General features: G+C 32.7%; 58 protein-coding genes, 1 tRNA gene, 1 pseudogene and 1 riboswitch (1 of these 61 running past the window's edge). Of the genes and pseudogenes, 53 read left to right on the top strand and 7 right to left on the bottom strand.

Annotation, left to right across the window (positions count from 1 at the left end; translation table 11 throughout):
- The 3 genes in view from KPL51_RS14995 to KPL51_RS14985 are tightly spaced (at most 56 nt apart) and all read left to right on the top strand, a layout consistent with a single transcriptional unit that may run on beyond the window.
- Positions 1–49, top strand: the 3' portion of a protein-coding gene (locus KPL51_RS14995; protein ID WP_216163172.1) for a sugar ABC transporter substrate-binding protein. The gene continues 1,235 nt to the left of window position 1, outside the view; the window shows 49 of its 1,284 coding nt (coding positions 1,236–1,284); its start codon lies off the left edge, out of view; its stop codon occupies positions 47–49.
- A gap of 56 nt (positions 50–105) precedes the next feature.
- Positions 106–1,035, top strand: a complete 930-nt coding sequence (locus tag KPL51_RS14990; protein ID WP_216163170.1) for a carbohydrate ABC transporter permease — start codon at positions 106–108, stop codon at positions 1,033–1,035.
- An 11-nt stretch (positions 1,036–1,046) separates the two neighbouring features.
- Entirely contained in the window at positions 1,047–1,901 is an 855-nt protein-coding gene (locus KPL51_RS14985) for a sugar ABC transporter permease (RefSeq protein WP_216163167.1), read from the top strand.
- A 98-nt stretch (positions 1,902–1,999) separates the two neighbouring features.
- On the opposite strand, the gene KPL51_RS14980 is transcribed toward KPL51_RS14985, so the two are convergent.
- On the bottom strand, positions 2,000–2,155 hold the full coding sequence (locus KPL51_RS14980) for a hypothetical protein (RefSeq protein ID WP_216163165.1): 156 nt from the start codon (positions 2,153–2,155) through the stop codon (positions 2,000–2,002).
- Between the two features lie 219 nt (positions 2,156–2,374).
- Between KPL51_RS14980 and KPL51_RS14975 the strand changes: the two genes are divergently transcribed.
- From KPL51_RS14975 to KPL51_RS14965, 3 genes are all read left to right on the top strand, one after another.
- Positions 2,375–2,857, top strand: a complete 483-nt coding sequence (locus tag KPL51_RS14975; RefSeq protein ID WP_216163163.1) for a hypothetical protein — start codon at positions 2,375–2,377, stop codon at positions 2,855–2,857.
- A gap of 129 nt (positions 2,858–2,986) precedes the next feature.
- Entirely contained in the window at positions 2,987–3,697 is a 711-nt protein-coding gene (locus KPL51_RS14970; RefSeq protein WP_216163161.1) for a response regulator transcription factor, read from the top strand.
- Complete coding sequence (locus tag KPL51_RS14965; RefSeq protein ID WP_216163159.1) at positions 3,678–5,072, top strand: sensor histidine kinase; 1,395 nt, start codon at positions 3,678–3,680, stop codon at positions 5,070–5,072. Before KPL51_RS14970 ends, KPL51_RS14965 begins: the two co-directional genes overlap by 20 nt.
- A gap of 233 nt (positions 5,073–5,305) precedes the next feature.
- On the opposite strand, the gene KPL51_RS14960 is transcribed toward KPL51_RS14965, so the two are convergent.
- Positions 5,306–6,472 (bottom strand): lipase/acyltransferase domain-containing protein, encoded by a 1,167-nt coding sequence (locus KPL51_RS14960; RefSeq protein WP_216163157.1) that lies wholly within the window; start codon positions 6,470–6,472, stop codon positions 5,306–5,308.
- Between the two features lie 268 nt (positions 6,473–6,740).
- Here KPL51_RS14960 and KPL51_RS14955 point away from each other — a divergent pair, with 268 nt between their 5' ends.
- From KPL51_RS14955 to KPL51_RS14795, 33 genes are all read left to right on the top strand, one after another.
- Positions 6,741–7,910 carry a 1-propanol dehydrogenase PduQ gene (locus KPL51_RS14955; protein WP_216163155.1) on the top strand — a complete coding sequence of 390 codons (1,170 nt, stop codon included), beginning with the start codon at positions 6,741–6,743 and terminating at the stop codon, positions 7,908–7,910.
- A 183-nt stretch (positions 7,911–8,093) separates the two neighbouring features.
- Entirely contained in the window at positions 8,094–8,438 is a 345-nt protein-coding gene (eutS, locus tag KPL51_RS14950) for an ethanolamine utilization microcompartment protein EutS (RefSeq protein WP_216163153.1), read from the top strand.
- 20 nt (positions 8,439–8,458) lie between these two features.
- Positions 8,459–8,902, top strand: coding sequence for a EutP/PduV family microcompartment system protein (locus tag KPL51_RS14945; RefSeq protein WP_216163151.1), 444 nt, complete (start codon positions 8,459–8,461; stop codon positions 8,900–8,902).
- A gap of 38 nt (positions 8,903–8,940) precedes the next feature.
- Positions 8,941–9,513 carry an ANTAR domain-containing response regulator gene (locus tag KPL51_RS14940; RefSeq protein WP_216163148.1) on the top strand — a complete coding sequence of 191 codons (573 nt, stop codon included), beginning with the start codon at positions 8,941–8,943 and terminating at the stop codon, positions 9,511–9,513.
- Positions 9,506–10,915 (top strand): sensor histidine kinase, encoded by a 1,410-nt coding sequence (locus KPL51_RS14935; protein ID WP_216163146.1) that lies wholly within the window; start codon positions 9,506–9,508, stop codon positions 10,913–10,915. Before KPL51_RS14940 ends, KPL51_RS14935 begins: the two co-directional genes overlap by 8 nt.
- A gap of 220 nt (positions 10,916–11,135) precedes the next feature.
- Entirely contained in the window at positions 11,136–12,569 is a 1,434-nt protein-coding gene (gene eutA / locus KPL51_RS14930) for an ethanolamine ammonia-lyase reactivating factor EutA (protein WP_216163144.1), read from the top strand.
- Positions 12,570–12,591: 22 nt separating this feature from the next.
- On the top strand, positions 12,592–13,956 hold the full coding sequence (locus KPL51_RS14925; protein ID WP_216163142.1) for an ethanolamine ammonia-lyase subunit EutB: 1,365 nt from the start codon (positions 12,592–12,594) through the stop codon (positions 13,954–13,956).
- Positions 13,957–13,974: 18 nt separating this feature from the next.
- Positions 13,975–14,853, top strand: coding sequence for an ethanolamine ammonia-lyase subunit EutC (eutC, locus tag KPL51_RS14920; RefSeq protein ID WP_216163140.1), 879 nt, complete (start codon positions 13,975–13,977; stop codon positions 14,851–14,853).
- 30 nt (positions 14,854–14,883) lie between these two features.
- Entirely contained in the window at positions 14,884–15,537 is a 654-nt protein-coding gene (gene eutL, locus KPL51_RS14915; RefSeq protein WP_216163138.1) for an ethanolamine utilization microcompartment protein EutL, read from the top strand.
- A gap of 14 nt (positions 15,538–15,551) precedes the next feature.
- Entirely contained in the window at positions 15,552–16,055 is a 504-nt protein-coding gene (locus KPL51_RS24080) for a BMC domain-containing protein (protein ID WP_216163136.1), read from the top strand.
- Positions 16,055–17,521 carry an acetaldehyde dehydrogenase (acetylating) gene (locus KPL51_RS14905; RefSeq protein WP_216163134.1) on the top strand — a complete coding sequence of 489 codons (1,467 nt, stop codon included), beginning with the start codon at positions 16,055–16,057 and terminating at the stop codon, positions 17,519–17,521. Before KPL51_RS24080 ends, KPL51_RS14905 begins: the two co-directional genes overlap by 1 nt.
- 47 nt (positions 17,522–17,568) lie before the next feature.
- Positions 17,569–17,868, top strand: a complete 300-nt coding sequence (eutM, locus tag KPL51_RS14900; RefSeq protein WP_216163132.1) for an ethanolamine utilization microcompartment protein EutM — start codon at positions 17,569–17,571, stop codon at positions 17,866–17,868.
- Between the two features lie 87 nt (positions 17,869–17,955).
- Positions 17,956–18,711, top strand: coding sequence for a cobalamin adenosyltransferase family protein (locus KPL51_RS14895; RefSeq protein ID WP_216163131.1), 756 nt, complete (start codon positions 17,956–17,958; stop codon positions 18,709–18,711).
- Between the two features lie 42 nt (positions 18,712–18,753).
- Positions 18,754–19,371: an ethanolamine utilization phosphate acetyltransferase EutD gene (gene eutD, locus KPL51_RS14890; protein ID WP_216163223.1), complete on the top strand. Its 618-nt coding sequence runs from the start codon at positions 18,754–18,756 to the stop codon at positions 19,369–19,371.
- Positions 19,372–19,398: 27 nt separating this feature from the next.
- Complete coding sequence (locus KPL51_RS14885; protein WP_216163130.1) at positions 19,399–20,181, top strand: hypothetical protein; 783 nt, start codon at positions 19,399–19,401, stop codon at positions 20,179–20,181.
- A 106-nt stretch (positions 20,182–20,287) separates the two neighbouring features.
- The gene (locus tag KPL51_RS14880; RefSeq protein ID WP_216163129.1) at positions 20,288–20,569 is read left to right on the top strand and encodes a EutN/CcmL family microcompartment protein; all 282 of its coding nucleotides are present in this window, start codon (positions 20,288–20,290) and stop codon (positions 20,567–20,569) included.
- Between the two features lie 42 nt (positions 20,570–20,611).
- The gene (locus KPL51_RS14875) at positions 20,612–21,154 is read left to right on the top strand and encodes a BMC domain-containing protein (RefSeq protein ID WP_216163128.1); all 543 of its coding nucleotides are present in this window, start codon (positions 20,612–20,614) and stop codon (positions 21,152–21,154) included.
- 79 nt (positions 21,155–21,233) lie between these two features.
- On the top strand, positions 21,234–22,334 hold the full coding sequence (gene eutH, locus KPL51_RS14870; protein WP_216163127.1) for an ethanolamine utilization protein EutH: 1,101 nt from the start codon (positions 21,234–21,236) through the stop codon (positions 22,332–22,334).
- 20 nt (positions 22,335–22,354) lie between these two features.
- Positions 22,355–22,807 carry a EutQ-related cupin domain-containing protein gene (locus KPL51_RS14865; protein ID WP_216163126.1) on the top strand — a complete coding sequence of 151 codons (453 nt, stop codon included), beginning with the start codon at positions 22,355–22,357 and terminating at the stop codon, positions 22,805–22,807.
- Between the two features lie 264 nt (positions 22,808–23,071).
- Entirely contained in the window at positions 23,072–23,386 is a 315-nt protein-coding gene (locus KPL51_RS14860) for a hypothetical protein (RefSeq protein ID WP_216163125.1), read from the top strand.
- Between the two features lie 142 nt (positions 23,387–23,528).
- Positions 23,529–23,644, top strand: a riboswitch (molybdenum cofactor riboswitch).
- A gap of 38 nt (positions 23,645–23,682) precedes the next feature.
- The gene (locus KPL51_RS14855; protein WP_216163124.1) at positions 23,683–24,510 is read left to right on the top strand and encodes an ABC transporter substrate-binding protein; all 828 of its coding nucleotides are present in this window, start codon (positions 23,683–23,685) and stop codon (positions 24,508–24,510) included.
- Positions 24,511–24,537: 27 nt separating this feature from the next.
- Entirely contained in the window at positions 24,538–24,975 is a 438-nt protein-coding gene (locus KPL51_RS14850; RefSeq protein ID WP_216163123.1) for an ABC transporter permease, read from the top strand.
- A 10-nt stretch (positions 24,976–24,985) separates the two neighbouring features.
- Entirely contained in the window at positions 24,986–25,720 is a 735-nt protein-coding gene (locus KPL51_RS14845) for an ATP-binding cassette domain-containing protein (protein WP_216163122.1), read from the top strand.
- Entirely contained in the window at positions 25,689–26,180 is a 492-nt protein-coding gene (locus tag KPL51_RS14840; RefSeq protein WP_216163121.1) for a MogA/MoaB family molybdenum cofactor biosynthesis protein, read from the top strand. The genes KPL51_RS14845 and KPL51_RS14840 overlap by 32 nt, the downstream gene beginning before the upstream one ends.
- Before the next feature lie 108 nt (positions 26,181–26,288).
- A complete protein-coding gene (locus tag KPL51_RS14835) occupies positions 26,289–27,596 on the top strand; it encodes a molybdopterin molybdotransferase MoeA (protein WP_216163120.1) in 1,308 nt (435 codons plus the stop codon).
- Between the two features lie 41 nt (positions 27,597–27,637).
- Positions 27,638–29,545, top strand: coding sequence for a molybdopterin biosynthesis protein (locus KPL51_RS14830; RefSeq protein WP_216163119.1), 1,908 nt, complete (start codon positions 27,638–27,640; stop codon positions 29,543–29,545).
- Positions 29,546–29,556: 11 nt separating this feature from the next.
- Positions 29,557–30,516 carry a GTP 3',8-cyclase MoaA gene (moaA, locus tag KPL51_RS14825; RefSeq protein WP_216163118.1) on the top strand — a complete coding sequence of 320 codons (960 nt, stop codon included), beginning with the start codon at positions 29,557–29,559 and terminating at the stop codon, positions 30,514–30,516.
- A gap of 22 nt (positions 30,517–30,538) precedes the next feature.
- On the top strand, positions 30,539–31,018 hold the full coding sequence (gene moaC / locus KPL51_RS14820; protein WP_244998095.1) for a cyclic pyranopterin monophosphate synthase MoaC: 480 nt from the start codon (positions 30,539–30,541) through the stop codon (positions 31,016–31,018).
- A complete protein-coding gene (locus tag KPL51_RS14815) occupies positions 31,018–31,452 on the top strand; it encodes an MOSC domain-containing protein (RefSeq protein WP_216163116.1) in 435 nt (144 codons plus the stop codon). The genes moaC and KPL51_RS14815 overlap by 1 nt, the downstream gene beginning before the upstream one ends.
- 3 nt (positions 31,453–31,455) lie before the next feature.
- On the top strand, positions 31,456–33,336 hold the full coding sequence (locus tag KPL51_RS14810) for a sigma-54-dependent Fis family transcriptional regulator (protein ID WP_216163114.1): 1,881 nt from the start codon (positions 31,456–31,458) through the stop codon (positions 33,334–33,336).
- Positions 33,337–33,622: 286 nt separating this feature from the next.
- Complete coding sequence (locus tag KPL51_RS14805) at positions 33,623–35,419, top strand: aldehyde ferredoxin oxidoreductase family protein (protein WP_216163112.1); 1,797 nt, start codon at positions 33,623–33,625, stop codon at positions 35,417–35,419.
- Positions 35,420–35,477: 58 nt separating this feature from the next.
- Complete coding sequence (locus KPL51_RS14800; RefSeq protein WP_216163110.1) at positions 35,478–35,702, top strand: MoaD/ThiS family protein; 225 nt, start codon at positions 35,478–35,480, stop codon at positions 35,700–35,702.
- A 69-nt stretch (positions 35,703–35,771) separates the two neighbouring features.
- On the top strand, positions 35,772–36,035 hold the full coding sequence (locus tag KPL51_RS14795) for a MoaD-like domain-containing protein (protein ID WP_216163108.1): 264 nt from the start codon (positions 35,772–35,774) through the stop codon (positions 36,033–36,035).
- A 177-nt stretch (positions 36,036–36,212) separates the two neighbouring features.
- Here the strand turns inward: KPL51_RS14795 and KPL51_RS14790 are convergent, their stop codons facing one another.
- Together KPL51_RS14790 and KPL51_RS14785 are read right to left on the bottom strand one after the other, a co-directional pair.
- Positions 36,213–37,763, bottom strand: a complete 1,551-nt coding sequence (locus KPL51_RS14790) for a HesA/MoeB/ThiF family protein (RefSeq protein WP_216163106.1) — start codon at positions 37,761–37,763, stop codon at positions 36,213–36,215.
- A gap of 47 nt (positions 37,764–37,810) precedes the next feature.
- A complete protein-coding gene (locus KPL51_RS14785; protein WP_216163104.1) occupies positions 37,811–38,176 on the bottom strand; it encodes an iron-sulfur cluster assembly scaffold protein in 366 nt (121 codons plus the stop codon).
- Positions 38,177–38,454: 278 nt separating this feature from the next.
- Between KPL51_RS14785 and KPL51_RS14780 the strand changes: the two genes are divergently transcribed.
- The 6 genes and pseudogenes from KPL51_RS14780 to KPL51_RS14750 all read left to right on the top strand — a co-directional run bounded on the left by KPL51_RS14780 (position 38,455) and on the right by KPL51_RS14750 (position 46,665).
- A tRNA-Ser gene (locus tag KPL51_RS14780) sits at positions 38,455–38,546 on the top strand.
- Between the two features lie 624 nt (positions 38,547–39,170).
- Positions 39,171–41,207 (top strand): annotated as a pseudogene (gene fdhF / locus KPL51_RS14775) (formate dehydrogenase subunit alpha); the annotation flags it as partial.
- Between the two features lie 18 nt (positions 41,208–41,225).
- Positions 41,226–42,326 carry a 4Fe-4S binding protein gene (locus KPL51_RS23565; RefSeq protein WP_224854301.1) on the top strand — a complete coding sequence of 367 codons (1,101 nt, stop codon included), beginning with the start codon at positions 41,226–41,228 and terminating at the stop codon, positions 42,324–42,326.
- Positions 42,327–42,398: 72 nt separating this feature from the next.
- Positions 42,399–43,016: a molybdenum cofactor guanylyltransferase gene (locus KPL51_RS14760; RefSeq protein WP_216163100.1), complete on the top strand. Its 618-nt coding sequence runs from the start codon at positions 42,399–42,401 to the stop codon at positions 43,014–43,016.
- A 256-nt stretch (positions 43,017–43,272) separates the two neighbouring features.
- Complete coding sequence (fliB, locus tag KPL51_RS14755; RefSeq protein ID WP_216163098.1) at positions 43,273–44,502, top strand: flagellin lysine-N-methylase; 1,230 nt, start codon at positions 43,273–43,275, stop codon at positions 44,500–44,502.
- A 330-nt stretch (positions 44,503–44,832) separates the two neighbouring features.
- Positions 44,833–46,665: a DUF5050 domain-containing protein gene (locus tag KPL51_RS14750; RefSeq protein WP_216163095.1), complete on the top strand. Its 1,833-nt coding sequence runs from the start codon at positions 44,833–44,835 to the stop codon at positions 46,663–46,665.
- A gap of 124 nt (positions 46,666–46,789) precedes the next feature.
- On the opposite strand, the gene KPL51_RS14745 is transcribed toward KPL51_RS14750, so the two are convergent.
- Complete coding sequence (locus KPL51_RS14745; RefSeq protein WP_216163093.1) at positions 46,790–48,250, bottom strand: cell wall-binding repeat-containing protein; 1,461 nt, start codon at positions 48,248–48,250, stop codon at positions 46,790–46,792.
- Positions 48,251–48,444: 194 nt separating this feature from the next.
- Positions 48,445–49,614, bottom strand: coding sequence for an acyltransferase family protein (locus KPL51_RS14740; RefSeq protein WP_216163091.1), 1,170 nt, complete (start codon positions 49,612–49,614; stop codon positions 48,445–48,447).
- A 276-nt stretch (positions 49,615–49,890) separates the two neighbouring features.
- On the opposite strand from KPL51_RS14740, the gene KPL51_RS14735 reads away from it, so the two are divergent.
- From KPL51_RS14735 to KPL51_RS14725, 3 genes are read left to right on the top strand one after another with little or no spacing between them, the layout of a single operon-like run.
- Entirely contained in the window at positions 49,891–50,214 is a 324-nt protein-coding gene (locus KPL51_RS14735) for a rhodanese-like domain-containing protein (protein ID WP_216163089.1), read from the top strand.
- Between the two features lie 34 nt (positions 50,215–50,248).
- Positions 50,249–50,533 carry an ArsR/SmtB family transcription factor gene (locus tag KPL51_RS14730; protein WP_216163087.1) on the top strand — a complete coding sequence of 95 codons (285 nt, stop codon included), beginning with the start codon at positions 50,249–50,251 and terminating at the stop codon, positions 50,531–50,533.
- A 22-nt stretch (positions 50,534–50,555) separates the two neighbouring features.
- Positions 50,556–52,517, top strand: coding sequence for a CoA-disulfide reductase (locus tag KPL51_RS14725; protein ID WP_216163085.1), 1,962 nt, complete (start codon positions 50,556–50,558; stop codon positions 52,515–52,517).
- A 74-nt stretch (positions 52,518–52,591) separates the two neighbouring features.
- Here KPL51_RS14725 and KPL51_RS14720 read toward each other — a convergent pair whose 3' ends face one another.
- Complete coding sequence (locus KPL51_RS14720; RefSeq protein ID WP_216163083.1) at positions 52,592–53,086, bottom strand: LapA family protein; 495 nt, start codon at positions 53,084–53,086, stop codon at positions 52,592–52,594.
- A gap of 279 nt (positions 53,087–53,365) precedes the next feature.
- On the opposite strand from KPL51_RS14720, the gene KPL51_RS14715 reads away from it, so the two are divergent.
- The 5 genes from KPL51_RS14715 (at position 53,366) to KPL51_RS24075 (ending at position 57,599) form a co-directional block, all read left to right on the top strand.
- A complete protein-coding gene (locus KPL51_RS14715) occupies positions 53,366–54,685 on the top strand; it encodes an HD domain-containing phosphohydrolase (protein WP_216163082.1) in 1,320 nt (439 codons plus the stop codon).
- A gap of 149 nt (positions 54,686–54,834) precedes the next feature.
- Complete coding sequence (gene zwf / locus KPL51_RS14710) at positions 54,835–56,340, top strand: glucose-6-phosphate dehydrogenase (protein WP_216163080.1); 1,506 nt, start codon at positions 54,835–54,837, stop codon at positions 56,338–56,340.
- An 11-nt stretch (positions 56,341–56,351) separates the two neighbouring features.
- On the top strand, positions 56,352–56,978 hold the full coding sequence (locus KPL51_RS14705) for a cyclase family protein (RefSeq protein WP_216163078.1): 627 nt from the start codon (positions 56,352–56,354) through the stop codon (positions 56,976–56,978).
- Positions 56,979–57,061: 83 nt separating this feature from the next.
- The gene (mntA, locus tag KPL51_RS14700) at positions 57,062–57,487 is read left to right on the top strand and encodes a type VII toxin-antitoxin system MntA family adenylyltransferase antitoxin (RefSeq protein ID WP_224854306.1); all 426 of its coding nucleotides are present in this window, start codon (positions 57,062–57,064) and stop codon (positions 57,485–57,487) included.
- Positions 57,477–57,599, top strand: a complete 123-nt coding sequence (locus KPL51_RS24075; RefSeq protein ID WP_263628361.1) for a hypothetical protein — start codon at positions 57,477–57,479, stop codon at positions 57,597–57,599. The genes mntA and KPL51_RS24075 overlap by 11 nt, the downstream gene beginning before the upstream one ends.
- The last annotated feature ends 72 nt before the right edge of the window (positions 57,600–57,671 follow it).

Here is a 57,671-nt window from a genome sequence, read left to right as displayed (position 1 = left end):
AATTATGCAGAAGAAAGCTATCGATGGAATAAAAGCTTTAGGACTATAATTTTCATTTAAGAAAGGGGAGAAATCCCCTTTTTCTTCTAAGAAAGGAGCAATCACATGGACGGTACTGTTAAAAAAATAAAAAAGAAAAAAAACAATAGTAGTGTAGGAATAGGACAAAGTAAGATGACACCTTTCTTTTTTTTAGCACCAGCCACTATAATTTTAGTACTTGTTGTAGCTTATCCACTTATATATGAAATAGTAATTTCCTTTAAAAATGTTACGTTATTAAATTTGAAAAGTCAGAAATATCCTTGGATCGGCTTTGATAATTACAAAAATATACTTGCTGATAGTTTATTTTATTCAACTTTAATTAGAACAATATTATGGACTGCTATCAATGTATTTTTCCATGTTGCCTTTGGATTATTTCTTGCAATAGTTTTAAACAGAAAATTACCTGGTAAAGCATTTATAAGAGTTTTACTTATCCTACCTTGGGCAGTACCACAATACATAGCTGCGATGACATGGAAGGGCATGTATAATGTGGAATACGGTTCTATTAATATTATTTTAACAAAGCTTTTTGGAAGTGCAGCAGCAATTCCATGGCTATCCGTACCAAGTTGGACCTTTGTAGCATGTATTATAACTAATATATGGCTTGGAATTCCTTTTATGATGATGATATCACTTGGCGGACTTACAAGTATTCCAGAGGAGTTATATGAAGCTGCAGATCTTGATGGAGCAACAGGTTTTCAAAAATTTAAAAATATAACATTACCACTTTTAAAGCCAATACTTACCCCTGCTATAATACTGGGAACAGTATGGACATTTAATATGGTTAATGTAATATACATAATTACTACTGGTTCAGCTTCAGATGAATCTCAGATTCTTATAACTATGGTATTTAAAAGAGCATTCCAATATTTCAGGTATGGCCAATCAGCAGCACTTTCAGTAATTATATTCTTAATTTTGCTCGCATTTAGTACATTCTTTATTAGAGCTCAAAAATCAGAAGATTAGAGGGGATTTGTATGAAGAAAAGTGATAGATTCAATAGAGGGGATTCTCTTTCAAAAATAATATTGATATATGCATTTTTGATAGTTGCTTGTATATGCTCAATATATCCAATATTAACTATATTACAAGTATCTTTAAGACCAGCAAATGCAATATATACTAAATCTTTAAGTATAATTCCCCCTAATGCAACATTTGACAATTTCAGACAAGCTTTTATACAATATAATTTGTTAGGCTGGCTTACTCATAGCTTAATTGTATCAACTGCAGCCTGCATTTTTAGTGTATTAGTTTCTGTTACAGCTGGGTATGCATTTTCTAGGTTTGAATTTAGAGGCAAAAAAATGGGGTTATCCTTGATTTTAGTTACTCAGATGTTTCCATTAGCTATGACTTTGTTACCATTGTATTTAATGATAATTAATTTAAAGATGACAAATAGCTATATTGCCTTGGCAATAATCTATGTATCTACTTCAATTCCTTTTAACATTTGGATGATGAAGGGTTTTTATGATACTATTCCTAAGTCTCTTGAAGAGAGTGCTTACGTAGATGGAGCTTCAGTATTTAGGTCTTTTTACCAGATAATATTACCACTTGCAAAGCCTGCTGTTGCATTAACAGCATTGTTCTCATTCATGGGAGCCTGGTCTGAATATATAGTTGCCAGTGTAATCATTAATGAAACGGGAAAATTAACACTGCCCGTTGGACTTATAAGTATGCAAGGACAATTTTCAACTGCATGGGGTATTTACTCTGCAGGGGCCTTAATTACAGCTTTACCTGTAATGATTTTATTTATTTGTCTATCTAAATACCTTGTTGGTGGATTAACCGTAGGTAGTGTTAAGGGTTAATAAATAGAATTGATAAAGTAGGTTAAAACCTAAGGTTAAAAAAAACAATCTCTTTATCTAAATTAATTTAGGTAAAGAGATTGTTTTTTTTAGCTGGTTTAAAGTTGTTTGTCACAATCTAAAGGGCCACATATTTCAAACTCAGAATCAGATGGTGGTTGTTCGTAATTAGCAACTTTTTTTGCCTCTTCAAGTTTAGCTTTTTCTATCTTTGATATTTCCTCTGGACTTAGTTTTTTTTCTTTATCAGGCATTAATTATCCTCTCCTTTTTAAATAGTATCAACTTATTAATTACACTATAACCCTTATTTTAAGTTTTATCAATGATTATGAACAAGTATTAATTATTGTATGGGATTAATTATTAGTAAAGTTTCACCATTAGTTCTAAGTTCTATCATACTTCTATCACAATTGCCCCTTATACTAAATATATAAAGTAAATAAAAAATTATGAGGAGTGAGTGTTTTATGAAAAATATTAAAAAAGTTGTTTTATCTATTGCGGTAGTAAGTGTACTTAGTACCAGCGTTGTTTTTGGAGTAGTAGCTACAAAGTCACCAGCTGATATAACGGCAGGCTTAACAGGGAAAACAGTAGAAGAGGTTGCAAAAGAGAGAACTTCTGGAAAAACTTATGGAACAATTGCAAGCGAAGCAGGCAAGTTAGATGAGTTTAAAGCTGAGTCACTGAAGCAGAAAAAAGTAATACTAGATCAAAGAGTAAAAGATGGTAACTTAACTCAGGCAGAGGCGGACAAAATTTATAATGATATCAAGACTAATCAGCTAACTTGTGATGGAGCAGGCAGTGTGGGAATAGGTAAAATGAATGGCACAGGCTTTGGGAAAGGGCAAGGACGAGGAAAAGGAATGGGTCGAGGTATGGGTCAAGGATCAGGACAACGTAATGGTGATGGATGTGCAGTTACAACAGAAGGAACTACAAAATAAGAATATCAAAGGTTTGCATTAGTAAGCCAATAAAACTACTGAAGTATATAACTATATTTCAGTAGTTTTGCTTAGTTTTACTCAGGAAATTATAGTATAATAGGTTCTATAAGAAGGAGGTGGATTTAATTGGATAATGAAAAAATACTTCTTGTTGATGACGAAGAACGCATGAGAGATATGATAAAAGAATATACCAGCTTAGAAGGGTATGATATACATGAAGCAGCCGATGGTGTAAAAGCACTAGAGCTATTCAAACAGAATAAATATTCATTGATTATATTAGATGTTATGATGCCTAAAATAGATGGTTGGAGTGTATGTAGGGAAATACGTAAGACCTCTGATGTGCCTATAATTATGCTTACTGCAAGGGGAGAGGAATATGATAAGCTTTTCGGTTTTGAGCTTGGTGTGGATGATTACATGATAAAACCATTCAGTCCCAAGGAACTTCTTGCACGTATGAAGGCAATAATAAGAAGAAGTTCTAGCATTGACCTTGAAGCTAAAAAAGAAAATACAGTATCTTTCCAAGGGCTTGTTATAGAATTTGATTCAAGAAATACTTATGTAAATGGCAATATAATTACACTTACTCCTAAAGAATATAGTTTGCTTACTTTTTTTGCTAACAACCCTAATAGAGTATTCTCTAGAGAACAACTGCTTAATGAGGTTTGGGACTATGACTTTATTGGTGATGACAGGACTGTAGACACACATATAAAAATGTTACGAGAGAGTATAGGTGAATATAGGAAATTTATTGTTACAGTATGGGGAACAGGATATAAGTTTGAGGTGGGTGAAAAAAATGAAAAGCATAGCTCTTAAACTATGGTCAGGTATGATAGCACTTGTTGTGGTGATGCTCCTTTTGTTATGGCTTTTCCAAATTGTATTTTTAGAAAAATTCTATACTGGGATAAAGATTTCAGAGGTGAAAAACAAAGGCTACTCTATTCTTAGTGGGTTAGATGTGAAAAGTGGGGAGAACTTGGAAAGTACTTTTGAAACCTTTGCCAGTAAAACAAATTCTAACGTTGAATTTCTGGATTCAAAAGGAGAAACACTTTATAGTGCAGGCTCAAATGGTGTAAATTCTCAGATGCCTATGATGATGATGAATAATTCAAGGCTTGAAGCTATTAATGCTATACATTCAGGAAAAGAAGTAACCTTATCACTAATTCATCCCAAATTTCAAACTACATTTATATTAATTGGATTACCTTATAATGTGCAAAATGAGTCTAAAGGTGGGCTTATTATAAGCATGCCACTAGCACCTGTGAAAGATACAGTATCCATATTGAAAGTGCAACTATTTTATATTACATTAATTCTTCTTTTTATAGCTTTCATACTTGCTTATTTCTTATCTAGAAGTTTTACTAAACCTATACTTGAAATTACAAAAGTCTCTGAGAAAATGGCTTCAGGTAATTTTTCAGTAAAAATAAAATCAAAAGGCAAAGATGAGATTGGAAGACTTGCAATGACTATAAATTACATGGGAGAGGAATTATCGAAAATTGAACAACTTAGAAAGGATTTAATTGCTAATGTATCTCATGAATTACGTACACCCTTAAGTCTTATCCGTGGCTATGCAGAGACCATTAGGGATGTTACAGGAAATGTTCCGCAAAAGAGGGATAAGCAGCTTGAAATTATTATTGAGGAATCAGAAAGACTTTCAAAAATTGTTGATGACATTCTTAATTTATCTCAAATACAAGCTGGGTATATTAATTTGAATAAAATGCAGTTTAATATAAGTGAGCTTTTGGAAAGAGTCATAGCTAAATTTCAAATTTTAAGTGAGAAAACTGGGGTGGATATAGCTTTTGAAAATAATCTAGATAAAGTAGTAGAAGCTGATGAAGTAAGAATAGAACAGGTTATGTATAACCTTATAAATAATGCTTTTAACCACACTAAAAGTGGTGGACATATAAATATAAGGGAAATAGAAAACGAAAAAAACCTAAGGATTGAAGTTACGGATACGGGAATAGGAATATCGGAAGAAGATTTAAAACATATATGGGACAGATTTTATAAAACAGATAAAATAGAGGGCATAAAATCCACAGGGAGTGGTTTAGGGCTTACTATTGTAAAAACTATTTTTGAATCACATGGCTTTAAATATGGAGTAGAAAGCGAAAAAGGAACAGGCACTATGGTTTGGTTTGAGATTTAAAATAAAATCAAAGTTTATAATAATTAGAGGCCCTATCTCTAGAAGATAGGCCCTCTAATTCCATGAGGAAAATTTCACAATCATGTAGAAATTTATATAGAGGGTGCAGTAAAGGAGTCTTATCCTATGCAAGCTACCGCTACATCGGTTTATGTTAATGAAATTAAAAAATAATTTATAAAATTGACACTTGCCACGTGGGTGGCACCTCTATTACCACCCATGTGGCAATTTTATTTGAGTATATTCAAAACTTGACTAATTACCTTTTCGTTATTACATAATTCAGAATGAAATTCCTTAACATAAAAAGTTTTGTTGGGATTAGTTCTTCCACCAATAGTTGCACTATATAATGGTACAGTACCATCTCCTTCAGTATTGGATAAAACAGTGCATTTCTTAAATTTAGTTATAGCATTCTTTATTTCATATTGTTCTTCTATTTTTCCTATAGTACCTGTTTGTCCATTGCCAATTATAAAGTATGAATCTACACTATTTAGTGCATACTTGCCTTTAAACAGAACTGGTTCTAAAGATTTATAGAAATCTTCAGCATTCTTTAAATGTTCTTTAGCATACAATGATATTTTTCTATCTATTATGAAATTTTCACTTTCATTAAAAGTTTTTATGCTTGTTTTAATAGCTTTTTTTGACGAAGTTGTATTAGTGATTATATTTTTATTAATATAATAATTATTTTGTTTATTAAAATATTGCTTTGTAGGAAGCAACTGATATAAAGATCTCATATTTGATATTTGATAATTTAAAGTTCTACTAAGGGTTGTACTACTGAAACCTTCAATATTTCCTGTTTCTAACATATATAATGTTTTTGGTGCGCCTAAATAGGGTACTCCTATAGAAATATATTTATTGATTTTCTTAGAATTACCGTTAGCAATATATTTAGCAGTAATAAGACCACCCATACTGTGTGCTATAATTGACACTTTTTGGTCGCTATCTGTATTAGTATCTATAAATTTTTTTAATCTATCTGCATTAATGCTGTTATCAAGTCTCCAATCATATCCAAACATAAGAACTTCGTATTTATCGGTATTCTCTATTTTTTCTTTTAAGAGATCTGAATAATCCGTTAATGGTGCTCCTATTTCAATATCTTGCATAAATGGATTTCCATTTTCATCGCAAACTAAGGATGCTAAACTTTTAAAAAAAGAGGTTATTGATTTAGTATTTGGTACCCATACTCTTTCTGTATCATAATAAAGTTCTGTTCCCATTATGCCGGGTATAAATATTATAATTTCTCTGTTTTTACTTTTATACAATTCTTCTGCAAAAACATTTTTAATTTGGAAGTTAAATGCAATTGAATTAAATAAAAATACAAAGCATAAGAAGCTACATAGTATTTTTTTCATGAAAATCCCCCTCATAACTGTACTGACTAGTCAATTAAATTATACAACTTAAAAACATTATATTCAATAATTAAGTGAAATGTTAATTTATTCAATTGAATTAAATTAATAACACTTGACATATCATAATTTAAAACATAAGATTTAAGTTATAATATAATTTTATATTTTTATTATGCACAATGAAGTGTATTTTATGAGCAATGTAGCTCCATGGGAATTAAATCCTATGGGGCTTTTTTTATTTTATTGCGAAGGGAGAATATTAATGGAAAGTTTTAATATTAAAACACAGATATATTTTGGGGATGGTTCATTAGAAAGATTAAGTAAGCTTAATTGTAAAAGGGTATTTATAGTTACGGATCCTTTTATGGTAAAGTCAGGTGCCATAAATAAAATTACTGATGAAGTTTCAAAAGGTGATGCCCAGCACCTAGTATTTTCAGATATTGTACCAGATCCACCAATAGAAGTAGTGGTAAAAGGAATCGAGGTTATGATGAAATTTAACCCAGAGGTAGTTATTGCATTAGGTGGTGGCTCTGCTATAGATGCAGCTAAGGCCATATGTTCTTTTAGTTCTAAAGTGCAAGAACGTACTGATTGTGGTGTTAAAAGTAATAATAAAATTAAATTTATAGCTATACCTACAACTAGTGGTACAGGCTCTGAGGTGACAAGTTTTTCTGTTATTACGGATAAAAGCAAAAATATAAAATATCCGTTGATATCAGATGAATTACTTCCGGACGAGGCTATATTAGATGCACAACTTGTTTCAACTGTACCAAATTTTATAACAGCAGATACAGGTATGGATGTACTAACTCATGCTATAGAAGCCTATGTTTCTACAAAGGCAACAGATTATACAGATGCCTTTGCAGAAAAAGCCATTAAACTGGTTTTTGAAAATTTAATCAGAGCTTATAAGAATGGTAATGACATAGGAGCAAGAAAGAAGATGCACAATGCTTCGTGTATGGCTGGAATAGGATTTAATAATGCATCACTGGGATTAAATCATGGAATGGCACATATTGTTGGTGGAAAATTCCATATATCTCATGGAAGAACTAATGCTATATTACTACCATATGTAATAGAATATAATGCAGATTTAAAAGGGTATAGTTCAACGAGTTATACAGAAGCTGCTATTAGATACTGCGAAATAGCAAAAATATTGGGTTTGCCATCATCAAATGTTAGACAAGGGGTAAAAAGTCTAATATTAGCTATAAATAAGTTGCTTAAAGAATTTAAAATACCTACATCGTTAAGTGAAACAGGATTAAAGGCAGAAGACTTTGAAGCGGAAGTTGTGGAAATATCTAAAATAGCTATGGAGGATAGATGTACTGAAACAAATCCAAGGGTGCCCACTCAAGATGAGGTAATAGCTTTATTTCAAAAGGTTTTTTATAATAACTAATCTAAAAAACTTTTAAATTGCAGTTTTTTCATATTGACAAACCAGAATAAAAAGTATAATATTTAGATATGAGTTGCACAATGGCGTGTGAATTTTAGAGAAAGCAATGAGGCTTCTTAAAAATATAATTATATTTTTAAGAAGCCTCTATTTTTGTAAAAATTGGAAGGATTTGTGAACGCTATGGAAGAAAGACAAAGAGTAATACAAGAATATGTTCCAGGAAAACAAGTTACATTAGCTCATTTAATTGCAAATCCCAACAAGGATTTATATAAAAAATTAGGTCTTACATCAGAACATAAGGATGCCCTAGGAATACTTACTATAACACCTGGTGAGGCAGCTATTATAGCTGCAGATGTGGCAACAAAGTCGGCTGATGTATCAATTGGGTTTGTAGATAGATTTAGTGGCTCAGTAGTTATAGTTGGTGATGTTGGCAGTGTAGAGTCGGCACTTAGTGAAGTTATAAAGGTTCTTACTAGTATACTTAATTTTTCTGAATGTAAGATAACTAAATCCTAACTAGAACTTAGAGGTGTGAAATGAAAACGTTAATGTTGATTGGAAAGACCAGTTGTGGTAAAACTACCTTGACTCAAGCATTAAATGAGGAAGCACTAAATTATAAAAAAACTCAGACAGTTGAAATTTTGGATGGAATTATTGATGGAATTATAGATACTCCGGGTGAGTATATTGAAAACAGATCTTATTACAGGGCGCTTATAGTTACTTCAGTAGATAGTGATGTAATCGCTATGGTTCAGGACTGTAGCGAGGAAGGTAGTATTTTTCCGCCAAGCTTTTCTAGTATGTTTTCAAAACCGGTTATTGGAATTATTACAAAAATCGATTTGTGCAAAGATGAAAACAAGATAAAAGCAGCAGAAGAAGTTCTAATAAGCGCAGGAGTAGAAAGAATTTTTAAAGTAAGTGCTTTTGATAGATCCGGGTTAGAAGATTTAAAGAATTATATTATAAATTAAGCTTTTTAATAATCTATTTTTATTTTATGAGGTGAAAGATGAGTAAACGATTAGTAATAGCCGATGATGAGCCTATTACAAGGATGGATTTAAGAGAAATGTTAGAAGCTGCTGGATACAATGTTGTAGGAGAAGCTTCAGATGGATTTGATGCAGTAGCATTGTGTAGAAAACATCTGCCTGATTTAGTGCTTATGGATATAAAGATGCCTCTTCTTGATGGCTTAAACGCAGCTAAAATAATACAAAACGAAAATTTAGCTAGTGGGATTGTATTACTCACAGCTTATAGTGGTAAAGAGTTTGTAGAAAAGGCTACTAAAGTGGGTGCTATAGGATACATAGTTAAGCCTATAGATGAAAAATCACTTATACCTAGCTTGGAGGTAGCTATATCCAAAAGTGCAGAAATAAAGAAAATAAAAATAGATATTGAAAAAGCTTGTAGTAAGTTAGAGGGAAGAAAAGTCATTGAAAAAGCTAAGGGTCTTTTGGTGCAAAGGGATAAAATTACAGAGCAAGAGGCTTATGACCAGATTAGAACCCTTAGTATGAATAAAAGATGTTCAATGGGAGATATAGCTGAGGCTATAATAATGAGTTATGAATAGTGGGAATATATATGAACTATGCAGAATGTACACTAATTTAGATGAAGATGATATTTTTAAAATAGAGCAAATGTCATCTTGTATTAAATCTTTTGCGGATATTTTAAATGCAGATGTTTTTATAGATTGCCCAACTAGAGAAGCAGATGAAGCAATAGTTGTAGCTGAGGCAAAACCTATTAATAGACCTTCCTTGTATCAAAAAACTGTAGTAGGTGAGCTAGCATTAAGAGATAATGAGCCTGCTGTGCTTAGAACACTGGATCTTGGCATAGCAACAAAAGATCTCAAGGCTTTAACTCAAGAGAATATAAGTGTTAGGCAAACTGTTTCCGCTATAGAGAATAATGGGAAAATTATAGGAGTTCTAATAGTAGAAAAGGACATAACAGAAAAAATAAATAAAAATAAACATATGGAAATGTTGGCACAAGGCTACGAGCAGCTAGCAAATACCTTAGTATCTTCTACAGAAAATGAAAATAACATAGCAGATCACTTAGATGAAGCAGTTATTATCTTTGACGAAGAAGGAGTAGTTAGGTTTAAAAATCCTATTGCCGATTTATTATACAAAAAACTTGGCTATAAAGAAACCCTAATAGGCATGGATTATGACAATTTAGCTTTAGATGATACTAATTTTGTGGAAGTAATGAGTTCACCTAATTCTAATGAATGTGAAGTGCATTTAGGAAAATATTTTTTTAAAGTTAAGAGAATAATATTAACTGATAAAAATCTAAAACTGGTTACTATGATTAGGGACATAACAATGATGAAGGAAAAAGACAAGGAATTAATTTTAAAATCTGTAGCTATTAAAGAAATTCATCACAGAGTGAAAAATAATCTACAGACGATAGCAAGTCTACTTAGACTTCAAGCAAGAAGAAGTGATAGCCAGCAGACTAAAGATGCATTAAATGAAAGCATGAATAGAATTTTAAGTATAGCAGCTACACATGAATTATTGTCTAAGGAAGGTTTGGATGAAGTAAATATACAAGAAGTTATTACTAATATAAAAAATAATGCTATAAGATATTTTAATGTAGCTAATAAAAATATTGAAGTGAATTTAATTGGAGATAATTTTAAAGTAAGTTCTGATAAAGCAACTTCAATAGCCCTTGTAGTAAATGAATTACTTCAAAATTCTTTGCAATATGCTTTTATAGACAAACCTTCTGGAAATATAGATCTTATTATTGAAAAAAGCAAAATATATTCTACCATTACTGTAGTTGACAATGGCATAGGTTTTGACATAAATAATGTAAGGAAAAATAGCCTAGGACTTAGTATAGTAAAAAGTATAGTTGTGGAGAAGCTAAATGGAAATATTAATATAGCTTCAGACTTAGATGGAACTAAGGTTTTATTTGATTTTAAGAATTAAGAGCAAACTAATAAAAATTATTTATAGTAACTTTTATTGATTGTAATATATATGAAAGATTAGGTTTTTAAAATTTAATATGGATAACAGAAACACAATGGTGTGTTTTTAGGGTAAGCAATGGGGCTTAAAGTTATTTTTTATAAATAACTTTAAGCCCTTTTTTGTTACCTAAGTGTGTTTCTCAAAATCTATATAACATTTGAAAAGAGGAATTGATATGAGAGAAGAAATTCTAAGTGTTGGTATAGACATTGGTACTTCCACAACACAACTTGTATTTAGCAAGTTAACTATAGAAAATTTAGCCTCAAGTTTTGCTATCCCTAGAATATCAATTGTGGATAAAGAAGTTATATATAGAAGCGAAATATACTTCACCCCACTTAAATCTCAAAAGGAGATAGATGGTGAAAAGGTCCGCGAAATAGTAGAAAGAGAGTATAAAGCGGCTGGGATATCTCCCACAGATGTTATAACGGGTGCGGTTATAATAACTGGTGAAACTGCTAGAAAGCAAAATGCCAATGAGGTTTTGCAGAATTTAAGTGGACTAGCAGGAGATTTTGTTGTAGCTACAGCAGGCCCTGATTTAGAATCAATAATTTCAGCAAAGGGTGCTGGAGCAGATAAAATCTCGGAGGCTTACGATTCTACCATAGTTAACCTGGATGTTGGTGGAGGAACTACTAATATAGCAGTTTTTAAAGAAGGAAAGCTTTTAGATACAGGATGTTTAGACATAGGTGGAAGACTTATTAAAATTGATAAATCATCAGGCAAAGTTACATATATTGCAGGCAAGATAAAGGAATTAGCAAGGTTAAAGCATATTGAATTAGAAGAAGGTCAAAAACCTTCATTAGATAATTTGAATCTTATAGTGGATGAAATGGTTAACCTTTTAGAGGAAAGTGTGAATATAAGAGAAAAGAGCAGCTTCTATGAAAGAATACTTACCAACAAGGGAATTAAAGGTGATATAGAAATACAGTATATTACTTTTTCTGGAGGAGTTGCTGATTATGTTTACAACCTGGACACTGAGGATATGTTTAAGTATGGAGATATAGGAATATTACTTGGACAAGCTATTAGTCGTTCCAGTTTATGTACTAAACTTGTAGTTAAAAAATCTATAGAGACCATAAGAGCTACAGTGGTAGGGGCTGGTTCTCATACCACAGATATTAGTGGTAGTACTATAACATATACAGAAGATAAATTTCCTATTAAAAATCTTCCAATATTAAAGCTTTCGCAGGAAGATGAAAATTCAGGTCATGAAAATATGGTAAGGGTTATTAAGGAAAAACTTAAGTGGTTTACACTAGAAAATGAACTTCAACCTGTGGCTATAGCTATAAAAGGCAAATTAAATCCTAGCTTTGTAGAAATACAAAAACTAGCTGAGACCTTGATTGAAGGTATGGAAGATATTTTAAAAGAAAAATTTCCTGCTATTTTAGTAATAGAAAATGATATAGCAAAGGTTCTTGGACAAACTTTATATAGGCAGCTGGACTTTAAAAAACAAGTTGTTTGTATTGACACTATAAAGGTTGAAAATGGCGATTATATAGATATAGGTAAGCCGCTAGCAAATGGTAGAATTGTGCCTGTAATAATTAAAACACTAATATTTAACTCGTAAAAAATAAGAGGGGTGAATTATCTTGATATTAAAAACAAAGTTATTTGGAAAAGTGTATGATTTTAAAACAATAATGGAAGTTATGGCAAAGGCAAATGAAGAAAAATCAGGAGATAGGTTGGCAGGAGTTGCAGCAGAATCTGCAGAGGAGAGAGTAGCGGCTAAGGTGGTTTTAAGTCATTTAACACTAGAGGATTTAAGAAATTGCCCAGCAGTACCCTATGAAATAGATGAGGTAACAAGAATAATCCAAGATGATGTTAATGAAAAGATATACACTGGAATTAAGGACTTAACAGTGTCTGACTTTAGAGAGTGGATATTAGATGAAAATACATCTGAAGAAGATATTAAAAGAGCAAGTCGCGGTATTACTAGTGAGATGGTAGCTGCGGTAACTAAGTTAATGTCAAATTTAGATTTAATTTACGCAGCGAAAAAGATAAGAATTACTGCACATTGTAATACAACCATAGGACTTGAGGGAACATTATCTGCAAGGCTTCAACCTAACCACACCACAGATAATCCACAGGGTATTTTAGCATCTCTTATGGAAGGATTAACTTATGGTGTTGGCGATGCGGTTATAGGATTAAACCCTGTAGATGATTCCGTTGAAAGCGTAATGAGAATTCTTAAAACTTTTGAAGAATTTAAGAATAAATGGGAAATACCAACTCAAAATTGTGTACTCGCACACGTAACAACACAAATGGAAGCTATAAGACGTGGAGCTCCTGCAGATTTAATTTTCCAAAGTATAGCAGGTTCTCAAAAGGGAAATGAAGCTTTTGGAATAACTGCAGAAATGCTTGAAGAGGCAAGACAATTAGCACTTAAAGAAGGAACAGGATCAGGTCCTAATGTAATGTATTTTGAAACTGGACAAGGCTCTGAATTATCTTCAGATAGTCATTATGGTGTTGACCAATTAACAATGGAAGCAAGATGTTATGGATTTGCTAAGAGATATAGCCCATTCTTAGTAAATACGGTTGTTGGATTTATAGGACCCGAATATTTATATGATAGCAAGGAAGTTATAAGAGCAGGTCTTGAGGATCATTTCATGGGTAAATTAACTGGAATTCCTATGGGTGTTGATGCTTGCTACACAAACCACATGAAGGCAGATCAAAATGATATAGAAAATCTATCTGTACTGCTTACAACAGCTGGATGTAACTACTTTATGGGATTACCTCATGGTGATGATATAATGCTTAACTATCAGTCTACTGGATACCATGAAACAGCAACACTCAGAGAACTTCTAAACTTAAAACCAATAAAAGAGTTTGATGTTTGGATGGAAAAAATGGGATTCACAAAAAATGGTAAATTAACTGAAAAAGCAGGAGATGCATCTGTATTTCTTAAATAATGAGGGGAGGAATAAATAATGGTATCAGAAAACGAATTAAAAAAATTAGTGGAGCAGGTTTTGCTAGAAATGACATCTAAGGGTACAAAAGCTCCAGCTAAGGCTGAAAATACTACAAGTGTTGAGGTTGAAGATGGGTTTATCGAGGATATTACAACTGTTGATATTAAAAGTCAACTTTTAGTTCCAAATCCAGCAGATGCTAAGGGATATTTAAAAATGAAACAAGCTACTCCAGCAAGATTAGGTATTTGGAGAGCCGGGCCTAGGTATAAAACAGAAACAGCTTTAAGAGTTAGAGCCGACCATGCAGCAGCTCAAGATTCAGTTTTCTCATATGTTTCAGAGGAATTCTTAAAAGAAATGAATTTATTTTCTATTGAAACAGAGTGCGTGGATAAAAATGAATATATAACAAGACCAGACCTAGGAAAAAAGATTAATTCAGAGGGTATAAAAGCTATAAAGGATAACTGCAAAATGAGACCACAAGTACAAATATATGTATCGGATGGATTAAGCTCAGCAGCTATAGAAGCTAATATCCGTGATGTACTTCCAGCTATGATTCAAGGTCTTGAGGGTTACAGAATTTCTGTAGGAACACCATTCTTCCTAAAAAATGGTAGAGTAGGGACTATGGATGTAGTGTCTGAAACTACAGAAGCTGAAGTTACTTGTGTACTTATAGGTGAAAGACCAGGCCTAGTTACAGCAGAAAGCATGAGTGCTTATATAGCATATAAAGCTACTGTAAATATGCCAGAAGCTAGAAGAACAGTTGTATCTAATATCCATAGTGGTGGTACACCTCCAGTAGAGGCAGGTGCTCATCTGGCTGATATAATAAAATTAATGCTTGAAAAGAAAGCAAGTGGAGTAGATTTAAAATTATAGTAAAAAAATTATAATTAGGAGGAAAAACACATGAAAAATGAAGCTATTCGTGCAACGGTATTAGGTGTAAAAATAATATCAAATGTTAGTCCAGATTTGGTAAAGGCTTTTAATTTAGCTCCACATCATAAGAGTTTAGGAATTATAACAGCAGATACAGATGATGTTACTTATACTGCTTTAGATGAAGCTACTAAATCAGCAGAGGTAGAAATAGTATATGCTAAATCAATGTATGCAGGTTCTGCAAATGCAAGTACTAAACTTGCAGGTGAAGTTATAGGAATAATGGCTGGGCCAAGTCCAGCTGAGGTTAGAAGTGGACTTAATTGTGCTATAGATTTCATTGAAAGCGGAGCAAATTTTGTAAGTGCTAATGATGATAATTCCATTCCATATTTTGCTCACTGTGTATCAAGAACAGGAAGCTTTTTATCAAAGAGTGCCAACATTAAAGAAGGAGAGCCACTAGCTTATCTAATAGCACCTCCACTTGAAGCTATGTATTCATTAGATGCAGCGTTAAAAGCAGCTGATGTTGAAATGGTAACTTTTTACGGACCACCATCCGAAACTAACTTTGGTGGAGCACTCCTAACAGGAAGCCAATCAGCTTGTAAAGCAGCTTGTGATGCTTTTGCAGCAGCAGTACAATTTGTAGCTGAAAATCCTACAAACTATTAAAGTAGGAAAGTCATATGAATAGAAGAGCCTTAGGCTTAATTGAGGTAAAAGGCTATCTTGGTGCCATAGAAGCTGCAGATATAGCACTTAAGTCAGCTAATGTAAATCTTATAGGTTGTGAAATAGTTAGAGGTGGTTTGGTTACTGTAAAGCTTGAAGGTGATGTTTCTTCAGTTAAAGCGGCTGTGGAGGCTGCTGAAGATGCACTTACTAAGTCAAATATTTTAGTTGTAGCTCATGTAATTGCAAGACCAGATACATCAGTTTGGGATATTATTGAAAACAATGTAGACCAAGAGGAAAAAATACAAAAGATTGAAAAGATAGAACACAAAGATAATACAAAAGATAATAGTGCAAGCCTAAGAGAAGATTTAGAGAGTAAAAAAGTAAATGATCTCAGAACTTTAGCAAGAAGTTTTAACTTAGACAGTATGACTAAGAAACAAATAAAATTTGCTAAAAAAGATAGGCTTGTAGATGAGATTATATTGTTCTATCAGAGGAGGACTAAATAATGGATAAGGATTTAATGTCAATTCAAGAAGTAAGAGATCTTATAGCTAGTGCAAAACTTGCACAAAAGAAACTTGGCGAAATGAGCCAAGGACAAATTGACAAAATAGTTAAAGCTATTTGTGATTCAGCTTTTGACAATGCTGAAAAATTAGCCAAAATGGCGGAGGAAGAAACAGGTTTTGGAAAATGGCAAGATAAAATTGTGAAAAATACTTTTGCAAGTAAATCGGTTTATGAGTATATAAAAGATTTAAAAACTGTAGGAGTAATAAATGAAGATAGTGATAAGAAATTAGTTGAGGTGGCAGTTCCAGTAGGAGTTATTGCAGGACTTATTCCATCAACTAATCCTACATCTACAGCTATATATAAATCAATGATAGCTATAAAAGCAGGAAATTCAATAGTTTTCTCACCACACCCAATGGCTAAAAAATGTATATTGGAAACTGTGAGAATAATATCGCAGGCTGCAATGGCAGCAGGAGCACCAGAAGGAACTATTGGATGTATGTCTATACCAACTATGCAAGGTACAGATGAGTTAATGAAGAATAGTGATATCTCATTAATACTTGCAACAGGTGGTACACCGATGGTTAAAGCAGCTTATAGCTCAGGTAATCCAGCTATAGGTGTAGGACCAGGAAATGGACCAGCTTTCATAGAAAAATCTGCAGATATTGCACTAGCAGTAAAGAGAATTTTAGACAGTAAGACCTTTGATAATGGAACTATCTGTGCTTCAGAACAATCTATAGTAGTTGAAGCTTGTTCTAAAGATAAAGTAATGTCAGAGTTAAAAGCGCAAGGAGCTTATTTCTTAAATAAAGAAGAAGCTGATAGACTTTCCGGATTTATACTTAGAAGCAATGGTTCAATGAACCCTCAAATAGTAGGAAAAAGCGTGCAAGCTATAGCTAAAATGGCTAACTTAAATGTTCCAACTGGAGCAAGAGTACTTATTGCCGAGGAAACAAATGTAGGGCATAAGTATCCATATTCAAGAGAAAAGTTAGCCCCAATTCTAGCATTTTATTGTGAAGAAACTTGGGAAAAGGCTTGCTCAAAATGTATTGATATATTAAATAATGAGGGAGCTGGACATACTCTTATAATTCATTCAAACAATGAAGATATAATTAGAGAGTTCGCACTTAAAAAACCAGTATCAAGATTATTAGTTAATACACCAGGTTCTCTTGGTGGAATAGGAGCTACTACTAGCCTTGTACCAGCTTTAACACTAGGCTGTGGAGCAGTTGGCGGAAGTGCAACTTCTGATAATATTGGACCTATGAATTTGCTTAATATAAGAAGACTAGTTTATGGCATAAGGGAAATAGAAGATATAGTAGATAGAAAGAATACTGCAAGTACTAATAGTAAAAATGAAAACTTAAATGAGGATTCTATAAATCTAATAGTAGAAAAGATAATGGAAAAATTAAAAAGCCAATTATAAAAATAATTGATATAAATAAACTAATAAAATCTTAGGAGGAATATAAAATGGCAAGTACAAATGCATTAGGAATGATCGAAACAAGAGGACTAGTGGCAGCAATAGAGGCAGCAGATGCAATGGTGAAAGCAGCAAATGTTACATTAGTAGGAAAAGAACAAATTGGAGCAGGACTAGTAACTGTAATGGTTAGAGGTGACGTTGGAGCTGTTAAAGCGGCTACTGATGCAGGAGCTGCAGCTGCAGAGAGAGTAGGAGAATTAGTTTCTGTTCATGTAATTCCAAGACCACATTCTGAAGTAGATGCAATACTTCCAAAAGTGAAAGAAGAAGTAGAAGAAGCTTAATATTTTAAATTATACTATCCCCACAGCTCAAAAGGTTGTGGCGGGTAGTATGTTTATATAAGGCGTTCTTAAGGGGATGTGAGTTATATGAGTTTGTTAACTGAGAGTGAGCTGAGAAAACAACTTAAGAATACAGATATTAAAGAATTTGAAGTACTTAAGGGTGTTATTATTACACCATCTGCAAAACAATATCTACAAGATAAAAACATTAAACTTTTAATTGTTGATACATTAGGTGCGAGTAAACAAGGCGATTTTAAAAGTGACAAAGAAGATGAAACAAAGATTTTCCCGAAATTTTTATGCCTTCAGGGTGGTTATTTAGAGGAAAAACCAGAGCATATGACACAGTTATATGGCAATAAATTAGTACCTAAGGACCATAGGCGGATAGAGTTTAGAGGGCGCCTTGATAGTCTTCAATCTAAAATTTTAGAAACGGAGATTTTAGCTGCAAGGCTTCAAAATGAAGGAGTAGCAAAGGATTTAGAGGAAATTCTAAGTTTTGTACGTAATATATTAAGGGCAGAAGTATTAGAAGAAGAGCTTCCTGAATTCTCTCTACTTGGAATGAGTGAGAATGACCTTAGAGAAATGTCACATAATCCTAAAAAATACTTTAATATGGACCACTTTATGCCAAGTTATAAAATGGGTGAAATAGTTGTTGCACTTAACTCTATAAGAAGTAACACAAGGGAAGTTGAAGTATATGGCTTTAAGGCATTTAAAGATATTGATGGAGAGATAACAAGAAATGATATTATGAAATATTTAAATAGATTAAGTAGCTGTTTATATATAATGATGTTTAAGTTTTTATCAGGAAAATATAAATAGCGAAGATGTAATTTAAATAGGGGAGATGTAATTTTGACAGATATGAACATTGAATATATTGTAGAAGAGGTCATAAAAAGAGTAAATGAAAAATTAAGAATTACCGTAGAGGCTTCAGGGAGACACGTTCACCTTTCAAGAGAAAGTATTGATTTGTTATTTGGAAATGGTTATAAATTAACAAAGGCAAAAGATTTATCACAACCAGGCCAATATAGTTGCAATGAAAGAGTTAGTATAACTGGACCTAAAGGAACAATTAAAAATGTAATTGTGCTTGGACCAGAAAGAAATAAAACACAGGTGGAAATATCTAAGACGGATGCTCTTATTTTAGGAGTAAAACCAACAATTTGCGAGTCAGGAAAATTAGAAGGTACTGTAGGGATAACAATAACTTCAGAAAGTGCCTCTCTAACAATTAAAGAGGGTTTAATTGTTGCAAAGCGCCACATACATTTATCACCAGAAGATGCAAAGCTCTTTAAGGTTTGTGATAAAGAAATAGTAAAGGCTCAGGTATCTGGAGAAAGACCATTAATTTTTGATGATGTTGTAATTAGGGTGGATAAAGAGTATAAAACAACTATGCACATAGATTATGATGAAGCAAATGCTTGTGGATATATTAAGAGTTCTACTGCAAGAATTATGAAATAAAATCCTTATGTAAAGGAAGTGATTTAATTGGATATAGAAAAATTAGTTGATATGATCACGAAAGAAGTTATGAACCGAATTCCTAGCAGTACAAATAGTACTGCAATGGACAAAGAAAAGGTGCTAGTAATAAGTTCATGTAGCGAAGAATTAACAAAGATTATGGAGCTTGTACAAGATAAATATGAGGTTCATGATTATAATAATGAAGATGTAAATTTGAAAAACTATGATCATATAATAGTTACCAATTTATGTAATAGTGGTTTAACTTCATTGGCACTTGGTCTATGCAATAATAAGGTGCAAGCATTTTTAGTAGAGGCTCTTTTCAATGGTAAGAGAGTTTATGTGCTAAAAGAGGGAATACAATATAGAAAATATTCAAAAAATGCAAATGAGTCATTATATAATCTATATAACCAATATGAATGCAAAATCATGTCTTATGGAGCTAATATAGTTCATGAAAGTGATTTAGTTAGGCGTATGGGAATGGATTTAGCTTGCAGTGATGGATCAGCTCAAGTGGATTGCTTAGTAGAATCAAGTATTGCATGCAATGGAGTTAAAACATCTAGTAATGATATGAATAGCAGTGAATCAGCGGCTAAAACAGTTTTTTCAGGGGATTCAGTATTATCTAATCAAGTAGTAGAAATAAATAATAAACGACTTATTACAGAATCAGACCTTAGAAAATTATATATGAATGGAATAAAGGAAGTAAACTTAATTAAAAAAGCTATATTAACCCCACTTGCTCAAGACTTTATAAGAATAAAACGATTGAAGATAAATAGAGTATAGGATTATTTTGAAATATTTCAACAGGTAAAGGGATAAATAGAATAGTTTACAAATAAAAATAAAGGGGGACAGTTAATGATTCAAATAAAAATAAAGGGGACAGTTAATGATTATTGGGAAAGTTATAGGAAATGTTTGGGCTACAAGAAAAGATGAAAAATTAAATGGATTAAAATTCTTGGTGATAGAACCATCTAAATCGTCAACTGGGCAAGATAGCACTATTTTTGTTGCTGCAGATATAGTAGGTGCTGGAATAGGGGATAATGTATTAGTGACTAAAGGTAGCTCTGCAAGGGCATCACTTCATATAAAAGATGTACCTGTGGATGCAGTTATAGTAGGGATAATAGATAGTTTAGAAGTAGATGCAGAATTTTTAAAATAGTGAAATGGTTGTCCCGTAAATAAATTTATTTGGAGCGAATCTATGATTAAAACTTTAGGAATGTTGGAATTTAGAAGTATAGCAAAGGGAATTGAAATAGCGGATGTAGTTTTAAAGGCTGCGCAGGTAGAACTTATAATTTGTAAAACTATTTGTCCAGGAAAATATATGATACTTATGTCAGGAGAAGTAGGAGCTGTTGAAGAAGCATTGCAAAAGGCTAAAGAGGAAAGTATAGGGTTTTTGATAGGCAGTTTTCTACTTCCCAGTGTTCATAAGGACATTATACAAGCATTAAAAAATAAAATTAAAGCAGTGCCAACAGGTGCTATAGGGATAGTGGAAACTACTAATGTAGTCTCAGGATTATTTATTTTAGATAAGGCTCTTAAAGCAGCACAGGTAAAGCTTTTCAAACTTAGTCTTGGCATGGCTGTAGGTGGGAAATCATATTTTGTTATTTATGGTGATGTGAGCTCTGTTAAAGAAGCTGTAAAAGAAGCATTAAGAGTAAGTGATGAAAAAAAGATAGTTTACAGCATTGTAATCCCTTCACCAGCGGATGAATTAATTAACAGTTTATAATTAATAGGCAATAATGTAGGAAAGATATAAAAGTAATATTTACCTCCAAAAATATTTATCACGAAAAGGAGATATAAGCATGGGAATAAATGAAATTATTATATACATAATGGTTATTTTTATGGTTCTAGGTGCAATAGATAAGTGCATAGGAAACAAATATGGTTTAGGAGAGCAATTTGAAGAGGGATTTATGGCTATGGGTTCATTAACTATAGCCATGGTGGGCGTAGTTTGTTTGGCACCAGTACTTGCCAGTGTATTAAAACCAGTAATACTCCCAATTTACACAGCCTTAGGTGCAGATCCATCTATGTTTGCTACTACTTTACTTGCTTGTGATATGGGAGGATACCCTCTTGCAAAAGAACTTGCACAAACAGCAGAGGCAGCTAGTTTTTCAGGTGTAATTATAGGATCTATGATGGGACCAACTATTGTATTTACTATACCCGTTGCTCTTGGAATAATTAGAAAAGAAGATCATAAGTTCTTAGCAACAGGTGTTCTTGCAGGAATAATAACAATTCCTATAGGAGCATTTATAGGAGGAATTGTAGCTGGATTTGGAGTAATAATGGTTCTTAAAAATCTTGTTCCAATAATAATAGTCGCAGCTCTTCTAGCTATAGGCTTATGGAAAATACCTGAAAAAATGATAAAAGGCTTTAGTGTTTTTGGAAAAGGAGTAGTTGTGGTTATAACAATAGGTCTTGCAGCTATAATAATAGAAACTTTAACAGGATTGGTTGTTATTCCGGGTATGGCACCATTATCAGATGGTATCGCTATAGTAGGTTCTATTGCAATAGTTCTTGCAGGAGCCTTCCCAATGGTTTTTGTTATAACAAAAGTATTTAAAAAACCCCTTATGAAGATGGGGTCACTACTAGGTATGAATGATATTTCAGCAGCAGGTATGGTGGCAAGTCTTGCAAATAATATACCAATGTTTGGAATGATGAAGGATATGGATGATAGAGGTAAGATAATTAACGTTGCTTTTGCAGTTAGTGCGTCCTTTGTATTTGGAGATCATTTAGGTTTTGTTGCAGGAGTAGAAAAAGGAATGATATTCCCCATGATAGTTGCAAAATTAATTGGTGGAATCACAGCAGTTACACTTGCTTGCTTTATACTTAAAAGAAATAAAAAAGACAAGGCTATTCAAGCAATATAACAATGAATGGAGGAATTAAATTGGAAAATATAGATTCAAAACTAATTGAAGACATGGTGAGAAAAATAATAACTGAAAGTTTATCTAAGGATAAATGCGGATTTGAAAAGCAAGTAGATCCTAGTGGTATAATGTCAATAAAATTAGACACTGTAAAAATGGGTAAATTTGATACAGGTAAAGAGGGAGACGATGTACTTTTAACTGATGTTGTAACATTAGAAGAGAGCCCAAGACTTGGATGTGGTCTTATGGAGATGAAAGAGACAAGCTTTGATTGGACATTAAATTATGATGAAATAGATTACGTTATTGAGGGAACTTTAGAAGTAATCATTGATGGAAGAAAAGTTGTAGCCAATAAAGGGGAAATAATCTTAATTCCTAAGAATTCAAAAATCCAATTTAGTGTTCCAAACTATGCAAAGTTTATGTTTGTAACATATCCTGCTAATTGGGCGGATTTGAAGTAGATTTATTTTTCTGTGAAATTAGAAAAAGAAGCGGATTGCCGCTTCTTTTTTGCTTTATATTAATAATTAAGGCATAAACTCTAAAAATATGATGGGATAAATCTATTAAATAATAATCTATACAGCAATTAATACCCCTATTAAAAAATATAATCTCATTTTTAAACATAATTAAAATAAATATATAATATTAGGAGGAATTTACCAAAATATCTAGAATATATGTAATATATACTATTTTATATTATAAGGGGAGCGTTTTAGATGGAATTAAGTAAACTTGAAAATCAGATAGTGATGGATATTTATGATGCTGATATGTCGCCAGGAATGTCTTTTGAAATTCAAAATTACAAATTAAATGAGCAAGATCCAAAAGACAAGAAACAAGAATTTGCTTATTATTTAGGAAAATTAAAAAAATTAGGTTTTATAAAATATGAAGAAAAAGAAGCATTTCTAAAAGGTGGAAAAATTAGCGCTAAATATGATAATAGTGTAAGAGTGGTTCGTGAAGATAAAATACACATAGATTATGAGGGAATAAAATTGGTAGAAGGGGATAAAAGAAAACTATAATAAGATTGAAAAAAGAATTCTAGTAATAGGGTTCTTCTTTTGTTATAAACATATTGACCAAAAGTGTATGTTTATGGTTTAGGGGCATATGCCCTTTTCATTTTAAGCTGTTTATGATATATTATTGGTATAAAAATTTTATTTATCATTTATTCTCCGAGTCATATTTCCTAAGGGATGCTATGGAATTATGACCGTTAGGGTTAAATTGAAAACGATTTAGCCTTCCATTTGAAAAGGGGGATGCTTAATTATCATTCTCTTTTATATACAAAAATATAAAGGAGGATTTTTTTATGTCAATATTAAAAAGTAAAGGTCGTTTCAAGGATTTATTAGTAATATCACTTTGTGTTGTTATGGTTTTTACTATAACTGCATGTTCAAAAAAAGAGAGGTCTATGGTACTTGCAACCACAACAAGCACTCAGGATTCAGGACTTTTGGATTATTTGCTGCCATTATTTAAAGAAGACACAGGTATTACAGTTAAGGTACTCGCTAAAGGAACAGGAGAAGCTTTAGAAGTTGCAAAGCGTGGAGATGCGGATACATTGCTTGTACATGCAACGTCTCAAGAACTTCAATTTGTTAAAGATGGATTTGCCACAGAAAGGCTTGAAGTGATGTATAATGACTTTGTATTAGTAGGACCAAAAGATGATCCTGCAAAACTTAAAGAGAAAGCTCCAAGTGATGCACTTGCTGCATTAAAATTAATTAGTAGCAGTAAAGCAAACTTTATATCTAGAGGGGATAAATCAGGTACTAATAGGAAAGAACTTGCTATATGGAAGTCTGCAGGAATAACACCTACTGGAAAATGGTATATATCAGCAGGAAAAGGAATGGGAGCGGTACTTACAATGGCATCTGAGAAAAAAGCTTATACATTGACAGACAGAGCTACATATTTAAATATGAAGTCTACATTAGATTTGGATATTGTTACTGAAAAGGGAAAGGATTTATTAAATCAGTATGCTTTATTAAGAATGGATGATAGTAAGAACAAAATTAAAGTAAAAGAAGAAAACGAATTTATCGATTGGATGTTTTCTGATAAAGGACAAAAGCTTATAGGTGAATATGGCATGCCTTTATTTGTACCTAATGCAAATTAGGACTAATGCGAAAAAATAGGTGATTTTATGAGTTATTATGGAGAAGTTGCACATATAGTTTTTTTATCTTTGTTTGTTTCAATTACTGCAACATTAATAGCATCAATGGCAGGGACGTTACTTGCAATACCTCTTGCCTTAAAAGATTTTAGGATAAAAAAATATATTGTAAGATTATCTGAAACTTCTATGATTATTCCGCCAGTACTAATGGGACTAGTGGTTTATCTAGTGCTTTCAAGGAAGGGACCACTAGGCCATTTTGAACTGTTATACACTCCTACGGCAATGATTATAGCTCAAGGTCTTCTAGTATTTCCAATAGTATTCGGACTTACTGTGTCCGCAATAGGAGGTCGTGGAAGGGCAATTTCTGAGGCCATTACTATAGGAATTATATTACTGTTTGTTGCATTTATGGTCAATTTTATTTTGCATGGACTTAGTAAGATAGATGAAAAATAGGTGATAGCGTATGAATATTAAATTGATAGATGTATGTAAAGAGTATAATGGAAAAGAAGTATTAAATATAGATGAGTTAAATTTTAAAGAAGGCTATGTCTATGCATTGCTTGGTTTAAATGGTAGTGAAAAGACTACACTTTTGCAATGTGTTTCAGGTCTTGAGGATTTTATAAGGGGAACTGTATTATATGACAATAAAGCATTTGGCGAATTTGTGAAAAGTGACATATCAGTTATGCTTCAAAGTCCATATTTATTCAATTCTTCAGTAATTGATAATATAATAATGGGACTTAAATTCAGAAAATTCGATAAAGAAGCAATTGAGGAAAGAATAAGTTTATACGTGAACTGCTTTGAAATAGATGACTTGCTTAATAAAAATACTAGAGAGTTATCGGGTGGGGAACAGGCAAAGGTGTCACTCCTTAGAACAGCAATTTTGGAAACGAAGATGACTTTTTTGGATGAACCAACAGCCAGTATGGACATTGAAAGTACTTTAAGAGCCGAAAAACTTATAAAAGCTATGGCTAAAGGCAAGAGAAGTGTTATTTTAGTTACTCATGACTTTTTGCAAGCAGAGAGAGTAGCTGATTTTGTTATATTTTTAGATAAGGGAAGGATTATTGAACAAGGAGAAAAAAATAAGGTTCTTAAGTTTCCTGAGCATAAGTTGTTAAGACAAATTTTAAAAAGGGGCGATGAACATGATAAAAACAGCAATATTGACCATGAGTGATAATGGCTTTCGAGGAGAAAGAATAGATGGTACGGGTCCTGCAATTAGAAGTGAATTAGAAGGCAAGGGATTTATTATAAGTTATTATAAAATGATTCCTGATGAAATTCGAGAAATAGAAAGAGAACTTATCTATTTATGTGATGAGCTTAAGGTGGACTTAATTTTAACTAATGGAGGGACAGGGTTTTCACAAAGGGATGTTACTCCAGAAGCTACTAAAAATGTAATTGAAAAATATGTGCCTGGTATTGGCGAGGCTATGAGAATGAAATCACTCCAAATTACACCAAAGGCAGTGCTCTCAAGAAGTATTGCAGGAATTCGCGGGAAGACTTTAATTATTAATCTTCCTGGTAGCCCAAAAGCTGCTGTAGAAAATTTGGGGTTTGTATTACCTGCAATTCCACATGGAATTGATATATTGAAAGGAGAGGCTAGCGAGTGCGCTACCAAGTAGCGAGCGCTACCAAATAGTAAGTGCTACCAAAATAGCAAGTGTGCGACTAAATAGTCGGTGCTACAACTAAATTAACATACTAAAACTTAAGCACTAGGGGGAATGACAATGGAACTTTTTAATGTGGTATCTGTAAAGGAAGCTAAAGGAATAATAGATAGTTCATTTACTCACACACTTGGATGTGAAAAAATTAATATTCTGCAAAGTGCTTCTAGAATTAGTTTTAGTGATATAAAAGCAGAATGTAATATACCAGAATTCAAAAGGTCAACAGTAGATGGTTATGCAGTGAGTTCAAGAGATGTGAACGGAGCTAGTGAATCAATGCCTTCCATGCTTGAATTAAAAGGGGAGGTTTTAATGGGAAAGGTACCACCCTCAGATATAGCTTTGGGTGAGTGTATGTATGTGCCAACAGGAGGAATGCTTCCTGGATCCGCAGATGGTGCTGTTATGATTGAGTACACCCATGAAATGGATGCGGACAGCCATGAAATGGATGCGGACAGCCATGAAATGGATGCGGACAGCCATGAAATGGATGCGGATAGCCATGAAATGGATGCGGATACAATACTAATTTATTCACCCGTAGCCATGGGAGAGAATGTAATACAGGTTGGTGAGGATATAAGTGCTGGGGATATTGTTATAAAAAAAGGGGATAAGTTAAGACCCTATGAGATAGGTGTCCTTGCAAGTATCGGAATTTCTGAGGTAACAGTTTATAAAAGACCTAGGGTTGCCATTATTTCAACTGGAGATGAAGTAGTGCCTTGTGAAGCAAAACCATCCATAGGTCAGGTAAGAGACATAAATACACATCTGATTTGGTCCTTGCTTCTTGAGGATGGAATGCAGCCAGTAAGTTATGGAATTATTAAAGATGAATATAATGATTTAAAGAATACAGTTGATAGAGCTTTTAATGAATGTGATATGGTATTGATTTCAGGAGGAAGCTCCGTAGGTAAGAAGGACCAGACCTTAAAGGTTATATCGTCCTACGACGATGGAGAGATTTTGGTACATGGTATAGCAGTAAAACCTGGAAAACCAACTATAATAGGAAAACATAGTGAGAAAATAATATTTGGACTGCCAGGACATCCACTTGCATGCTCCATTGTATATAAGGTACTTGTTAAAGAATATTTATATGGATTAACATCTCAAAGCGAAAAAATATATGGAACGAATGCAGTAATGAGTATAAATTACCATAGTGCTAAAGGGAGAGAGGAATATTTACCTGTAGAGCTTGAAACAATGGGAAATGTGGTGGTTGCAAAACCTGTGTTTGGTAAATCTGGGTTAATATCAGTATTTTCAAAGGCATGGGGATATGTTGTTATAGACAAAAATGTAGAAGGTTTAAAGGAAGGTCAAATAGTTCAAGTTTACAAACTATAAAATTATAGGATTAACTATAGGGACAAAGGGAGATGAGAGTATTGGCTCAAGAAGTTTTTTTATCTAATATGGATTTAAAAGAGGCAATTGATTTATATTTTAATAAATTACTTCCTATAAAGAGTGAAGTGGAAAAGGTAGTTACTTGGGATGCTGCAGGAAGAGTTTCATATTTACCAATTTTTGCGAAAATATCATCACCTTTTTATAATAGTTCAGCTATGGATGGGATTGCAACCATAAGTACAAAAACCTATGGAGCAACAGATAGAAATCATATTAAACTCCTAGAAGGAATTGATTATTTAGTAGTAGATACTGGAGATCCTATACCTAAAGAATATGATTGCGTAATTATGGTAGAGGATTTGATAAATGTAGAAAGTGGAAAAGTAGCTATTTATAAGAGTGCTACTCCTTGGCAGCATATTAGAACAATTGGAGAAGATATTGTTCAAACACAACTTATTATTCCATCAAAGCATTTAATTAGGCCAGTTGATATAGCATCTATTATAGCTGGAGGGGTAAATGAAATTTTGGTGTATAAAAGACCAGTAGTTGGAATAATACCAACTGGAACTGAGATGGTGGAGCCAGGGAAAGAATTAGTGGTTGGGGATATAATTGAGTTTAATTCAAGAGTATTTTCTGCGCAGGTTAAGCAGTGGGGAGGAATACCTCTAAGATTTGATATAGTAATAGATGATTATTCCCTAATTAAAGATGCTGTAAAAAGTGCAGTAGACAAATGTGATATTATACTTATAAGTGCAGGTTCTTCGGCTGGCAGGGAGGATTTTACATGTAAGGTAATAGAAGAACTTGGCGAAGTTTATGTACATGGAGTAGCTATAAAGCCTGGTAAGCCTGTTATTCTTGGTTGTATCGAAGGTAAACCTGTTATTGGTATACCGGGATTTCCTGTATCCGCTTATTTCGTAATGGAAAACATATGTAAAAACATAGTCCGTACTTATCAAGGACTGAATAATGAAGAGGGAAAAACTATTGAGGCTACACTTACTAGGCGTACTATGTCTACACTAAAATATTTAGAGTTTGTTAGAGTTAAGATTGGTTTCGTTTCTGGAAAATATATTGCTACACCTATAGGCCGCGGTGCCGGAACAACAATGTCCTTAGTTAGGGCAGATGGGGTACTAGAAATTCCACAAAACATAGAAGGCTATGAAGTGGGAACAAAGGTGAATGTTAAGCTTCTAAGAAGCCAGGAGGAAATTGAAAATACTCTTGTATGCATTGGGAGTCATGATCCAATAGTAGATATAGTTTCAAATCTTTTTCATATAAAGAACAACAATTATTTTCTTTCATCTGCTCATGTTGGAAGCATGGGAGGTATAATGGCATTGAAAGGTTCTGAAACCCATATAGCGCCTATTCATTTACTGGATATGGAGGATGGCAGCTATAATATATCTTATCTTAAAAAATATTTAGGGTATAAACCTATGGCATTAATTAAAGGTGTTAAAAGAATTCAGGGAATCATAGTTCCTAAAGGAAACCCAATGGATATTAAATCACTTAGGGATATAGCTATAAAGGGTAGAAAATTTGTTAATAGGCAAAGAGGTTCGGGTACAAGGTTATTTTTAGATTATAACCTAAAGAAATTTGATATTAATCCAAAAGATATATATGGCTATGAAAGAGAGGAATTCACTCATATTTCTGTTGCAGCTGTAGTTGCTTCAGGAGATGTTGATTGTGGACTTGGAGTTTATTCTGCAGCAAAACTCATGGACCTTGATTTTATACCGCTTGGAAATGAGGAATATGATTTTGCGGTGCCTGCTGAGTTTCTAAATATGGATATGGTACGCAAATTTGTAAAAGTAATTAGATGCGATGAGTTTAAAAGAGAACTCGATAACCTTGGTGGCTATGATTATTCCGAAATTGGGGAAATAATTGAAATTTAGGAGGGTATTTTATGAAAGATAGTTATGGAAGAAACATCAATTATTTAAGAATATCAGTAACTGATAGATGTAATTTAAGATGTATATATTGTATGCCGGAAGAGGGCATTAAAAGTTTAAGCCATGATGATATTCTGCGTTTTGAAGATACACTAAAAATTGTAAAGGCAGCTACCACACTAGGTATTAATAAAATAAGATATACTGGTGGAGAACCTCTTGTTATGAAAAATATAGACAAACTAATATATGAAACTTCCAAACTACCAGGAATAGATGATATTTCTATAACTACAAATGGTGTTTTACTATCAGATATGGCAGAGGATTTAAAAAAAGCAGGACTTAATAGGGTTAATATTAGCCTTGATACCCTTGATAGTGATAAATATAAACGTATAACAAGGATAGGAAGTTTAGATAAAGTAATGGTAAGCATAGATAAGTGTTTAACCCTTGGGATAAAACCTGTAAAAATAAATACGGTATTAATGAGAGGTATTAATGATACAGAGTTTGTAGACTTTTTAAACTTCATTCGTGAAGTACCAGTAGAAATAAGGTTTATAGAGCTTATGCCTATAGGTGAAGGTATTAAGATGTATGAAAAAAGTAAGTTAAGCTTTATGGAGTTATTAGAACTTCATCCTGAGTTAACTCAAATAAAGACGCCTAAAAGTAGCACCGCGGAGTTGTACAAGCTAGAAGGGGCAAAAGGAAAGATTGGTTTCATTAGTCCTGTAAGCTGTAAATTCTGCCTAGATTGTAATAAAATAAGGCTTACTTCAACAGGAACAATAAAACCATGTCTTCATTCAAAGGAAGAAATAAATCTTAGAGAATATCTAAATAACGAAGAGATGCTTACAGCCTCAATAAAATCAGCAATTTTTAATAAACCAGCTGAACATCATCTCCAGGAGGAAAGTGCTAGTAGGAGTATTAAGGGAATGTCTCAAATAGGCGGTTGATAAATAAAAAAGGAGATATATAATGGAACTTACTCATATAAATGACGAAGGAAGAGCTAAAATGGTGGATGTATCTGAAAAACTTGATACTGTTCGAACAGCTGTAGCAGTTGGATCAATTTCTATGAAAAGAGAAACTCTTGAAAGAATAAAAGAAGGATCTATTTCAAAAGGAGACGTACTAGCGGTAGCACAGGTGGGTGGAATTATGGGTGCAAAAGGCACTTCTCAAATAATACCAATGTGTCATGCTATAATGATATCGGGTTGCGATATTAGCTTTAATATTGACTTTGAAAACAATAAAATTAAAATAACCGCCACAACGAAGACAGTAGGAAAAACAGGTATCGAAATGGAAGCACTAACTGCAGTATCTGTTGCAGCACTAACTATATATGATATGTGCAAGGCAATTGATAGGGGAATGGTTATAAATAATATTATGCTCCTTAAAAAAAGCGGGGGAAAATCAGGAATATATGAAAGGAAGGGATTGTAATGGCAAAGGTAACTGCTGTAAATATAAGTGAGAAGAAAGGGGTAATAAAACACCCTATAGAGAGTGGATACTTTAAAATAGATCATGGAATTGTTGGAGATGCACATGCAGGAAATTGGCATAGACAGGTGAGCTTTCTCGGAGAAGAGAGTATTGATAAAATGAGAGCTTCTGGTGTAGAAGGATTATGTTCTGGAAAGTTTGCGGAGAATCTTACCACAGAGGGAATAGTTTTATATGAGCTTCCTGTGGGGACTAAACTTAAAATTGGAAAAGTAGTTTTAGAGGTAACTCAGATAGGAAAGGAATGCCATAAGGGCTGTGAAATCATGAAACTAGTTGGCGATTGTATAATGCCAAGAGAAGGTATATTTGCCAAAGTACTAGAAGAGGGGTATATCAAAGCTGGAGATGAAATTGTAGTGGAGGATTAAGGTATGGATGAATACATTGAAGCGTCACACATTAGATGTAAGATAATGGGATTATTGCCTGGGAATTTATTTAGCACCAAGGTGTTAGAAGGCATGGAATTACAGAAAAACCTAGACAAAAACAGTGAACTTATATTGACTGCAGCCACATTTATTAATCATTTATATGATTTTGTAAGAGGCTCTGAGTTTTTTGCACTACTGTGTGACGGTGAAGGATGCATTTTAAACGTAGTTGGAGATGAAAAAATACTATACGAGGCTTCTAAACTAAAAATGGTTACTGGTGCATATATGGATGAAGCTCATATTGGGACTAATGCAATGAGTCTTGTAATAACCGAAAGAAGGCCTTCTCAGGTGTCTGGTGAGGAACATTTTATTCATGTATATCATAAATGGACATGTTCTGCTGCTCCAATTAATGATGAGTTTGGTAATATAATTGGAATTATTAACTTAACTGGGTTTATAGAAAACGTTAATCCTCATACCTTAGGCATGGTAGTAGCTGCCGCCAATGCTATTGAAAGAATGCTTGAAAATAACAAATATAATTTGATGATTGAGCTTTGTAAAAAACGTCTAGAAACCACATTTGATTCCATTACTTCAGGAATTTTGACTTGTGATTTATTAGGGAATATTACAACAATGAATATGCAAGTTGCTAATATGTTTGGTTATAATGCAGGGGAAATGAAACATATGAAAATACCTGATTTAATTTATAACTTTAATGAAATAGTACAGCGGCTTAAGTCTAAGGAAACTTTTATGGATGAGGATATATATGTAAATACACCAGCAAATAAACTACAATTTACACTTACAGCATATCCTATTTATAGCCTGAATATGAAGATTGAAGAAATAACACTTGTATTTTATGAGATAAAAAAGAGTAGGAAGCTGGCAGGGAGAATTTTAAGCGGACAAGCAATCTATACTTTTGATAAAATAATAGGGGTAAATGAAAACTTTAATAAGCTTGTTCGATATGCAAAAAAGATAGCAGATAGTAAATCTACCATATTAATTACAGGCGAAAGTGGAACAGGGAAGGAAGTTTTTGCTCAAGCTATTCACAATTGCAGTAATCGATGTGAAGAGCCTTTTATAGCCGTAAACTGTGGGGCCATTCCAAGAACACTTATAGAATCTGAGCTTTTTGGGTATGAAGGGGGAGCATTTACTGGTGCAAAAAAAGCAGGTAATATAGGAAAGTTTGAAATTGCTGAGGGTGGCACGATTTTTCTTGATGAAATAGGAGAGATGCCTACTGATTTGCAAATCAGATTACTAAGAGTAATTGAGGAAGGTGTAATAAATAGAATAGGAAGTTCAAAACAAATAAATAGTGATGTAAGGGTCATGGCGGCTTCAAATAAGGATTTGAAACATGAGGTGGAGATAGGGAATTTTAGAAAAGATCTTTATTATAGACTAAATGTTCTTCCCCTATACTTACCACCCCTAAGAGAACGTAGGGATGATATTGCAGAACTCGTGAATTATTATATGAGTAAAACTTCTAAGAGACTTAATAAGCATAGTGTTGATATTTCAGAAGAATATATGGGTTATCTAAAAAATTATGATTGGCCTGGTAATATACGGGAATTGGAAAACGTAATTGAGCGCATTGTTAATTCTGAGGTAATTCAGATGAATTTATATAATGAAATAGTTGAAGAAGAGAGATCGATAGACTTGTATGTAGGGAATACCTTGGAACAAATGGAAAAACATCATATAAGTGAAGTCATCAAAGAAGTTAAAGGTAATATGACCTTAGCTGCAAAAATATTAGATATTGCAAGAAGTTCGTTATACAGAAAAGTTGAAAAATATAATATTGATTATCAAAAGATAGAAGGATAATTAATATGAAACGTTATTTTTCAATAAAACAACTGTTTGATTATGGTATAATTAAACAATTACAGACTGTCCTAAAATAAAACACTGTCCTAAAATCAATCGGTGTAAAACCGACGATGTGTTTTAAATTGGGACAGTCATTATTTTAAAAAAAATTAATTTATTTTATATGACTTAAATAACCCTAGAATGAACATTTTTAATAAATCTTATTTAGTTTTAACTTGGCATCAACCTTGCTCTGCATATATACATGTAGAATAAAATATGCGGAGGAGGGGTATTTATGTATGGTTATAATGGTAAAATATTAAGAGTAAATTTAAAAGAAAAGACTATTAAAGTTGAGGCGCTTGATTTAGAACAGGCTAAGAAATTTATTGGTGGTAGAGGACTTGGAACAAAGATATTTATGGATGAAGTAGATCCTATGGTCAATCCATTAAGCCCTGAAAATAAACTTATAATTGTTACAGGACCATTAACAGGTACACCGGTTCCAACTGGTGGAAGATATATGGTAGTTACAAAATCACCACAATCAGGTACAATCGCTTGTTCAAATTCAGGTGGCTTTTGGGGAGCTGAATTTAAAGCTTCCGGCTATGATGTAATTATTCTTGAAGATAAAGCCGATTCACCAGTTTATTTAACAATAATTGATGATAAAGTAGAAATAAAGGATGCTAGTAGTCTTTGGGGAAAGCTTGTCACAGAAACTACTGATTTAATAAAGAAGGAAATGCCAGATAAATCAAAAGTAATGACTATTGGACCTGCCGGTGAAAGATTATCTAAAATGGCTTCCATTATGAATGAGTATGACAGAGCAGCAGGTCGTTCTGGAGTTGGAGCTGTTATGGGTTCAAAGAATTTGAAAGCTATAGCGGTTAAGGGAAGTTCAAAACCACAAATAGCGGATCCAGAAAAATTAAAAGAGGTTTCAAAAGTTTGGATGAAGTCTATAAAAGATAATGGAGTTACAGGAGCAGGTCTTCCAACTTATGGTACTGCAGTTCTTGTAAATATACTTAATGAAAATGGTGTACACCCAACTAACAATTTTCAAAAATCCTATTTTGAGAAAGCCGATGACATTAGCGGTGAGACAATGACTAAAGATTACTTAGTAAGAAAAAATCCTTGTTTTAGATGCCCAATTGCTTGTGGTAGATTTGTAAAAATAGAGGATATGGGGTTAGAAGTTGGAGGCCCAGAATATGAAACACTATGGTCTTTTGGTTCAGATTGTGGAATAGCTGATATGAATGCAATTAACAAGGCGAACTATTGGTGTAATGAATATGGTATGGATACAATTTCTGTGGGAGCAACTATTGCAGCTGGAATGGAACTTTATCAAAAGGGGTACATTAAAGATGTGGAACTTGAAGGAACTCCATTAGAATTTGGTAATGTACAAGGAATGATTGATTGGACAATAAAAATTGGGAAATCAGAGGGACTTGGAGCAAAAATGGCTCAAGGTTCATATAGACTTTGTGATTTTTATGGTGCAGCCCAGCTTTCAATGACAGTTAAAAAACTTGAAATACCTGCTTATGACCCAAGAGGTATAATGGGTCAGGGGCTTTCATATGCTACTTCAAACAGAGGTGGGTGTCATGTAAGAGGATACATGATTTCCCCAGAAATATTAGGACTTCCACAAAAATTAGATAGATTTGCACTTGAGGGAAAAGCTACTTGGACTAAAATTTTCCAAGACTTAACCGCAGTTATAGATTCTCTTGGATTATGTTTATTTACTTCCTTTGCTATGGGGGCTCCAGATTATGCTGCACTATATAATGCAGTATGTGGAACAGAGCACACAGCAGCATCTATACTTGAAGCAGGAGATAGAATTTATAATATTGAAAGACAATTTAATTTAGCAGCTGGAATAGATGCATCTCAAGATACACTTCCAAAACGATTACTTGAAGAGCCAATTACAGAAGGACCTTCTAAGGGGAACGTTCACAGACTTTCAGAACTTCTTCCAGAATATTATATGGAGCGAGGCTGGGATGAAAAAGGTAATCCAACAAAAGAAAAATTAAAAGCATTGGGATTATAGTTTGTAGTTTTTAGAATTAAGGTAAATATTATCTAAGTTTTAAGTGGGAGGTGAAATTGTGAAAATTACAGTGAAATTGTTTGCTACATTTAGAGATGGGAGAGAGAAAATTCAATTTTTGGATGTTGAACAAGGTAAAACTACAGAAGATGTTATTACTATTTTAGGAATAGAAAAATCTGAGGTCGCAATATTACTCCTAAATGGACGTGATGAACAATTTGACAGGCCTCTTGTAGAAGGAGATTTAATAGCACTTTTCCCACCGGTTGGGGGAGGATAATAGCTGAACTTAATAAACCCTATGATTATAATTATTTACTCATAGGGTTTTGTTTTATGGAGGAAACAATTGGAGTTTATAGAAAAAAAACTAGAGATGCGAGGAATGAAAAGAATAGAAATAGTAAATTATTTTATTAGCATTGGCGGAGAAATTATAAGCGATGAGAACTTTATTGGAAATTGGTGGGAAGTAGACATAGCTAAGGAAAAAACAATTACACTTGGCTCGCTTAAGATACCAGCTACAATAGTTGTTTTGAGTTGTAGAGAAGACCTCCTAGATGGAATGATAGCTGATTTTCGGTTAAGATTCTTATCTGCCGGGGGATAAAAAAGTAGATGAGACATTAAAGGAATCAGTTTGTTTTTAACTGATTCCCTTAATGTTTTAATTATTTATGGACGTGATCATTAATTACTGGGTCAGCTAAATTATTAACCTCTTTTTTCGCATTTGAGCAACCTGTTAAGGTTATAATTAATGCGATTATAATACTTATTGGTTTTTTCACTTTTCATTCATCTCCTTATTGCTAGTTGTGTCGCAGGAATTATTATATTCAACAAGCGAAGTAATTGTTGGCTTTATACCACATAAGGTGCAGTTTGTAGACCTATTAATACTAATAGTATCAAAATCAGAATCTAATGCATCATAGTAGATTACCCTATTACATAAGGTGTCGCCTATGTCTAAGAGGAGCTTTACAACTTCAGTTGCTTGAAGAAATCCCATGACACCAGGTACCGGACCTAAAACACCTGCTTCAGAGCAACTAGTGCCAGGCTTTTGATTAGGAATTAGAGGGAATGCACAGCGATAACATGGACCCTTATTTGGAAGTATTGTCATAATTAATCCATGAAATCTTACAGCTGCTGCATCTACCAAGGGCCTATTAGCAAAAAAGCATGAGTCATTTAGAAGATATCGAGTTGGAAAATTATCAACTGCATCTATGATAACATCATAATCTTTAATTATATCTAATGCATTGTGGATGTTGAGGCTAGTGTTATAAGATACTACCTTCACATCTGGATTTAAGTCCCTTATGAAAACTTCTGCTGATTGCACCTTTGGCATGCCAATTCTAGAAGTGCAGTGGAGTATTTGGCGGTTAAGGTTACTTATTTCTACACTATCATAGTCAACAACACCAATGGTTCCTACACCTAGGCAGGATAGGGCATAAGCTACAGGAGAACCAAGTCCACCAGTACCTACAATTAAGACCTTACTATCTAATAACTTTTTAGTGTTATCATTGTTTTTTGAATTCTTAGGCACATTATTATTATTATTATTATTATTATTATTATTATTATTATTATTATAGGAAATATTTTTAGTGAAATCAGTTATTGATAAATCAAAGGTTTTATTATCTGATTTATGAAATTCCATAGATAAAAGGTCAAAGTATAATGCTTTATCTAATAGGGTTCCCAAATTTAAAGATAGTTTTACACACTCTACCGTAGTGAGTGCGGAAAGTAGGCAATTAGAAAGAACATTACTCTCTTTTTTATAGGAATTGTTTTGCTTTAAATTCGAATCTAAGGGTATAGGCCTTACAAGTAACTCATTAAAATCCTCCACATTACTAAAAGTTTGAAGATAGCCCCTCCAACCATTGTTAATAGTTAGAATAGTAGGAATGAAGATAGATAAGTGGTGGCTACAAGAAAAACTTATCAGATTATCTTGCAGGTCCACATATTTACTAATCAATATTCTAATTACAAAACTCTCACTAGAAACAGAGTCACTGTATACTACTGATACTTTATTATCAGCAAGCTCTATAATCACATCACAGTTTAGGTCTTTTATGTTTTTAAATAATTTTTCATATCCCAGGGAATCTTTAAAGTAACAAGAGATATAACCTATTCCAGAGGCTGCAAGATAATATATAAGAGAAGAGGCCTCTTGTACCGTAGATGCATATAAATAAATTTTAGACTCAGTTAATTTCTTTTGCCCTTTGCCACTAATTTCAGGGATAATTATATGTCTTAAATATCTATTTATTTGTTCTTTTGATAAAATCATTAAAATGCCCCCTTCATAAAAAAAGCACTATAGTTTGTAAATTATAATCATTGCCTTGATAAATAATCTTTTATTGCATTATGTAATGCATCAGCTGCTATATTTGAGCAAAGCAATTTTTCTATAGGTAATCCCCCCAAAGCTTCTGAGACATCTTTATTTTGTATATTTAAAGCATCCTCCAAGGTTGTATTAATTGCCAATACTGTAACCATAATACTTGCTGCAATTGCAGCGCCACAGCCAAAAGTCTTGAATTTAATATCCACCAATAGGTTGTTTATAACTTTTATATATATCTTTATTGTATCGCCATCTACTGTGTTACCTGTCTCGCCTATGCTATCTGAATCAAGCATTTCCCCAGCATTTCTTGGATCAGAAAAATGATCCATAACTATATCGTTATACATAGGTTACACCTCCCAAAATGGGTAAAGAAATATTTATGTAAAACGTCTACATATATTACTATCAATACCTTAAGTATATTATAATGCTTTTACATAATAGGTTCAATATGGTGTTACGTTTTTCAGTTCCCATAGTAACAGGATTTGGACAATACTTAACTTACATAGTAATTTTGAAATTGAGCTGAATTTTGAGGAAATTATTTTGACTATAATTTGGTAAAGGTGCTTTAAATAAAAATTAAATATGTTATAATATAAAAGGCAACTTAATATGTGGAGAGATGTCCGAGTGGCCGAAGGTACCTGCCTCGAAAACAGGCGAAGGGGTTATTCTCTTCCGAGAGTTCAAATCTCTCTCTCTCCGCCAATATCAAGGGCTCTAGCAGAAATGTTAGGGCTTATTTGTTTGGGTTTTTTGTTGAAAATAAGGTTTGTGGCACCCTTTTGACGACAAAATAGGAAAGACTAAACGAAAATGGATGAGAATTATCTTTGATGTTATCAAACGTAAACTACCAGTTTATGCTATGACCCCATGGCTACCAAGAATACTACAAAGTGGGAGTCCATATTTAAAGAGCTGATGATGACGGCGGATATGTTTCCGCGGACTGGACACGTGGAGTATGTGGTGAGGATAGAAAGGAGATCGAGCACCTCTGAATGTTTACTATAAAGTCGGAATATGTAGAAAAACATAAATAATAATCATAATTTGACTATAAACGACCTATTTCGATGTAATAGTATTTGACAAGTTAGCAATACAGCTGTAATATAATAATTGAAGATTTAGAACCACAAGAAAAAATTAGAAAGTTTTCTATAAAGATTATTAAATATATGGTTTGATTGGAAAGAAAGAGAAATCTTAGCTTTTTAATAAACTAGTACTTTGCGTATTTATACGCTTTGGGCTAGTTTTTTGTTTTTTGTAAATTTAATTATAAAATTGTATCAGAATTTAACGTAAAGAAAGGAAGGTAATGCTATGAACAGTATATTAACTACCTGTCCTTATTGTGGAACAGGATGTACTTTTTTCTTGAATGTAGAAGGTGAAAAAATTATTAGTGTAACTCCGAATGATCTAAATGCAGTAAACGAAGGAAAACTTTGTTCAAAAGGACATTTTGGTTTTGATTTCGTACAGCATAAAGAGCGTCTGACTAATCCTTTGATCAGAAAAGAAGGTAAGCTCGTTGAGGTTACCTGGGAAGAAACAATTCGTTTTGTTGCCTCTAAGATGAAAAAAACTATAAAGAAGTGTGGTGCTGACAGCATTGCAGGTTTTAGTTCTGCACGGTGCACTAATGAAGAAAACTATCTTATGCAAAAATTAATGCGCGCAGTGATTGGTACTAATAATGTTGATCATTGTGCCCGCCTTTGACATGCGCCTACCGTGTCTGGTCTAGGCACATCATTTGGTAATGGAGCTATGTCAAACTCAATCAATGAGATTGACGAAAGGGGATCTAAAGATGCTATTTTTGCAATTGGTACAAACACCACAGAATGCCATCCTATAATTGGTGTTAAAATGTTGAAAGCCAAAGCGCGTGGTACCAAATTGGTGGTGGCTGATCCCCGTGAAATTGATCTGGCACGGCATGCTGATGTTTGGTTGCGACTTAAACCAGGCACGGATGTAGCACTTTTGAATGGGCTGCTACATGTTATATTAACAGAAGGGTTGGCTGATGAAGAATTTATTACTGAAAGAACCGAAAATTTTGAAGATTTCAAGTCAGTTGTGATGAAATTTACCCCGGAATATACAGCTGCCATAACGGAGGTCTCAGTGGAAAAGATACGGCAAGGAGCAAGAATTATTGCTAAGGCTGAAAATACCGCTTTATACTATACTATGGGTATTACGCAGCATACTACGGGTGTTGATAATGTACTATCTGTAGCCAATCTTGCGATGCTTACTGGTAATATGGGTAAGTCTAAAGCTAGTGTTAACCCTCTGCGTGGGCAGAATAATGTACAAGGATCATGTGATATGGGGGCTCCACCCGATGTTTACCCAGGTTATCAAAAGGTAACTGATCCTGCTGTGAAAATGAAGTTTGAGAAAGCATGGAATACACAGTTAAGCGATAAAGTTGGGCTTACTATTCCATCTGTCTTGGATGCAATCGAAAAAGATAAGGTAAAAATATTGTATGTATTTGGTGAAAATCCAATGCGTAGTGATCCTGATATAAATCATGTCAAACACTGTTTAGAGCATGTGGATTGTTTGATTGTTCAAGATATCTTCTTGACTGAAACAGCTGAAATTGCTGACGTTGTTCTCACAGGTGTAACGTATGCCGAAAAAGACGGAACTTTTAGTAGCACTGAGCGTAGAGTGCAGCGTATTCGTAAGGCTATAGAACCAAAAGGTAATAGTCTTCCAGATTGGCAAATATTGCGAGATATTATAAGCGCAATGGGTTTTCCAGCGGATTATGCTTCTCATGAAGAAGTATTTGATGAAATGAGAGTTTTGACACCAAGTTATGCTGGTATTAGTTATAAACGGTTGGAGAATGGTGGAATTCAATGGCCATGTCCCAATGAGAGTCATCCTGGTACACCTATTTTGCATGTTGATAAGTTTATTCGCGGTTTAGGTAAGTTTTCTGCGGTGGAGTATCGAGAACCTGCGGAACTTCCTGATGAAGAATATCCACTGATTCTGACTACCGGGCGTGTTGTTTCTCACTATCATACAGGAACTATGACGAGACGTTGCTGGGGACTTAATGGTGCACATCCGGAAGAATCTCTGGAAATTAACCCTAAGGATGCAAGAAAACTTAATATTGCAGAGGGTGAGGAAATTCGTGTAACAACACGGCGGGGTTCATTAATTACAAAAGCACAAGTAACAACCAGAGTTCCAAAAGGGCTAACATTTATTACTTTCCATTTCACAGAGAGCCCAGGTAATATTTTGACTAATAGCGCGTCTGATTCTATAACACAAACACCTGAACTTAAAGTTTGTTCGGTAAAAGTAGAAAAAGTAAATTAAAAGGAGGCGCTTGCTTTGACAGTCAAGAGTGAAGGTTTTATTAATATTGATAAAGAGTTATGTACAGGATGTAGGCGATGTGCGAGTATTTGCCCTGTAGATGCCATAGAAGGCGAAAAAGGACAACCCCAAGTAATTAATGCTGAACGTTGTGTTTTGTGTGGTCAGTGTATACAAATTTGCAGTGCTTATGCATCTGCATTTGATGAGGAGATTGCTCACCGGGAGCAAAAGATGCAAGAACGTAATATGCTCTCTTCCGTTAAAGAACCATTATTTGCATCCTACTATACAGGCCATGCCTTAGTAGTAAAAGAGGCCTTAGCGAATCTGGATCTCTTTACCATGGTGCAGTGTGCACCGGCAGTTAGAGTAGCAATTGCTGAAGAATTTGGCATGCCGCTTGGAAGTTTAACACCAGGTAAAATGGCAGCTGCACTAAGAAAATTAGGTTTTAATAGAATTTATGACACGAATTTTGCTGCGGATCTTACTATTATAGAGGAAAGTAATGAACTTAACCAAATACACACCAAGGAGGTATTAAGATTGAATACATTCGTTGTTGCAAATCCTAATAAATGTATTGGTTGTAAGGCTTGTGAAATTGCGTGTGCGGTTGCACATTTAGATAGTAGTGTGGCTACTGCCGGGGTTATAAATGCTCCGTTTTTGCCTCGCATCAATCTGATACGGGCAGAACGTGTTACTATGCCGATACAATGCCGACAATGTGATGATGCACCCTGTGCAAATGCGTGTCCAGTAGCAGCAATTGTTCATCAAGATAATAGAATTGTTGTAAAACCAGAGTTATGTATCGGATGTAAGATATGTATGCTTGCTTGTCCGTTCGGTGCTATGGATATGGTTCCACAGTGCCAAAATGGCGAGGAACAAGTGCAGAGCAGCCTAAGTGTTATTAACCAAGAAGGCAAGCAGAGTAAAGAAGTTATGGTGGCACATAAATGTGATTTATGTGCAGGAAGACCTGGAGGCCCAGCATGTGTAGAGGTCTGCCCGGGGGATGCCTTTATCATAGTTAAACCTAAAGTTATAAGTGATAGTATCAAAAATAAGCGCCGAGCCAGTGCTTTAGGGATTATCAGAAAATAAAAATAAGTAATATGAAAATATATTACAATAGAGAGAGTAAAGTTTAATTGAATTTATTGAGTGAGGCGTATAATGGATAAATTTAAAACCGCAATAATACTTGCTGGTGGAAATAGCTCAAGAATGGGTTTTGATAAACAATTTCTAAATATAAATAAAAAAAGATTGATGGATAATCAAATTAATAAATTACGTCAAGAGTATAGTGAAATTATTGTGGTTTCAAACAAATTAAATCAATACAAAAATGTGAGTTATAAGGTTGTTTGTGACGAAATAATAGGGATTGGACCATTAGGTGGAATTCATGCAGGTCTTAAAAATAGTTCAAGTGAGTATGCTTATCTTATTGCGTGTGATATGCCTATTATTAATAACGACTATATAAGGTTTATGAAAGAGAAAGTAAATAATAATGCTTACGCATGTGCTTGTATTACGAAAAGAGGAGATAGAATAGAGCCTTTTAATGGTATCTATTCTACGTCTCTCATAGATAAAATTGAAGAAAATATTGCTAAAAAACATTATTCAATATTTACCTTACTTAATAATATAAATACTATTTATATTGAAGAAAACGAAGCTAAAAAATTTAATAGAAATTTAGATATGTTTATAAATTTAAACAATATTGAAGATTTAGCTATGTGCAAATACTCTTATCGAAGCTTTAATAAGGATTTTTAAAGACTGGGGTAAAAGGGTGGGGGTGCTAAAAATATATATTCTTAAAGCTGCATGCCGCTGGGTTACAGCTTTTTTATTTTTTTGAGGTACTGAATTATGTTTTTACAGACATTTTAATGCCTTCCTTCCATGATTTTTATCAGTATAAAGAAATATAATTCTAGATAATGTTAAATAAAGTGTTATAATTTAAAATACCAAAGTAAAAAAATAAAACAAAAAACTTCAAGTGATTTGTTTACAAAGGAAGTATATAATGGGAAAAATTATAAAAAAAAGATATCCAAAATATCTTAAAGAGTTTAAGTGTATAGCTGGAAAGTGTGAAGATAGCTGTTGTGTTGGATGGGATATTGATATTGATAAGATTACATTTAGACAGTATTATAAAGTTCAAGATAAAGAAATGAAGCGAATGTTTCAAAAAAATGTGCATAATAATGAAAATTATACAAGTAGTGATGTAGATTATGGGAAAGTTAAATTAACAAATAGAAAACGGTGTCCTTTTTTAGATGAAGAAAATTACTGTGTTATTTATTCTAAGCTTGGAGAAGAATATCTCTCAAATGTTTGTACATCTTTTCCTAGAATAATAAATAAAATAGATGGGATTTATGAAATGTCTCTTGATGTAGCTTGTCCTGAAGCTGCAAGAATTATTCTTCTAAAAGAAGAAGGTATTGAATTTGAAGATGGCGAAGAAGCTTTAGAAAAACACATAGTATTAAGTGATATTGATACCAAATCTAAAAAATTCAATAATTCACCTGTGAAATATTTTAAAGAAATCAGAGATTTGAGTATTAAAATAATAAAAAATAGAAAATTTGGTTTAAGCCAAAGACTTTATATATTAGGTGACTTTATAAATACATTAGAAAGTGAAATTAAACATAATTATAATAATGTATCTAGATTTATTACTAACTATGATATAAATTCAGTTAATAATGCTTATGAGACAAATCAGTCAAGTTATATTGCTGGGATGGCTTTTTCCAAAAGGATGATGGGATTCCTAAATGTATTCAAAGAAGTAGACAGTCCTTCTTTTGTGGAATATACTAAGCAAATTATAGTTGCATTCAAGTTTGAGGAATGCGAGGACATAAATAAACATTTTGAATTTTACATAAAAGCATTTGAAGATTATAATGAAAAATTTATAAATGATAATAGCTATATTTTTGAAAACTATTTAGTGAATTTTATTTATAATAATATGTTTCCATTTTCTGAAACAGAAGACATCTTTGATGGATATATTATGCTTCTAACAAGATATTCATTTATTAAATTTTATTTGGTTGGAAAATATATATATAGTAAACATGATCCTAAAGAAAATATAGTTGAATTTATTCAAGTTTTCTCGAAGGTCATAGGACATCATAAAACTTATACAGTTGATGTGCTAAATTATATAAAAGCAAATAAATTTGATAATATGGAATTTGCTAAAAAACTTTTGTTTGTTGGCTAATCATTTTTAATATAAACAAACATTAATATACTTGGATAGTTTAGTGAGAAATCAAATTCGTAATTTATATAGGAATAGTAAAGGGTTTTAGAAAATTATGGAGAATACATAAGAGAAAAGACACATACTTAATAACTGGTATAAGTAGCGATTTTACGATTGCTGGATGTGCATAGACTAAATATAGTGGAACAGATGGGTCATTTATAAAGTTTTATTTAGTGAAGATAGATGCTAAAATATTTTTATTGGAAAACATTGTGTATACCAAAAATTCATAATAAATGCTAAAATATTCTTAGTAAATACATACAATTAAGGAGTGATAAAATGCAAAGTAAAGTTTCTTTTAAGTGTTTGTTGTGTTCGGTCTTATTAGTATCATCAATTGTTTTAATGCCTTCAACTAAAGTATCTGCAGCCACTATACAAAGGCTTCAAGGTGCGGACAGGTATGCAACATCAATCTCAATTTCAAAGTCTGGATGGACAACTTCAGATAATGTTGTTTTAGCATCAGGTTATGATTTTCCAGATGCGCTTAGTGCTGCGCCTCTTGCTAAGCAGTTAAATGCACCTATTCTATTAATAGGGACAACCCTAGATACAGCAATTAATAATGAACTCACCAGACTACAAGTAAAAAATATATTTATTGTAGGTGGCGAGGGTGCTGTTTCTAAAAGCATAAAGGATCAGTTAAGTTTAAAGGGTATAACAGTAACCAGATTATCAGGTAATGACAGATATGAAACATCCTTAAGTATTGCAAATTATATTAAAGAGAAATTCAAGTTAGGCACTGAGATAGTTGTTGCAGCAGGTGGAGGATTTCCAGATGCTCTTTCAATAGCACCAATTGCCGCAAGCAAGGGTATGCCCATTATATTATCTCCAAAAAATGAGCTGCCTGCTAGTGTTAAAAAGTATATAACAGATAATAAAGTTACAAAAGCATTTGTTATTGGTGGTGCTGGTGTTGTAAGTGATAAAGTAATGCAGAGTCTTCCACTAGCAGAAAGGGTATCAGGTGACGATAGATATAAGACTAATATTGCAGTATTAAATAGATTTGTACTGGACTTAAGTTTTGACAATGTATACGTTGCAACAGGAATGGCTTTCCCTGATGCATTATCCGGTTCGGCACTTGCATCAAAAACATCATCGCCCATTGTATTAATGGATAAAAAATTATCTTTTTCAACCGTTGATTACATGGCTTTAAAATTATCTTCTATAAATAAACTGTGGGCTTTAGGTGGAGAAGATGTTGTGCCTCAGTCAGTTTTAACAAACAATATTTATGGAAATACACCAGGAAATATTACTAACTTTGCATTTGTAGCAAAGCAAGGTGATTGGATTTATTACAACAATGATACCTTGTATAAAATCAAAACTGATGGAACAGGCAAAAAAGAAGTGAACAAAGATATGCCTATGTTCATAAACGTAGTTGGTGAATGGATATATTATATTGATGTTTCAAATGATATAAACGAAATGTACAAAGTGAAGACTGATGGAACTAGTAGAACTAGATTGAGCGGTGATATATCCATGTATATGGTGGTTGCTCAGGATTGGATATACTATGCGAATTATTCAGATGAGGGAAAACTTTATAAGATGAAGACAGATGGAACCTCTAAGACTAAAATAGCCAATGAAACTGCATATGAAATTAATATATCAGGTGACTGGGTGTATTATACAATTACTGTGGGTCCAATTGAATCAAGCAAATCAGAAATTTATAAGGTAAAAAAAGATGGTACAGGATTAACCAAGTTATATAGAGCAACTAGTATAGCATATTTAAATGTTTCAGGAGAATATTTATACTTTGAAACAAGTGATTTAGATGGAGAAAATGGAAACATAATGAGAATGAAAAAGGATGGTACAAACCTCTCCAAAATCTGTGATGATACTGCAGAGTTTATAAATGTTTCTGGAGATTGGATTTACTATTCCAACGCATCTGATAGCTACAAGCTTTATAAGATTAAAATAGATGGCACTGGTAAAACTAAAATTAGTGATGATGATGGAATGTTTATTAATATTGTAGACGAGTGGATTTACTATGGAACAGGCTCTGATGAGGATACTATAAAAATTAAAACAGATGGAACTGAAAGACAGAAATTTAACTAGTTTAGTTTAAATCATATTTATAACATTATTAAAAACCCAGTAACCTTAACGGTTACTGGGTTTTTAATGTTCATAAAATCGGTTGTAAATATACTGTAAAATCATTTAAATAACAATATATTATTTAGTTATTTGTTGGTATAACAAATGTTACATGTGGGTAACCATCATCAGTCGAGTAACTCTTAGTTAAAGTCAGTCTATCTGTTGGGTTATGCACACCTACAAAAGTTTCAGCTGTGCAATAATTGCCGACATTAACCAATTCTTTTGGATCTTTAGATGGAGTGTTTGGATACCAATCTCCCATTTCACCATTACTATCTGCATAGCTATCAAAGTCATATATAGATAAACCCATGGATGTTTCTGTTCCCTTTGATAAAAGCTTGTAAGTGTAATTAATCTTATATACTTCAGCTGGAGTAGAGGCATCAAACTCATTTCTTTCTGCTGTTAGTTCTACACTATTTATAGTTAACTCGTATGTTCCAAAAAAAGTATCATGTATTGTAGCTGTTTTACCTAGCTGATAAGTTCCAGCGGGATAAGTTTGAAGGTTGTTAGCTGCTATATTTATATCACTCAGTGTTTTAGAAGTAATTACACCTGTACCACCTACTATGTTTACTGCAGTTTTAGGTGATAGAGATTTAATGTAAGCTATTCCAGTTGCAGTAGCTGATGAAGTTTCAGTGTCGATTAATATTAACGGTGATTTAGTAACTCCTGCTGCTGTTGCTCCAACCAATGCATCTGCAAAGCCTGCAGCTGTTGCAACATATATTGAGTCTTTATTTAGCAATGCATCAAAATAATTGTTTACAATCATATTAGTTGCATATCTGTTTGATCCACCATTAACCCTTGTAGCACCAAGTTCTGCAAGTTCTGAATCGCTTACAAGATTCTTAGTTCCTATTACTGTTACTGTTGAAGAATTATCTTTTACGAATTTGTTAGTTGCAGTATTTGCTGCTGCATTTCCATTGTTTACAAGTAATAAAATTTCTTGCTCTGCTGCAGCTACTGGAGCTACTGATAAAGCATCTGGGAAATTCATTCCACCTGTCATCAAAACTTTAGAGGGACTTAACCCTATTGTTTTTACCAAGTAATTAGCAACATTTACATTAGTGTCGTACCTGTCTTTTCCGCCTAATTCTACTAAATTATGTCCTGATTTTATTAAACCATCTCTTATAGGCTGTGAAACTGCTCCAATTCCACCCACGATGTAGATTGTTTTAGCTCCAAGTGTAACTAAAGCTGAAGCGGTACTTGGATCTAATTTTCCAGCTGGTGTTAGTAATATAGGAGCATTTAACTTACTAGCCAGTGCTGTTGCACTGAGTGCATCATATGCGGATTCTCCTGATACTAATATAACGGCGTCCATCTGTCTACCATCTGCTCTAGCAAGAGCTACTGAGGTTGCTGTTGAGTATCTAGTAGAACCACCTAATCTTGATACTGGAACTAATGTGTCTGCTAATACAGGTCTTACTGGTGAAATTACAGTCATTGAAAGAATTAAACTTACTGCTGCCACGATTGAAATCATCTTTTGTTTTTTCTTGTTCATATTATATGTCCCCCTTTATTTTGTCTATTTTAGATTGTACCATATATTAATTATATGTTGAGTAGAAAATACTGAAATTCATTTAATTTATTACCTGGTAATATATCCCAATAGAAAAACCCATAACTATTCAATTAGTTGTGGGTTTTGTGCTACTTTAATTTAGTTGAATTTGAATGAGGGAAAAAGTTATCCTACAACCGCATAAAAGATTTCTTATCATAAAAAATACTCATAATTAAAGTCCAGAGTACTATGTAAACTATTGAAAAATATGCTGAATCCAATATGTTTCCCGCCCAAGGGGTTATACAGTGGGTTGTAAGCCAAACATTTAAAGTTACTGTTTTCTTAGTAAGTGGGTCTAATATAGGGATGACCCACAGGGTCTTACGAATGATTTCTGATACTAGGTAAACAAATATTGCACTACTTCCAAGAGTTACAAATGGCTTGAATATTGAATCGTACTTTATTATATCCATCAATAAATAAAGTACAGAAGTAAGTAAAATACAGATTCCAGCTGTAAGTAAAACAAAAGAACTAGACCATAAATTTTTATTGAAAGGAAACCATATATTTGCTCGGTAAGCAAGTGCTAATGTTATTACTCCAAAAGTAAATACACATAGAAATTTGTATATTTTTTTATCAGTAGTGTATATAAGCATTTGTCCAGTTACCGCGCCTAATAATCCTGATGCGATTGCAGGGAATGTGCTTAAAATGCCTTCTGGGTCCCAGTTTGGTTTATATAAGTGGCCTTTTAGCCAGTGTAAATCTATATATTGAACTAAATTTCCATTCGGTTCTAGAATTCCCTTGCCAAACCCCGGAACAGTAACATGTTTCATTAATAAATAATAGACTATAATAATTGTAAAGGCCAGCCCCAGTTGTATGGATGCTTGAATCGCCTTATTTTTAACTAAATATAGTATTAATAATGTTATACTGCCTACTATTAGGTAGATAATAGCAATTCGCTGTAGTACACCAAGTATTCTTATGCTTGAAAAATTATAAAGAGGGAACCCATTTAAAAATAATCCTAGAAGGAAAATTCCTACACTCCGTGAGAGTATGTGTGCAAAAATATTTAATGGTGAAATACCTTTTTCTATTCTTCGGTTTAGGGCATAAGGTACAACCATACCCATTATGATGATAAAGAAAGGAAATCCTAAATCTGCAACTGTACATCCATTCCATTTTGCGTGTCTTAATTGGGGGTATATTCTAGCGGTGTTACCTGGATTATCACCTAGCAGCATTAATGCTACCGCCATTCCTCTAATTGCATCAATGCACTTTAGTCGACCTTTTTCACTATTATTATTTACTATGGTTTTTTGGTCCATTTTATTGCCCCCTTATTAAATGTCTGCTGTATTACAGGATTGAAATTTTTTTCAATCCTGTAATTATGTATATTCTATTAATATTAGATATTTCCTTCTAAAAACTTATAATTTAGATTAAATGATTATTATGTTTTTATTTATTATTTTTGATTTATCTATTGCTTTTTATTTTATATGGTGTTAATATATTGTTATATCGTAATATTACGATATATAAATGGAAATTTAATGATTTAAAATTATAAATTATATTTTGAAAGGGGATTATAAATTATGTTAAATGCAAAGATTAAAAATGTTACTGCGGAGGAGGCTTATAAGCTTTTAAGCGAGAATAAGGAATTCGTTATTTTAGATGTAAGAACTAGAGAGGAATATGAAGGCGGTCATATTCCAGGAGCAAAACTTATTCCAGTTGGCATTCTTCCAATGAAACTTGCTGAACTTGATAAATACAAAGATAAACCAGTACTCGTTTATTGTGCATCCGGTGGAAGAAGTCCAAGAGCAGTGGACACCTTGGCTAATAGTTCTTTTAAAAATATTTATCATCTAAATAGAGGAATATGTTCTTGGGGATACAGTATAACTAGATAATGAATAGATTAAAGTTTAGGAAAGAGGAATGGCTATGGATAAAGATTATATTAAATACAACGATATTGCAGAAGTTTTTAAAGTTTTAGCACACCCAATTAGGCTATGTATAGTAAAAAATCTATTGGAAAATGGTGAATGCAATGTTGGTTATATGCAGAACTGCCTAGAAATTCCTCAATCTACCGTCTCTCAGCATTTACAAAAGTTACGAGGCGCAGGAATAATTCAAGGTAGGCGACATGGACTTGAAATTAATTATAAAATTAAAGATCAACAAATGGGAAAATTAATAAATTCAATATTTAATATAGAGTAATAAAATATGAGGAGTGATTGTAGTGAATAAAAAAGTAATAATAGTAGGTGGTGTAGCTGGTGGTGCTTCAACAGCAGCCAGACTAAGACGACTAGATGAAAATGCCGAAATAATTATGTTTGAAAGAGATGAATATATTTCCTTTGCAAATTGTGGACTTCCTTATTATATTGGTGAGGTAATAAAAGATAGGGATAAACTTTTAGTACAAACTCCTGAGAGTATGAAGGCCAGATTTAATATAGATGTAAGAAATAATAGCGAAGTAGCTTATATTGACACTGTTAAAAAGACTGTAACAGTTAATAGTAAGGCTGATGGCACTTATGAGGAAAGTTATGATTATTTAGTTTTATCACCAGGAGCAAAAGCAATTAGGCCTAATATAGAAGGTATTAATAGTAAAAGAATATTTACATTAAGAAATATACCAGATACAGATAACATCAAAGCATATGTAGATAAAAAGGGTATTAATAATGCTGTAGTTATAGGTGGAGGATATGTAGGCGTGGAAATGGCTGAAAATTTAAAAGAAAGAGGACTCCATGTTACTATTGTAGAAGCAGCCCCTCACATAATGGCACCTTTTGATACAGATATTGTTTTATCCGTTGAAAAGGAAATTATAGATAATGGTGTAGGAATTATTTTGAATGATGGAGTAAAAGCTTTTAAGGACAATGAAGATAGCATTGAAATAACTTTAAATAGTGGTAAAAAATTGAACTCTGATATGATTATATTGGCAATAGGCGTAATTCCTGATACTGGGTTTGCAAGAGAAGCTGGTATTAAAACAGGAGCTAGAGGTCATATCATAGTAAATGATAAAATGGAAACTAGTGCAGAGGGTGTATTTGCAGTAGGTGATGCTGTTGAAGTTGTAGATTTTATAAACAAAACCAATACAGCAATACCACTAGCTGGTCCTGCAAATAAACAAGGTAGAATAGCTGCTGATAATATAGCAGGCCTTGAAACTACTTATAAGGGAACTCAAGGAACTTCAATCATTAAAGTGTTTGGCTTAACAGCTGCAAGTACAGGTAATAATGAAAGAACACTAACTAGACTTAACATTCCTCATAAAGTTATATTTGTTCACCCTGCAAGTCATGCTTCATATTACCCAGCGGCTCTTTCTATGACCTTAAAATTGATCTTCAACGATGAAGGTAAAATACTTGGAGCTCAAGGTGTAGGTTATGATGGAGTCGACAAGAGAATAGATGTGCTTGCTACAGTTATACGATTAGGAGGAACAGTTACTGATTTAACAGAGCTAGAACTCTCCTATGCACCACCATTCTCCTCAGCCAAGGATCCAGTAAATATGGCAGGGTTTGTAGCTGAAAATGTGTTAGCAGGAAGAATGGATGTATTAACTACAGATGAGTTTATGGCCTATGATAAAGAAAATGCAATAGTTCTTGATGTTCGTACTGAAATGGAATTTGATAATGGACATATTGTGGGTGCTATAAATATTCCAGTAGATAGTTTAAGAGAAAGAATTGGTGAACTCCATAAAAACAAAGAAATTCTTGAATATTGTCAGGTAGGACTCCGTGGATATGTAGCAGCAAGAATTTTAGAGCAAAAGGGATTTGTGGTTAAAAACTTAACTGGAGGATATAAATCATTTTCAATTTCAGACTTTGGCTCAAATAAAGTTGAAAAAAATGAAGCATCAAAAGGACAGGTATTAGATACTGATACTCAAGTTATAAAGAATGGAGTAGATAAAGGTGTTAATAATTATGATAAAAGTTTAGATGCTTGTGGATTATGTTGCCCAGGACCACTAGTTCAAGTTAAAGCTAGCATTGATGAACTAAATAGTGGCCAAATATTAAAAGTAACAGCTTCTGAGCTTGGTTTTTATGATGATATTAAAGCTTGGTGTAATAAAACAAACAATGAATTGTTAGACCTAAGAAGTGAAAAAGGTATGGTTTATGCATTTATAAAAAAACAATAAAAACACCAAAATGAGCATCAGTTGCTAAGTAAATAGCGGCTGATGCTCATTTTTTTATGGTAAGCGAAAAGTCCTTATAGATCCTTATTTAAATTAATAGTCTCATTTGCAGAGAGCGTATTAAGACGAGTATTTTCTATGTTCAGAGTATTTATTTCATTGCTCAAGGTATTATTTGTAGTGCCTAAAACTTCTACTTTACTTTCCATATCTTGCATTTTACCTTCCAAATCTTGTAGTTTAGTTTCTAGGGCTTCTGTTTTGTTTTTAAAAGTTTCATTTTCAATAGTTAAAGCTACATTATCATTTTTAGAGGTTTCAATTTCAGTTTGAAAATTCTTAGCTTTTTTTGTTAATTGTTTATTGCCACGACTCAGTGTAAACTCCTTTTGTAAACTTAATAAAGTCACAATTATAGCACCTATAATTACAGATATGAAAATTATAAGAGCTAGGGAAATATTAAATTTTGTAGAAAAGAAATTAATAGATATTATTGTAGAATTTTGAATACCAAATAAGGCTACTAAGATAGCAAAAATTAAAGAAATTATAAAACCAAATCTCATAGGATATTACCTCCTCAATCTACTTTGTTAATTGAATTATAGCATATTTATTTGGGTAAAAATAGCATGTTGTAATATTTATCAATATGCTGTAATTACATATTAAATGAAATAGTCTTGTACTTTTTAAACTTATAAGATAATGAGAATTATGTAAAGAATTGCAAAAATAACAAAAAGAGAATATGATTAACCTTATATGATGAAGTTGTACATTAGAGATGCTAATATTATGTTTATAATATAAAATAAAATAAATGTGAAAGGTTTGGTGATAGAATGCTTGAATTAAGCGATATTGCTATTAATAATGCTTCTGATATTGAGCAAAAGATATATACTAAGTGTTCACTTATTGCTATAAGTCATGGGCTTGAAGATATGGTGGCTGAGTTTAAATTAAAATCAGAAATTTTTGTGACATTTCAAAAGTTTCGATTCTTCTTGGCGGAAATAGAAAGATATAAAATTTTGGATAATCTATGTAAAAAAATGTATATATTTGCCCGAAATATCAATAAAGATATGGTAAAAGGTTTTAAAAATACTGTATTTATTGAAATTAATGAGAATGACCCCTTGGTGGACGAATGGGATATTATTATAAATCATCCCGAACATCCCGCTGTTTTTTTAAGTAAGGAAGTAATTTATTCTGAACCTGTAAAAGAAGATCAATTTAGAAAATTCAAGGGGTTTTTAAGTTTTTCTCAGGATATTTTGGCGGAAACATTAAAAGTGATGAAGAGTAAATTAATAGAATATGGTATTAATTATGATCTAGTAAACACACAATTTAAAAAAAGTGGACAAGATATTGAGAGTAGAAAAATGAGTTTTTTTCTAAATCGTACACTTAGCGAGATAGAAGACAAAAGTGCCCAATTAGTAGCCCAAAATACCTTGCTTGAAAATACACTTATTGAAAATGTTGAATTGTCAAACGAGATTATAAAGCGTTTATGCTATTCTGCTGAATACAAAGATGAAGATTCAGCATTACATATGATTCGAGTTAGTTTATATTCATCAATTTTATATGGAATGGTAGAAACCTGTGAAGAAAAAAGAAGGTTAATGAATTATGCAGCTTTAATGCATGATATAGGTAAGATAGGAATTGCTGATTCAATTCTCTTAAAGCCAGGTAAACTAACAATGGAGGAATTTGATATAATGAAAACTCATACAATTAATGGCGCAAGGATTCTTAGCAATTCAAAACGAGGTGTTATTAAAATGGGTTATGAAATAGCACTGAATCATCATGAAAAATGGGACGGCAGCGGTTACCCATCAGGTATTTCGGGTAAAAACATTCCATTGACTGCAAGAGTTGTAGCTATTGTAGATGTTTTTGATGCACTATCTACAAAGAGAGTTTATAAGAGTGCTTTTCCTATTGAAACCTGTATAGAAATATTAAAGGAGCAAAGAAATAAGCACTTTGATGGTGAAATATTAGATTTATTTTTAAATAGTATAGATGAAATATTAAGGTATAGGGATATGATTAATTTAAGGTTTAATGAACCAATAAATGAAGATATTTTCACATCGTTTTTTAATAATTCTATGAATTTTATTACCGAAGAATAGAAATAAAATATAAGTTTGCATTAACAATGTAATGAACAACTTATATTTGCTAACATTAATTAGTTTATGGTATATTAATCATATAATTAAAGCCTGCTAAATATGATAATAGTGCGCAAAGAAAAGAAGATCAGGAAGGAGCACTTTTAATGGAAGGAAATGTGAATCAAGAACTCTCTAATATATTTGTAATTTTCGGTGGAACTGGTGATCTTACAAAAAGAAAACTTATTCCTGCTATTTTCAGCTTAATGTATGAAGAAAAATTACCTGAAAATTTTATAATTGTAGCTATAGGAAGAAGAGTAAAGACAAATGAGGAATATAGAAAAGAAATGTATGAATATGTTGAAAAGTTTTCTCGGTTTCCCATAAATGACGAATTATGGATTCTCTTTAGTAAGAGGATTTTTTATAAAAACTTTGATTTTACTTCTGATAACCATGGATATAAAAAGCTAGATTCATTTTTGGAAACAATGGAGATGAAATATTCAACCATGGGTAATAGATTATATTATTTAGCCGTTGCACCAGAGTTTTTTGAAGGGATAATTAGAAATTTAAAGAATAATAGTATGGTTTGTAAGGATATTGGTTGGCAGAGAATAATGATTGAAAAGCCTTTTGGATCAAGCCTTGAAACGGCTAGGATTTTAAATCGTAATATTTCAAAGCTTATACCTGAAGAGGATATATTTAGAATAGATCACTATTTGGGAAAGGAAATGATTCAAAATATATTAGCAATCAGATTTGGTAATTCATTATTTGAACCGCAATGGAATGCAAATTATATTGATAACATTCAAATTACATCTAATGAACTTTTAGGCGTAGAGAGTAGAGGTGGATATTATGAAAATACTGGTATTTTAAAAGATATGCTTCAAAATCATATATTGCAAATGTTAACTCTTATCGCCATGGAACCTCCATTAGATTTGGAACCAGAATCTATAAGGGATGAAAAAGTCAAAGTTTTAAGGTCATTAAGAGTTTTTACAGCTGAATCTTTCAGAGAAGATGTTGTTATGGGTCAATATGGTACGGGTACTTATAATGATGTGGAAATGATAGGTTATAGGGAAGAAGATAGTGTATCAAAGGTGTCAAATACAGATACGTTTATAGCCCTTAAAACATATATTGATAATTTCCGCTGGGGAGGAGTTCCCATTTATATAAGAGCAGGAAAAAGAATGAACAATAAAAGTACTGTGATAGTAATTCAGTTTAAAAAGCTCCGTGGAATTAATTATTATAAGGAGTTTAAACACATTCCCAATAATCTTTTAGTTTTAAAGATCCAACCAGAAGAAGGCTTTTTCTTTCAGATAAATGCAAAAAAACCTGGTAGCGAGTTCAAAATGGAAAAGGTACAACTGGATTATTGTCAGAGTTGTAAGTATTTTAATGATTCACCTGAGGCCTATGAGAAATTAATACTTGAAGCCCTTAGAAATAACTCGTCACTATTTACTAGATGGGATGAACTTGAACATTCTTGGGAATTTATTGAAAGTATTGAAAAGCAATTTAAAGATAATATACCTAATTACCCTAACTATTCAGCAGGAACACAAGGTCCAGAGGCTGCAATAGATTTAATTAAAAAGGATGGCAGGCAGTGGTGGAATGCAACACCAAATTAAGGAGAGAAAACATGATTATTTATGATGTGTCTATGACTATAGAAAAAAGTATGGGAGTATACAAGAATATAGAGGAAAAAAGACCAGTAATTAAATTTGACAGGAAAATTCCAAAGGATAGCATTAATGAATCTAGCATGTGTATGAATTTGCATACAGGAACACATATTGATGCCCCATATCATGTAGATGATATGGGTGCTACTATTGATGCTATTGATTTAAATAAATTGATTACAAAGTGTAGGGTAATAGATCTAACAAAGATAGTAGGTGGAATAACAAAAGAAGATCTTATTGATAAAAACATTGAAGAGGGTGAATTTTTATTATTTAAAACTAAAAATTCCTTTTCAGAAGAATTTCAGTCCGATTTTGTTTATGTTGAAAAGAGTGGAGCAGAGTATTTAGCAGCAAAAGGAATAATTGGAGTAGCAATAGATTCCTTTGGAATTGAGAGAGCTCAGCCAGGGCATGAAACTCATAAAATTCTTTTTAATAAGGGAATAACTATCATAGAAGGTGTTAGATTAAAAGAAATAAATGAGGATGAATATCTAATGTGCGCTTTGCCACTTAAAATTAAAGGAGCAGATGGCGCTCCTGCTAGAGTGGTTTTAATAAAAGACTTTATATAATAAGCCAATCTCTTTATGCTATAACATAGTGGATAATAGAAAATATTGTAAATGAATATTTAAAATGTAATGAGGTGAATATAATGGATGTGGGAATGATGATACTGAAGGATAAAGACAAGGATATTATAGAAGAACTTTTAATTAGAAAGGTAAAACCATTTCTTATATATATATTTGAATCATGTGCAAAAGGAACTTCTCATAAAAATAGTGATATTGATATAGCATTTTTAAGTGATGAAGATTTTACTGAATATGATATATTTATGATTGCACAAGAGCTAGCAACTTTACTTAATATAGAAATTGATTTGGTAGATTTAAAAAAATCATCCACAGTTTTTAAAGCTCAAGTAGTAGGAACAGGTAAAACAATTTATTGTAATAATGATACGAGAAGAATGTATTTTGAGATGGATACATTTAAAGAATATGCATTATTAAATGAAGAAAGAGCTGCTATATTAGAAAACATAAAAAAGAGAGGAAATATATATGGGGAATGATGTAATTTATAATAAGGTTGAAATTATTGAAAGAGATGGAAAACATGTTCATGTTAATACTAGTGATAGTATTTGTCCAAAGTGTGAATATAACTTATATTCCGCTGAATGAATTTAGAAACTAATTATTTACTTAAAAGATATTTATTTACAATTATTTACAAAAAGGAATTTTTAGTTTTAT

The sequence above is a fragment of the Clostridium bowmanii genome (assembly GCF_018861315.1).
In the GTDB taxonomy this organism is placed as follows: domain Bacteria; phylum Bacillota; class Clostridia; order Clostridiales; family Clostridiaceae; genus Clostridium_AD; species Clostridium_AD bowmanii.
This window is presented reverse-complemented; position numbering and strand designations above follow the sequence as displayed.

Excerpts from the sequence above, each read along its gene's own strand:
- KPL51_RS14955 (WP_216163155.1), top strand. The coding sequence starts at position 6,741 with ATGGAAAGTTTTAATATTAAAACACAGATATATTTTGGGGATGGTTCA.
- KPL51_RS14790 (WP_216163106.1), bottom strand. The coding sequence starts at position 37,763 with ATGATTTTATCAAAAGAACAAATAAATAGATATTTAAGACATATAATT.
- KPL51_RS14835 (WP_216163120.1), top strand. The coding sequence starts at position 26,289 with ATGGAACTTTTTAATGTGGTATCTGTAAAGGAAGCTAAAGGAATAATA.
- eutA (WP_216163144.1), top strand. The coding sequence starts at position 11,136 with ATGAGAGAAGAAATTCTAAGTGTTGGTATAGACATTGGTACTTCCACA.
- KPL51_RS14905 (WP_216163134.1), top strand. The coding sequence starts at position 16,055 with ATGGATAAGGATTTAATGTCAATTCAAGAAGTAAGAGATCTTATAGCT.
- KPL51_RS14730 (WP_216163087.1), top strand. The coding sequence starts at position 50,249 with ATGGATAAAGATTATATTAAATACAACGATATTGCAGAAGTTTTTAAA.
- eutC (WP_216163140.1), top strand. The coding sequence starts at position 13,975 with ATGGTATCAGAAAACGAATTAAAAAAATTAGTGGAGCAGGTTTTGCTA.
- KPL51_RS14840 (WP_216163121.1), top strand. The coding sequence starts at position 25,689 with ATGATAAAAACAGCAATATTGACCATGAGTGATAATGGCTTTCGAGGA.
- KPL51_RS14745 (WP_216163093.1), bottom strand. The coding sequence starts at position 48,250 with ATGAACAAGAAAAAACAAAAGATGATTTCAATCGTGGCAGCAGTAAGT.
- KPL51_RS14750 (WP_216163095.1), top strand. The coding sequence starts at position 44,833 with ATGCAAAGTAAAGTTTCTTTTAAGTGTTTGTTGTGTTCGGTCTTATTA.
- KPL51_RS14880 (WP_216163129.1), top strand. The coding sequence starts at position 20,288 with ATGATTATTGGGAAAGTTATAGGAAATGTTTGGGCTACAAGAAAAGAT.
- KPL51_RS14965 (WP_216163159.1), top strand. The coding sequence starts at position 3,678 with ATGAAAAGCATAGCTCTTAAACTATGGTCAGGTATGATAGCACTTGTT.
- zwf (WP_216163080.1), top strand. The coding sequence starts at position 54,835 with ATGGAAGGAAATGTGAATCAAGAACTCTCTAATATATTTGTAATTTTC.
- KPL51_RS14845 (WP_216163122.1), top strand. The coding sequence starts at position 24,986 with ATGAATATTAAATTGATAGATGTATGTAAAGAGTATAATGGAAAAGAA.
- KPL51_RS14855 (WP_216163124.1), top strand. The coding sequence starts at position 23,683 with ATGTCAATATTAAAAAGTAAAGGTCGTTTCAAGGATTTATTAGTAATA.
- KPL51_RS14895 (WP_216163131.1), top strand. The coding sequence starts at position 17,956 with ATGAGTTTGTTAACTGAGAGTGAGCTGAGAAAACAACTTAAGAATACA.
- KPL51_RS14980 (WP_216163165.1), bottom strand. The coding sequence starts at position 2,155 with ATGCCTGATAAAGAAAAAAAACTAAGTCCAGAGGAAATATCAAAGATA.
- KPL51_RS14720 (WP_216163083.1), bottom strand. The coding sequence starts at position 53,086 with ATGAGATTTGGTTTTATAATTTCTTTAATTTTTGCTATCTTAGTAGCC.
- moaC (WP_244998095.1), top strand. The coding sequence starts at position 30,539 with ATGGAACTTACTCATATAAATGACGAAGGAAGAGCTAAAATGGTGGAT.
- KPL51_RS14860 (WP_216163125.1), top strand. The coding sequence starts at position 23,072 with ATGGAATTAAGTAAACTTGAAAATCAGATAGTGATGGATATTTATGAT.
- KPL51_RS14815 (WP_216163116.1), top strand. The coding sequence starts at position 31,018 with ATGGCAAAGGTAACTGCTGTAAATATAAGTGAGAAGAAAGGGGTAATA.
- eutL (WP_216163138.1), top strand. The coding sequence starts at position 14,884 with ATGAAAAATGAAGCTATTCGTGCAACGGTATTAGGTGTAAAAATAATA.
- KPL51_RS14715 (WP_216163082.1), top strand. The coding sequence starts at position 53,366 with ATGCTTGAATTAAGCGATATTGCTATTAATAATGCTTCTGATATTGAG.
- eutM (WP_216163132.1), top strand. The coding sequence starts at position 17,569 with ATGGCAAGTACAAATGCATTAGGAATGATCGAAACAAGAGGACTAGTG.
- KPL51_RS14810 (WP_216163114.1), top strand. The coding sequence starts at position 31,456 with ATGGATGAATACATTGAAGCGTCACACATTAGATGTAAGATAATGGGA.
- KPL51_RS14760 (WP_216163100.1), top strand. The coding sequence starts at position 42,399 with ATGGATAAATTTAAAACCGCAATAATACTTGCTGGTGGAAATAGCTCA.
- KPL51_RS14740 (WP_216163091.1), bottom strand. The coding sequence starts at position 49,614 with ATGGACCAAAAAACCATAGTAAATAATAATAGTGAAAAAGGTCGACTA.
- KPL51_RS14960 (WP_216163157.1), bottom strand. The coding sequence starts at position 6,472 with ATGAAAAAAATACTATGTAGCTTCTTATGCTTTGTATTTTTATTTAAT.
- KPL51_RS14875 (WP_216163128.1), top strand. The coding sequence starts at position 20,612 with ATGATTAAAACTTTAGGAATGTTGGAATTTAGAAGTATAGCAAAGGGA.
- KPL51_RS24075 (WP_263628361.1), top strand. The coding sequence starts at position 57,477 with ATGGGGAATGATGTAATTTATAATAAGGTTGAAATTATTGAAAGAGAT.
- eutD (WP_216163223.1), top strand. The coding sequence starts at position 18,754 with ATGAACATTGAATATATTGTAGAAGAGGTCATAAAAAGAGTAAATGAA.
- KPL51_RS14735 (WP_216163089.1), top strand. The coding sequence starts at position 49,891 with ATGTTAAATGCAAAGATTAAAAATGTTACTGCGGAGGAGGCTTATAAG.
- KPL51_RS14785 (WP_216163104.1), bottom strand. The coding sequence starts at position 38,176 with ATGTATAACGATATAGTTATGGATCATTTTTCTGATCCAAGAAATGCT.
- KPL51_RS14985 (WP_216163167.1), top strand. The coding sequence starts at position 1,047 with ATGAAGAAAAGTGATAGATTCAATAGAGGGGATTCTCTTTCAAAAATA.
- KPL51_RS14975 (WP_216163163.1), top strand. The coding sequence starts at position 2,375 with ATGAAAAATATTAAAAAAGTTGTTTTATCTATTGCGGTAGTAAGTGTA.
- mntA (WP_224854306.1), top strand. The coding sequence starts at position 57,062 with ATGGATGTGGGAATGATGATACTGAAGGATAAAGACAAGGATATTATA.
- KPL51_RS14935 (WP_216163146.1), top strand. The coding sequence starts at position 9,506 with ATGAATAGTGGGAATATATATGAACTATGCAGAATGTACACTAATTTA.
- KPL51_RS14940 (WP_216163148.1), top strand. The coding sequence starts at position 8,941 with ATGAGTAAACGATTAGTAATAGCCGATGATGAGCCTATTACAAGGATG.
- eutH (WP_216163127.1), top strand. The coding sequence starts at position 21,234 with ATGGGAATAAATGAAATTATTATATACATAATGGTTATTTTTATGGTT.
- fliB (WP_216163098.1), top strand. The coding sequence starts at position 43,273 with ATGGGAAAAATTATAAAAAAAAGATATCCAAAATATCTTAAAGAGTTT.
- eutS (WP_216163153.1), top strand. The coding sequence starts at position 8,094 with ATGGAAGAAAGACAAAGAGTAATACAAGAATATGTTCCAGGAAAACAA.
- KPL51_RS14805 (WP_216163112.1), top strand. The coding sequence starts at position 33,623 with ATGTATGGTTATAATGGTAAAATATTAAGAGTAAATTTAAAAGAAAAG.
- KPL51_RS14705 (WP_216163078.1), top strand. The coding sequence starts at position 56,352 with ATGATTATTTATGATGTGTCTATGACTATAGAAAAAAGTATGGGAGTA.
- KPL51_RS14945 (WP_216163151.1), top strand. The coding sequence starts at position 8,459 with ATGAAAACGTTAATGTTGATTGGAAAGACCAGTTGTGGTAAAACTACC.
- KPL51_RS14990 (WP_216163170.1), top strand. The coding sequence starts at position 106 with ATGGACGGTACTGTTAAAAAAATAAAAAAGAAAAAAAACAATAGTAGT.
- KPL51_RS14850 (WP_216163123.1), top strand. The coding sequence starts at position 24,538 with ATGAGTTATTATGGAGAAGTTGCACATATAGTTTTTTTATCTTTGTTT.
- moaA (WP_216163118.1), top strand. The coding sequence starts at position 29,557 with ATGAAAGATAGTTATGGAAGAAACATCAATTATTTAAGAATATCAGTA.
- KPL51_RS24080 (WP_216163136.1), top strand. The coding sequence starts at position 15,552 with ATGAATAGAAGAGCCTTAGGCTTAATTGAGGTAAAAGGCTATCTTGGT.